This window comes from Streptomyces chryseus (genome assembly GCF_014650755.1).
GTDB classification, from domain to species: Bacteria; Actinomycetota; Actinomycetes; order Streptomycetales; family Streptomycetaceae; genus Streptomyces; species Streptomyces chryseus.
Genome location: NZ_BMVO01000019.1, coordinates 56242 through 113912, shown reverse-complemented (window position 1 = coordinate 113912; position 57671 = coordinate 56242). Strand labels below are relative to the sequence as shown.

Genomic DNA, 57671 nt, shown 5'->3' with positions numbered 1-57671 from the left:
TCCGGGGTAGTCCGCCGGCCTGCTCCCCGCCGCCGCGGCGGGGTGACTGGTCTCCGCTGCGTGCGCTGTCTCTGTTCTCCTGTGCCGCGTGCCGCGCCTGTGCTCCGCAGCACCCGCGCCGTGACTGTTCCCTGCCACAACCGAGTTGTCCACAGGGCTGGTTGCGGTCCGCGTGATCGTCCACTGTGGGAGGCATGCGCGGACGATGGCGGAAAGCGGGGCGGGAGATCGCGGGTCTGGTGCTGCCCGCCGCGTGCGGCGGTTGCGGCAGACCGCGCACCGTGCTGTGCGAAGAGTGCGGCCGGGCGTTGTACGGCGTGGGGGCGCGCCGGGTGCGCCCGTGCCCGGAGCCGCCGGGACTCCCCGTGGTCCATGCCGTCGCTCCGTACGAGGACGCGGTACGGGCGGTACTGCTCGGCCACAAGGAGCGGGGCGCACTGGGGCTCGCGGGGGCGCTCGGGGGCGCACTGGCGGTGGCGGTACGGGCTGCGGCGGCCCGGGCGCCAGCCGGGCCCGGGCCGCTGCTGCTGGTGCCCGTGCCGTCCGCGCGCGGCGCGGTCCGGGCGCGCGGGCACGACCCGGGGCTCCGGATCGCCCGGTGCGCGGCGGGGGAACTACGGCGCGCCGGGGTGCCGGCCCGGGTCCTGGCCGTGCTCAGGCAGCGGCGGCCGGTGAGCGACCAGGCGGGCCTGAGCGCCCGCGAGCGGGCGGCGAACCTTGCCGGGGCCCTGGAGGTGTCCCCCGGGGGCGCGCGGCTCCTGGCGGGCGGCCGGGCCGTCCTGGTGGACGACCTGATGACGACCGGCGCCTCGCTGGCGGAGGCGGCACGTGCACTGAGTGCCACCTCGGAATGGCCGGTTTCGGTCTTCGCGCAGCCCAGCGCGGCTGTCGTCGCTGCTCCGGCGCTGTCCTTCGGTAATAAACCGGAACGGACGGGGAACTTGGATCGTTGCAGGTAGGGAGAGGGGAAATTCGCTTGATGGGAGGTACGCGCCGGTAGCGGGTGCCGACAGGCGTCCGAGCGAGCTATGTTCGGTTGTGAGGAAAGCGGAGCTTGTGCCTCACAGATTCGGACGGCTGCGCTTCGGGTTTTCACTTCAGCCCGAAGTCGATGGGGTGGGGATCTTGTCGACTGGGGAGGAGGAGGTGAAAGTCACCAAGTCCGAGGTTCCGGTGCTCACCGGAACCTGGTGCGAAAGGGAGACGCTCCGCCGCTGAAGCGGGGCTATCCGGGAACGGAGTTCTGCGTGGACATCGTCGTCAAGGGCCGCAAGACCGAGGTGCCCGAGAGGTTCCGCAAGCACGTGGCCGAGAAGCTGAAGCTGGACAAGATCCAGAAGCTCGACGGCAAGGTGATCAGCCTGGACGTCGAAGTGTCCAAGGAGCCCAATCCGCGGCAGGCCGACCGTTCCGACCGTGTGGAGATCACGCTTCACTCGCGTGGCCCGGTCATCCGGGCCGAGGCGTCGGCCGGCGACGCGTATGCGGCGCTGGACCTCGCCACCGGGAAGTTGGAGGCGCGGCTGCGCAAGCAGCACGACAAGCGCCACACGCGTCGTGGCAACGGCAGGCTGTCGGCCGCAGAGGTGGGTACGACGGTGCCGGGCACCGCGGCCATGAACGGCAATGGGGTTCTCGTCGCCGACGAGGCGACGCCGACCATCCCCACCACCAGGATCGGATCGCTCGAGGTACAGGGCGAAGGGCCGCTGGTGGTCCGCGAGAAGACGCACGTCGCGGCCCCGATGACGCTCGACCAGGCGCTCTACGAGATGGAGCTGGTCGGGCACGACTTCTACCTCTTCGTCGACTCCGAGACGAAGGAGCCCAGTGTCGTCTACCGGCGGCACGCCTACGACTACGGTGTCATCCACCTGACGACCGACCCCCTGGCCGAGACCGAGGCGGGCGGCGCCGGAGGTGCACTCGGCGGGTGATTCGCCGGGCACGCTGAACCGGCGAGGGTCGCGTGCCGTATCCATCTGTGATGGTGCCCCTGGAGCGCCTGTGCGCCCCCCAGGGGCACCATCGTGCGACCGCAGGATCACCGCTCCGTCGTCCGGGCATGAAATCATGGCGTCGCAAGCCAATCGGTGCTCTGCACACTGTGGTTGGGGCAGCTCATGATTTTCGGGCCACGGCCTTCAGGGGGAGGAACGATGGCGGACAGCTTCGGTCCGGTGCACGACGAGTCCGGCACGGCGGACGCCGAGGGCGGCGGCGGTCCCGGTGCGGACGCCGGGGGAGCGCGCAAGGAGCCCATCAGGGTGCTGGTCGTCGACGACCACGCCCTGTTCCGCCGGGGGCTGGAGATCGTCCTCGCGCAGGAGGAGGACATCCAGGTCGTCGGCGAGGCCGGGGACGGTGCGGAGGCCGTGGACAAGGCAGCCGATCTGCTGCCGGACATCGTGCTGATGGACGTACGGATGCCCAAGCGCGGTGGCATCGAGGCGTGCACCACCATCAAGGAGGTGGCGCCCAGCGCGAAGATCATCATGCTGACGATCAGCGACGAGGAGGCCGACCTCTACGACGCGATCAAGGCGGGCGCGACCGGTTACCTCCTCAAGGAGATCTCCACCGACGAGGTGGCCACGGCGATCCGCGCGGTGGCCGACGGCCAGTCCCAGATCAGTCCGTCGATGGCGTCCAAGCTCCTCACCGAGTTCAAGTCGATGATCCAGCGCACCGACGAGCGCCGGCTCGTCCCGGCGCCGCGGCTGACCGAGCGGGAGCTCGAAGTCCTCAAGCTCGTGGCGACCGGCATGAACAACCGGGACATCGCCAAGGAGTTGTTCATCTCCGAGAACACCGTGAAGAACCACGTCCGCAACATCCTGGAGAAGCTGCAACTGCACTCCCGGATGGAGGCCGTGGTCTACGCGATGCGGGAGAAGATCCTCGAGATCAGGTGAGGCGGGCCAGTTCGGCGGTCAGCGGCTCGCGCAGGTCCGGTGCGTCGACGCGCTCCACTCGTACGTCCGCGCAGCCGACCCACTGCGCCGCCTCGACCAGCGCCTGCGCCATCGGCCGTACCGCCTTGCGGCTCTCCAGCGAGACCTGACGCGCCACGAGCGTCTTCCCCTCGCGTGCCGGATCCACCCGGCCCAGCAGCCGCCCGCCCGCGAGCAACGGCATCGCGAAGTACCCGTGGATCCGCTTGGGCTTGGGGACGTAGGCCTCCAGGCGATGGGTGAAGCCGAAGATCCGCTCGGTGCGCGGGCGGTCCCAGATGAGGGAGTCGAAGGGCGACAGCAGGGTCGTGCGGTGGCGGCCGCGCGGGGTGCTCACCAGGGCTGCCGGGTCCGCCCACGCCGGCTTGCCCCAGCCCTCGACCTCGACCGGGACCAGACCCGAGTCGGCGATCACGGCGTCGACCTGCTCGCCCTTGAGGCGGTGGTAGTCCGCGATGTCGGCGCGCGTGCCGACGCCGAGCGACTGGCCGGCGAGGCGCACGAGCCGGCGAAGGCACTCGGTGTCGTCCAGGTCGTTGTGGTAGACGGCGTCCGGGACGGCGCGCTCGGCCAGGTCGTAGACCCGCTTCCAGCCGCGCCGCTCGGTGCAGACCACCTCGCCGTACATCAGCGCGCGCTCGACGGCGACCTTCGACGCGGACCAGTCCCACCACTCGCCCTTGTTCTTGGCGCCGCCCAAATCCGTGGCGGTCAGCGGACCTTCGGCGCGCAGCTGCTTGATCACCGCGTCGTACGCGTCGTCCGGGAGGTCGTGGTGCCAGTGCGGCCGGTCGCGGTACGCCCGGCGGCGGAAGGCGAAGTGCGGCCACTCCTCCATGGGCAGGATGCAGGCGGCGTGCGACCAGTACTCGAAGGCGTGGGCGCCGGTCCAGTAGGCGCGGTCCACGGTCGTGCGGCCCACGGCGCCGAGGCGGGCGTACGGAATCAGCTCGTGCGAGCGGGCCAGCACCGAGATCGTGTCCAGCTGCACCGCGCCCAGGTGGCGCAGGACGCCGCGCACCCCGCCCCGCCGGTCCGGCGCGCCCAGGAACCCCTGGGCGCGCAGGGCGATCCTGCGGGCTTCGTCGGCGGAGAGCGAGGCGGTGGGCGGCAGCAGACTGGTCATGGCCGCAGCCTAGGCTCCGCCACTGACAACAGTCCCTGGCCTGCGGCGGTTCAGTCGGACGGGACTCCGGCGCGCGAAGGCAGGTAGGGGCAGGCCGTCGGCAGTCCGAGGTCGGACGGGAGCAGCGCGCCGATCCAGCCGTCCCGGCGTACGCCCTTGTTCGCGATGCCGGAACGCTGGACGCCCTCGACGACGAACCCGGCCCTCTCGGCCACCGCGCGCGACGCGTCGTTGCCGATCTCGGCGCGCCACTCCAGGCGCTCCACGCCCGCGGAGGTGAAGGCCCAGTGGGCGACGGCCCGCACCGCCTCGGTGACGTAACCCCGGCCGCGGTGCTCCTTCGCCCCCCAGTAACCGATCTCCGCGGCGCCCTCGCCGCGCGTGATCGACGACACGGCGGCCACCAGTTCGCCGGTGTCCCGGGTCAGGGCCCCGAAGGCGTACACCGTGTCGTAGCGCCAGCCGTCCGGCACGATCCGGCCGACGAAGCCCTCCGCGTGCTCACGTTCGTACGGTGAGGGGATCGACGTCCAGCGCTGGATGTCGGGGTCCTGACACGCCTGATGGACGGCGTCGGTGTCGGCGGGCTCGAAGGGGCGCAGCAGCAGCCGCTCGGTGGTGAGGATGGTGGGCTCCATCGGCTGATTCTCGGCGCGGGCGGGCGGGCCGCGCCAGTCGGTGGGCCGGGGCGCGCCAGACCTTTTCGGGATGGCCCGGCACCTTCCGGGCTCCCTGTCCGTTCTCTTTGCGGGTAACAGTGGGCCTTCCTGCGGGCGGACCTCCCGGCGTGGCGGGGTCCTCGCTTACGATGGCCGATGCGGTGGGGACCACCTGCCGTGCCCGCGCCAGCGTCCCCACATGACTCAGTGCACAGGCCCGACCGGCAAGGAGACCAGCCTCAGTGTCCGTCTTCAACAAGCTCATGCGTGCAGGCGAAGGCAAGATCCTGCGCAAACTGCACCGCATCGCGGACCAGGTCAACTCCATCGAAGAGGACTTCGTCAACCTCTCCGACGCCGAGTTGCGGGCGCTCACCGATGAGTACAAGGAGCGGTACGCCGACGGCGAGAGCCTGGACGACCTGCTCCCCGAGGCTTTCGCGACCGTCCGCGAGGCAGCCAAGCGTGTTCTCGGTCAGCGCCACTACGACGTCCAGATGATGGGTGGAGCCGCCCTTCACCTCGGATATGTCGCCGAGATGAAGACCGGTGAGGGAAAGACCCTCGTCGGCACGCTGCCCGCGTATCTGAACGCGCTGTCCGGCAAGGGTGTCCACCTGATCACGGTGAACGACTACCTGGCCGAGCGCGACTCCGAGATGATGGGCCGGGTGCACAAATTCCTCGGCCTGGAGGTCGGCTGCATCCTGGCCAACATGTCGCCCGCGCAGCGCCGCGAGATGTACGCCTGCGACATCACGTACGGCACGAACAACGAGTTCGGCTTCGACTACCTGCGCGACAACATGGCCTGGTCCCAGGAGGAGCTCGTCCAGCGCGGCCACAACTTCGCGATCGTCGACGAGGTCGACTCGATCCTGGTCGACGAGGCCCGTACGCCGCTGATCATCTCGGGTCCGGCCGACCAGGCCACCAAGTGGTACGGCGACTTCGCCAAGCTGGTCGTCCGCCTGAAGAAGGGCGAGCCGGGCATCCCCCTCAAGGGCATCGAGGAGACCGGCGACTACGAGGTCGACGAGAAGAAGCGCACCGTCGCCATCCACGAGGCCGGCGTCGCCAAGGTCGAGGACTGGCTGGGCATCGACAACCTCTACGAGTCGGTGAACACCCCGCTCGTCGGGTACCTGAACAACGCCATCAAGGCCAAGGAACTGTTCAAGAAGGACAAGGACTACGTCGTCATCGACGGCGAAGTCATGATCGTCGACGAGCACACCGGCCGTATCCTCGCCGGCCGCCGCTACAACGAGGGCATGCACCAGGCGATCGAGGCGAAGGAAGGGGTGGACATCAAGGACGAGAACCAGACGCTCGCCACGATCACGCTGCAGAACTTCTTCCGCCTGTACGACAAGCTCTCCGGCATGACCGGTACGGCCATGACCGAGGCCGCCGAGTTCCACCAGATCTACAAGCTGGGCGTCGTGCCGATCCCGACGAACCGGCCGATGGTCCGCGCCGACCAGTCCGACCTGATCTACCGCACCGAGGTCGCGAAGTTCGCCGCGGTCGTCGACGACATCGTGGAGAAGCACGAGAAGGGCCAGCCGATCCTGGTCGGCACGACCTCCGTGGAGAAGTCGGAGTACCTCTCGCAGCAGCTCTCCAAGCGCGGGGTGCAGCACGAGGTCCTGAACGCCAAGCAGCACGACCGTGAGGCGTCGATCGTCGCCCAGGCCGGCCGCAAGGGCGCCGTCACCGTCGCCACGAACATGGCCGGTCGCGGTACGGACATCAAGCTCGGCGGCAACCCGGACGACCTCGCCGAGGCGGAGCTGCGCCAGCGCGGTCTGGACCCGGAGGAGCACATCGAGGAGTGGGCCGCCGCGCTGCCCGCCGCCCTCGAGAAGGCCGAGCAGGCCGTCAAGGCCGAGTTCGAAGAGGTCAAGGCGCTCGGCGGGCTGTACGTGCTGGGCACCGAGCGGCACGAGTCGCGTCGTATCGACAACCAGCTGCGCGGCCGCTCCGGACGTCAGGGCGACCCGGGCGAGTCCCGCTTCTACCTGTCGCTGGGCGACGACCTGATGCGCCTGTTCAAGGCCGCGATGGTCGAGCGTGTGATGTCGATGGCGAACGTTCCCGACGACGTACCGATCGAGAACAAGATGGTGACGCGCGCGATCGCCTCCGCGCAGTCGCAGGTCGAGCAGCAGAACTTCGAGTCGCGCAAGAACGTCCTGAAGTACGACGAGGTGCTCAACCGGCAGCGTCAGGTCATCTACGGCGAGCGCCGCCGCGTCCTGGAGGGCGAGGACCTGCAGGAGCAGATCCGTCACTTCATGGACGACACCATCGACGCGTACATCCAGGCGGAGACCGTCGAGGGGTTCGCCGAGGAGTGGGACCTCGACCGGCTGTGGGGCGCGTTCAAGCAGCTCTACCCGGTGAAGGTCACGGTCGAGGAGCTGGAGGAGGCGGCGGGCGACCGCGCGGGCATCACCGCCGAGTTCATCGCCGAGTCCATCAAGGACGACATCTACGACCAGTACGCCCAGCGCGAGGCGCAGCTCGGCTCCGACATCATGCGTGAGCTGGAGCGCCGCGTGGTGCTGTCGGTCCTGGACCGCAAGTGGCGCGAGCACCTCTACGAGATGGACTATCTCCAGGAGGGCATCGGCCTGCGCGCGATGGCCCAGAAGGACCCGCTGGTCGAGTACCAGCGTGAGGGCTTCGACATGTTCAACGCCATGATGGACGGCATCAAGGAGGAGTCCGTCGGCTACCTGTTCAACCTGGAGGTCCAGGTCGAGCAGCAGGTCGAGGAGGTGCCGGTGCAGGTCGTTCCGGACCAGGCGGTGGGCGGGAAGCCGTCGCTCCGCAAGGAGGACGCGGTGCCGGCCGGCGCGGGCCGTCCGGAGATCCGGGCGAAGGGGCTCGACGCCCCGCAGCGGCCCGACCGGCTGCACTTCTCCGCTCCCACGGTCGACGGCGAGGGCGGTGTCGTCGAGGGCGACTTCGACAACGGTGACGGGCCCGCGCGGTCCGAGTCGGACGGCATGACGCGTGCCGAGCGGCGCAAGGCGCAGAAGGGCGGCAGCCGCCGCCGCAAGAAGTAGGCGCGCGGGCACGTACCGCTTTGCCGGCCGGGGCCGGGCACCACATGTGGTGCCCGGCCCCGGCCTTTCGCGTGCTCGGGTCCGCGCCGGTCGTAGCGGGCCGGCTCTATGCCGGCGCGCCTGCCCCCGCCGACCGGGCGCCGCCGAGTTCCACGGCGGCGCAGCGCCACCGCAGGTCACGGCCCTGCTCCAGGCGGAACGCCATCGCCCGTACCTGCTCGCCGGCCGCGATGCTCGCGAAGGCCTCGACCACGCCCGGGCGGGGGTGGAAGCCGCCGCAGGTGCGTACGACGGGCAGGGCGCCCCGGGTGCGCAGCGGGGTCCGGGGAGCCAGCTGGACGAGCTGCTCGTACGCCTCGCCGATGGTGTGGCCCAGCATCCAGTGCACGGGGCGGCGGCCGCTGAGTACCGCCAGCAGCCGCTCGGCGAACTGTTCGTGCGGGGTCGGGCGGCGGTGGTGCGGAGGGCGGCGCTGGGCCGGGACGGTGGCCGTGGCGGTCGCGGCGGGGGTGCGGCCCTGGGCGCCGCCGGGAGTGGCCGTGCGGCCGACCGTTGCCGTCCTGGGCGTGGGCGCGCCGGGCCTGCGCTGGTCGCGGCGTGCATGCGGCCGGGTCCTGTCCTTGTTCATCTCTTGCCCCGCTCTGCCGGCCCGGCTGGGATACCGGGCAGTAACTTCTGCTGGTGATCTTTTACGGGCGGCAGCCGACGGCGGCAAGAGGCGGTCGGCGCGGGAGCCGCCGACCGGAGAGTTCACCTATCAGAGTGACGGGAGGCAGCCCAGGGGCGGCGGCGGGCCGATCGGGGGTGCGTCGGGTGGACGGCGCGGGGGCCGGGCAGCACCACCCCGAAGGGGGACTCCGTACGTATCCTTGAGGCCGTCTCCCGTCTACGAAAGCAGCCTGCCGATGCGCGTCTACGTCCCCCTGACCCTTCCCGGTCTCGCTGAGGCGCACAAGGCGGGACAGCTGGGGCCCGGCCCCCTGACGGCGTACGCCGTGACGCCGGGACTGCGCGAGTGGTACGTCTCGGACGACATCGAGGAGCTGGAGTACGCCGCACTCAACCGCGCCGCCGCGGCCTCGCTGCGGCTGCTGGCCGGGGACCCCGGCGCTGCCCGGCGCCGGGTCGTCGTGGCCGTCGACGTACCGGACGGGGACGCGGTCGCCGACCCGGACCGGGGGCTGGACGCGGCGGGGATCGGCGAGGTGCGGATCGCCGCGCCGGTGCCCCTGAAGAAGGCGGCGGCGGTGCACGTCGACGCGGACGACGCGGAGGCGGACGTGACGGCGGCGGCCGCGGCCCTGGGGGCGGCGGACCACGGGGACGACGACGCGCGGTTCACGGTGGACGGGGCCGAGGACCACGAACTGCTGTGGTTCGGGGTGCAGGAGATCCCCCACTTGATCGGCTGACCTGCTGGTCCCGGTGGCCGCCGGCCGATTCCGGTCGCCGGGGCTCGGGGGACTGCGTTGTCGTACCCGGTGGGTACCTTCTTGGAATGGGGAAGCACACGACGACGCATCTCGTCTGGGACTGGAACGGCACGCTGCTCGACGACATCAGTGCGGTCATCGGCGCGACGAACGCCGCGTTCGCGGAGATCGGGATCGAGCCGATCACGCTGGAGCGCTACCGGGAGCTGTACTGCGTGCCCATCCCCCGCTTCTACGAGCGGCTGATGGGGCGGCTGCCGACGGAGGCGGAGTGGCTGGTCATGGACGAGGCCTTCCACCGGCACTACACCGAGCTGCGCGTGGTGTGCGCCCTGGCCCAGGGGGTGGAGGAGCTGCTGAAGGGGTGGGCGGCCGCCGGGCGGAGCCAGTCGCTGCTGAGCATGTACGGGCACGACCAGCTGCTGCCGGTGGTGCGGCAGTACGGGATCGAGCGGCACTTCGTACGGGTGGACGGGCGGACCGGGCCGTCGGGGGGCAGCAAGGCGGCGCACATGGCCCGGCACGTCGCGGCGCTCGGTGACGTCGCGCCGGAGCGGGTGGTCGTGATCGGCGACGCGGTCGACGACGCGGTGGCGGCCGCGCACGTGGGGGCGCGGGCGGTGCTCTACACGGGGGGCTCGCACAGCCGGGCCAGCCTGGAGCCGGCCGGTGTGCCCGTGGTGGACACGCTCGCGGAGGCGGTGGGGCTGGCGGAGCGGTGGATGGCGTGACGCCGGACCCGGGCGGTGCTCGGGCCCTGGCCCGGCGTTCGGACGCCGGCCCGGCCCTCGGCGCCGGGCCGCCCTGGGACCTGTGTCCGGATGCCGGGGTCTACGGCGTGAGGTTCTTCTCGCGGAGCACCTTCAGGAACGCGCGCATCCACGTCGGGTGGTCCGGCCACGCGCGTGCCGAGACCAGGATGCCGTCGACCACCGTCTCCGCGTCCTGGAAGGTCGCCCCGGCGGACTGCATGTCCAGTTCCAGCGCCGGATAGGCGGTGACCCGGCGGCCGGCGAGGCCGTCGACGGCGGCCGTCAGGAGCGGGCCGTGGCAGATCTGGGCGACCGGCTTGTCCGAGTCGAAGAACGACTTGAGGATCTTGCGCAGCTCCAGGTCGTTGCGCAGGTACTCCGGCGCCCGTCCGCCAGGGATCACCAGCGCGGCGTACTGACTGGGCTCGACCTCGGAGAACGCCAGGTCGGCGGGCCAGGTGTAGCCGGGCTTCTCGGTGTAGGTGTCGAAGCCGGGCTCGAAGTCGTGGACCATGAACTGGAGCTTCTTGCGGGCCGGGGCCGCGATGTGGACCTCGTACCCCTCCTCCCGCAGGCGCTGGTACGGGTAGAGGACTTCCAGCGATTCTGCCGCGTCGCCGGTGACGATGAGAATCTTGGGTGCCATGGCTGTGTGCTCCCCTCGGGCGGCCGGTGTCGTGCCGACCGGTTCAACGTGCACCCGCCGGCACCGTTTGCCAAGGAGGCCCGCCGGGCCCCTAAGAGGCTTCGCGTCGGCCGTCGCTGTCCAGAGTGTCAAACTTCCGGGCTGCTTTTGTACACCGATCGGACATGACGGGCCCCCGGTGCGGCGGGATAGCCTGGTGCCGTGATCAGCGCGATAGCCCTCGGGGGCAGTGAAGCCCCCGGCATGCGCCCGGAGCACCTTCGTGCCCGGGTGATCGCTGGTCCCCGAAACCCCGACCGGCCGTCAAAATTGGCCAATAACGTCATGGGTATCTCTCACCGCGGCATAACGTCGACACTGACCGGATACCCGCGTCGTGGCGTTGTGTCACCCTTCTTCACCTACGTCACGCAACGGCGCGCGACAGGAGCCAGAGGACATGCAGACCAAGCTGGACGAAGCCAAAGCCGAGCTGCTCGTACGGGCGGCCCGGGTAGCTGAGAACAGCCCGGCCGGGGGGCAACCTTCGACTGGGTCCACGAGTGCAGGCACTCCCGACCGGGACACGCTGCTCGCGTACCTCCAGCGCTACTACCTGCACACGGCCCCCGAGGACCTCGCCGACCGCGACCCGGTCGACATCTTCGGTGCGGCGCTCTCGCACTACCGGCTGGCGGAGAACCGCCCGCAGGGCACGGCCAACGTCCGGGTGCACACGCCGACGGTGGAGGAGAACGGCTGGACCTGCAGCCACTCCGTCGTCGAGGTGGTCACCGACGACATGCCCTTCCTCGTCGACTCGGTCACCAACGAGCTGTCCCGCCAGGGCCGCGGCATCCACGTCGTGATCCACCCGCAGGTCACGGTGCGCCGTGACGTCACCGGCAGGCTGGTCGAGGTCCTGCCCGCCGACAGCGGCCGCCGTGACGAGAAGCTCCCGCACGACGCGTGCGTCGAGTCGTGGATCCACGTCGAGATCGACCGCGAGACCGACCGCTCCGACCTCAAGCAGATCACCGCCGACCTGCTGCGTGTCCTCAATGACGTCCGTGAGGCCGTCGAGGACTGGGAGAAGATGCGCGACTCGGCGCTGCGCATCGCCGAGGAGCTGCCGAGCGAGCCCACCGCCGACGACCTGCGCGACCTGGAGGTCGACGAGGCCCGCGAGCTGCTGCGCTGGCTGTCCGCCGATCACTTCACCTTCCTCGGCTACCGCGAGTACGAGCTGACCGAGGACGACGCGCTGTCCGCCGTCCCCGGCACCGGTCTCGGCATCCTGCGCTCCGACCCGCACCACAGCGGCGGCGAGGACCACCCGGTCAGCCCGTCGTTCAGCCGGCTGCCCGCCGACGTACGCGCCAAGGCCCGCGAGCACAAGCTGCTCGTCCTGACGAAGGCCAACAGCCGCTCCACCGTGCACCGGCCCAGCTACCTCGACTACGTCGGCGTGAAGAAGTTCGACGCCGAGGGCAACGTCGTCGGCGAGCGCCGCTTCCTCGGGCTGTTCTCCTCGGCCGCGTACACCGAGTCCGTACGCCGCGTCCCCGTCGTCCGCCGCAAGGTCGCCGAGGTCCTCGACAAGGCGGGCTTCTCGCCCAACAGCCACGACGGCCGCGACCTGCTCCAGATCCTGGAGACGTACCCGCGCGACGAGCTCTTCCAGACGCCCGTCGACCAGCTGACGTCCATCGTGACCAGCGTCCTCTACCTCCAGGAGCGGCGCCGGCTGCGCCTCTACCTGCGCCAGGACGAGTACGGGCGCTACTACTCCGCGCTCATCTACCTGCCCCGCGACCGCTACACCACCAGCGTGCGGCTGCGGCTGATCGACATCCTGAAGGAGGAGCTCGGCGGCACCAGCGTCGACTTCACCGCCTGGAACACCGAGTCGATCCTCTCCCGCCTGCACTTCGTCGTCCGCGTCCCGGCCGGCACCGAGCTGCCGACCCTGACCGACGCCGACACCGAGCGCATCGAGAGCCGGCTCGTCGACGCCGCCCGCTCCTGGGCCGACGGCTTCTCCGACGCGATGAACGCCGAGCTGGGCGAGGAGCGCGCCGCCGAACTGCTGCGCCGGTACGGTCACGCCTTCCCGGAGGGCTACAAGGCCGACCACTCGCCGCGCGCCGCCGTCGCCGACCTCGTCCACCTCGAACAGCTGACGCACGGCCGCAACAGCTTCTCGCTGTCGCTGTACGAGCCGGTGGGAGCCGGACCCAACGAGCGTCGCTTCAAGATCTACCGGATCGGCGAGCAGGTCTCCCTGTCCGCCGTCCTGCCCGTGCTCCAGCGGCTCGGCGTCGAGGTCGTCGACGAGCGCCCGTACGAGCTGCGCTGCGCCGACCGTACGCACGCCTGGATCTACGACTTCGGCCTGCGCATGCCCAAGTCGAACGGCAACGACGGCCACCTGGCCGACGACGCCCGTGAGCGCTTCCAGGAAGCGTTCTCCGCCGTGTGGACCGGACAGGCCGAGAACGACGGCTTCAACGCCCTCGTCCTGAGCGCCGGTCTTGACTGGCGGCAGGCGATGGTGCTGCGCGCGTACGCGAAGTACCTGCGCCAGGCCGGTTCGACCTTCAGCCAGGACTACATGGAGGACACCCTCCGCAACAACGTCCACACCACCCGGCTGCTGGTGTCGCTGTTCGAGGCGCGGATGTCGCCCGAGCGGCAGATCGCCGGCACCGAGCTGACCGACGGGCTGCTCGAAGAGCTCGACGGCGCGCTCGACCAGGTCGCCTCCCTCGACGAGGACCGGATCCTGCGGTCGTTCCTGACCGTCATCAAGGCGACGCTGCGCACCAGCTTCTTCCAGAAGACCGCGACCGGCGAGCCGCACGGCTACGTGTCGATGAAGTTCGACCCGCAGGCCATCCCGGACCTCCCCGCACCCCGCCCGGCGTACGAGATCTGGGTGTACTCGCCGCGCGTCGAGGGCGTCCACCTGCGCTTCGGCAAGGTCGCCCGCGGTGGCCTGCGCTGGTCCGACCGGCGTGAGGACTTCCGTACCGAGGTGCTGGGCCTGGTCAAGGCGCAGATGGTGAAGAACACCGTCATCGTGCCGGTCGGCGCCAAGGGCGGCTTCGTCGCCAAGAACCTCCCGGACCCGTCCGTCGACCGTGACGCGTGGATGGCCGAGGGCGTCGCCTCGTACAAGACCTTCATCTCGGCGCTGCTCGACATCACCGACAACATGGTGGCGGGCGAGGTCGTGCCGCCGAAGAACGTCGTGCGCCACGACGAGGACGACACGTACCTCGTCGTCGCCGCCGACAAGGGCACCGCGACCTTCTCCGACATCGCCAACGAGATCGCGGGCGCGTACAACTTCTGGCTCGGTGACGCCTTCGCGTCCGGTGGCTCGGTCGGTTACGACCACAAGGGCATGGGCATCACCGCCCGCGGCGCGTGGGAGTCCGTCAAGCGGCACTTCCGCGAGCTGGGCCACGACACGCAGAACGAGGACTTCACGGTCGTCGGTGTGGGTGACATGTCGGGCGACGTCTTCGGCAACGGCATGCTGCTCTCCGAGCACATCCGCCTCGTGGCCGCCTTCGACCACCGGCACATCTTCATCGACCCGAACCCGGACGCGGCGACGTCGTACGCCGAGCGCCGCCGCCTGTTCGAGCTGCCGCGTTCGTCGTGGGCCGACTACAACACGGATCTGCTGTCGGCCGGCGGCGGCGTCCACCCGCGCAGCGCCAAGGCGATCCCGATCAACGCGCACATCCGCGAGGCGCTCGGCATCGAGCGGGGCATCACCAAGATGACCCCGGCCGACCTGATGAAGACGATCCTCCAGGCGCCGGTCGACCTGCTGTGGAACGGCGGCATCGGTACGTACGTCAAGTCCTCGGCGGAGTCGAACGCCGACGTCGGCGACAAGGCGAACGACGCGATCCGCGTCAACGGCGAGGACCTGCGGGTCAAGGTCGTCGGCGAGGGCGGCAACCTGGGCGCGACCCAGCTCGGCCGCATCGAGTTCGCCCGGCGCGGCGCCGGCGGCGAGGGCGGCCGGATCAACACCGACGCCATCGACAACAGCGCGGGCGTGGACACCTCCGACCACGAGGTGAACATCAAGATCCTGCTGAACGGCCTCGTCGCGGACGGCGACATGACCGTCAAGCAGCGCAACCAGCTGCTCGCCACCATGACCGACGAGGTCGGCTCGCTCGTCCTGCGCAACAACTACGCGCAGAACACGGCGCTGGCCAACGCCGTCACGCAGGCGCCCTCCCTGCTCCACGCCCACCAGCGCTTCATGCGCCGGCTGGAGCGCGACGGGCACCTGAACCGCCCGCTGGAGTTCCTGCCCACCGACCGGCAGATCCGGGAACTGCTGAGCGCGGGCCGCGGCCTGAGCCAGCCGGAGCTCGCCGTCCTCATGGCGTACACCAAGATCACGGTGGCGGACGAGCTCATCCACACCGGCCTGCCGGACGACCCGCACCTGCGGACCCTGCTGCACGCGTACTTCCCCAAGGCGCTGCGCGAGCAGTTCGGCGAGCAGATCGACGCGCACGCGCTGCGTCGCGAGATCATCACGACGGTGCTGGTCAACGACACCGTGAACACCGGTGGCTCGACCTTCCTGCACCGGCTGCGGGAGGAGACCGGGGCGTCGATCGAGGAGATCGTACGGGCGCAGTTCGCGGCCCGCGCGATCTTCGGGCTCAGCGAGGTCTGGGACGCCGTCGAGGCGCTCGACAACACGGTCGCGGCCGACGTGCAGGCCCGGATCCGGCTGCACTCGCGCCGCCTCGTCGAGCGCGGCACGCGCTGGCTGCTGGGCAACCGGCCGCAGCCGCTGGAGCTCGCCGAGACGATCGAGTTCTTCAGCGCCGGTGTGGCGGGGGTCTGGGACGAGCTGCCGAAGCTGCTGCGCGGCGCGGACCTGGAGTGGTACCAGAGCATCCTCGACGAGCTGACCGACGCGGGCGTTCCCGAGGAGCTGGCGCTGCGGGTGGCCGGGTTCTCGTCGGCCTTCCCGACGCTCGACATCGTCGCGATCGCGGAGCGCACCGGCAAGACGCCGATGCAGGTCGCCGAGGTGTACTACGACCTGGCCGACCGTCTGTCCATCACCCAGCTCATGGACCGGATCATCGAGCTGCCGCGGGCCGACCGCTGGCAGTCCATGGCCCGCGCTTCCATCCGTGAGGACCTGTACGCGGCGCACGCCGGCCTGACGCAGGACGTGCTGTCCGTGGGCAACGGGGCCTCCTCGCCGGAGGAGCGCTTCAAGGCGTGGGAGGAGAAGAACGCCGCGATCCTGGGCCGCGCGCGCACGACGCTGGAGGAGATCCAGGGTTCGGACGCGTTCGACCTGGCGAACCTGTCGGTGGCCATGCGCACGATGCGCACGATGCTGCGCACGCGCGTCTGATCGCCCTCGGGGGGTGCCCCGCACCGGGTCATTCCGGCGCGGGGCGCCCCTTTTCCCGTACCGCTCCCGTACTCCTCGACGACGCCCACAGCCGGTGGCAGGACAGCAGGGCGGCGGCGAGCAGCAGAAGGTTGCGTACGACCATGAGCGCGCAGCCCAGCGGCGAGCCCGAGACCACGTCGTCGTACAGCACGGGGTAGGCGAGCGCGCTCAGGGCGGCCGCCGGCAGCAGCAGGGCGGCGACCGGGCGCTGGGTGGTGGCGCGCGAGGTGAGGCAGACGGCGGCCAGGCCGAGCAGCCACACCAGGTACTGCGGGCTGATCACCCGGCTGGTGACGGTGAACAGGAGCACGGCGGCCAGCGCCGCGTCGAAGGGCGTGGCCGGTGTCCAGCGGCGGGCCCTGATCCGCCACAGCAGCAGCCAGCAGAAGGCGGCGGCGGTGAGGACGAGGGAGGCGTGGGCGAGGGCCGGGACGTACGGCCCGGTCAACTCCATCGCGCCGTAACGGTATTCGACCGTTCCGGGCCACCCCGCCAGCCGGGCCAGGGACAGCACGGTTCCGGCCGCCGACTCGATCTGCACGCCCCTGCTGCCCTGCTGGCGCAGGAACCCCAGGGTGTGCGAGAAGCCGAACGCGAGGACCGCGAGCAGCGCGGCCGCACCGGCGGCGGCGGACAGCCAGGCCTCCCTGGTGGTACGCCCGCGGGGCGCGCCCAGCAGCGCGAGAACCGGCCAGACCTTCACCGTCGCGCCGAGCCCGGCGAGCGCGCCGCCGATGCGCGGGTGGCGCTGGAGGGCGAGGAGGGCCAGTACGGCGAGTGCGGTGACCTGGACGTCGTACCGGACCAGGGGCAGGTGCAGGAGCAGCGGCAGCGCGCCCACCCACAGCCAGGCGCCGTCCGTGCGGCGCCCGGGCCGCAGCCCGGCGCGGGCGAGGGCGCAGGCGAGGAGCCCGTCGGCGGCGAGGGTGAGGACGAGGAACGCCTGGAAGTACGTGAGCCAGGGCAGCGCGCCCGGCCCGAGGATCACCAGGGCGGCGCCGGGCGGGTACTGCCACATGACGTCGTCGAGGGGGAAGCCGCCCTGGGCGAGCTGCCCGTACCAGCCGTAGTAGATCTGGTGGACCTCGCCGCTGATCGTCCCCACGTCGAACGCGGCGAGGGGCTGGGCGAGCAGGGCGAGCATCCCGAGCCGGGTGGCGACCCAGACGGCGCCGAGCCCGCAGGCGAACCGGCGCGCGGCGGCTGTGGACCTGCGGGAGCCGGGGGTGGCCCGCGCGTCGGAGGCCGGGATCTGTTCGGTCGTCATCAAGGCGCACTTTAGCCACCCTTTGCGCTATTTCTTCGCCTTTGCATGCGCCTCGTAGGCGGCGACGACGTCCGCCGCCGGCCCGTCCATCCGCAGCGTCCCCGCCTCCAGCCAGAGCGCCCGGTCGCAGGTCTCGGTGACGGTCCTGTGATGGTGGCTGACCAGGAACACGGTGCCCGCCGTCGCGCGGAGCTCGGCGATGCGGGCCTTGCTGCGGCGCTGGAAGGCGGCGTCCCCGGTGGCGAGCGCCTCGTCGATCATCAAGACATCGTGGCTCCTGGCGGCGGCGATCGAGAAGCGCAGGCGGGCGGCCATGCCGGAGGAGTACGTCCGCATGGGCAGCGTGCTGAAGTCGCCCTTGTCGTCGATGCCGGAGAAATCGACGATCCGCTGGTAGCGCTCACGGACCTGCCGGCGCGTCATGCCCATCGCCAGGCCGCCCAGTACGACGTTGCGTTCGCCGGTCAGGTCGTTCATCAGCGCGGCGTTGACGCCGAGGAGCGAGGGCTGCCCCCGGGTGTAGACACGGCCGCGCGCGGGCCGGATCAGTCCGGCGACCGCTTTGAGGAGGGTCGACTTCCCGGAACCGTTGGAGCCGATGAGTCCGATGGCCTCGCCCTTGTGCGCGACGAAGGTGACGCCTTTGACGGCGTGCACTTCGCGCGCGGTGCGCCCGCTGTGGACCCGGTAGGTGATGTGGACGTCGTCCGCGATGACGGTGGGGGTGCGTGCGTCGTACGCGTCAGCCACGGCCGTACGTCTCCTCCGCCTGCCAGAAGAAGACGAAGCCGCCCACGCCCGCCAGGAGCGCCCAGCCCGCTGCGCCGGCCCAGGCGTACGGGGGCAGTTGGCCGGCGGCGAAGCTGTCGATGAGCGCGAAGCGCGTCAGGTCGATGTAGAGCGCGGCCGGATTCCACTCCAGGGCCACGGCCACCAGGTGCGGCATCTTGTCGCCCCGCACGGCGTGGCTGACGCTCCACATGACGCCCGAGACGTACATCCAGGTGCGCAGGGCGAACGGCATCAGCTGGGCGATGTCCGGCGTCCGGGACGCCAGTCTCGCCATGACGAGCGCCAGACCCGTGTTGAACGTCGCCTGGAGGCCGAGCGCGGGCAGCGCCAGCAGCCAGGACGGCCGGGGGAACTGCCCGCAGCAGCAGAGGATCACCGTCAGCGCGGCCATCGAGAAGAGCAACTGCTGGAGCTGCTGGACGGCGTACGCGACGGGGAGCGCCGCGCGGGGGAAGTGCAGGGCGCGGACGAGGCCCAGGTTGCCGGTCAGGGCGCGGGTGCCGGCCAGGACGGTGCTGCTGGTGAACGTCCAGACGAAGACGCCGGTGACCAGGAACGGCACGAAGTCGCGGACGCCTTCCTTGGTGCGGAGCAGGACGCCGAAGACGAAGTAGTAGACCGTCGCGTTGAGCAGCGGCGTCATGACCTGCCAGAGCTGGCCCAGTCTGGCCCGGCTGTACTGCGCCGTCAGCCGGGCGGTGGCGAACGCGGTGACGAAGTGGCGGCGGCCCCACAGGCGCCGGGTGTACTCCGGGAGGCAGGGGCGGGCGCCGCTCTCGACGAGGCCGTGGCGGGCAGCGAGGGCGGCCAGGTCGGGGGCGGGCCCGGCGGGGGCCGGAGCGGGGGCGGGCGATGTCGCGGTCAGGGTCACATCGGCGGCTTTCGACGAGGGGCGGCGATGGCGAGCACGACGGAACGGGTCCGTATCGTCGCTACGGTGACAGTAGGGCGGTGTACGTCGAAACGCAACCGTTCCGTCGTGACGCTATGCTGGGCCGCATGAGCGCCGACCCGTCACCGACCGCACCCCCGCGCCGCGCCCCCGCCGGAGCCGCCGTGCTCAGGGAGGACGTCACCGACGCGATCCGTACCGCCGTCTTCGAGGAGCTGGCCGCCGTCGGGTACGCCCGCATGTCGATCGAGGGCATCGCGCGCAGGGCGGGCGTCGGCAAGACGGCCGTCTACCGCCGCTGGAAGTCCAAACTCGCCCTGGTCCTCGACCTCGTCTCCGCCGTGGCGACCGAGGGGCTGCCCGCACCCGCGACCGGCTCGCTGTACGGCGATGTACGCGCTCTGCTCGAAGTGGCCGCCCACGCGCTGCGCCACCCCGTCGCCTCGCAGGTCGTCCCGGACCTGCTGGTGGAGGCCACGCGCCACCCCGAAATCGCCGACGCGATCAAGGCGGCTCTTCTCGACGGACAGCACGGCGTCGCCGCCGTCGTCGTACGGGACGCGGTCGCGCGCGGCGAACTGCCCGAGGGGACGGACGTGGACCGTGCCCTCGATCTGATCGTGGGGCCGCTGTACTGGCGGCTCGTGGTGGTGCGCAGTGCCCTGCCGGCCGGGTATCTCGACGGCCTCGCGGTGTCGGCGGTGGCCGCGCTCCGGGCGTGAGCGGGCGCCGGGACGCGGTGCGGCGGCCCGGTCGGGGGGACCGGGCCGCCGTCGGGGGCGCTACTTCACCGCGCCGGCCATCACGCCGTTGACGAACTGGCGCTGGAACGCGAAGAAGACGATCAGCGGAATGATCATCGAGATGAACGCGCCCGGCGCCAGGATGTCGATGTTGTTGCCGAACTGGCGGACCTGACGCTGGAGCGCGACCGTGATCGGCGGGTTGGCCGAGTCCGCGAAGATCAGCGCGACCAGCATGTCGTTCCACACCCACAGGAACTGGAAGATGCCGAGCGAGGCGATGGCAGGGCCGCCCAGCGGCATCACGACGCGGGTGAACAGCCGGATCTCGCCCGCTCCGTCGAGCCGCGCCGCCTCCAGGAGTTCCTTGGGGATCTCCGCGAAGAAGTTGCGCAGGAGGAAGATCGCGAACGGCAGGCCGAAGGCCACGTGGAAGAGGACCACGCCCGCCGTGGTCTCGAAGATGCCGATCTTGCCGAAGAGTTCGGACACGGGTACGAGGGCCACCTGCACCGGCACCACCAGCAGGCCGACGACCACCAGGAACCACCAGTCGCGGCCCGGGAAGTCCATCCACGCGAAGGCGTAACCGGCCAGCGAGCCGATCACCACGACCAGGACGGTGGACGGGACGGTGATCATGACGGTGCTGAGCAGGGAGTCGACGATGGTGCTGTTGTCGAGGAGATTGGCGTAGTTGTCGAGGGTGAGCTCGGACGGGGCGGTGAAGACCTTCCACCAGCCCGTCTCCGCGATGTCGGTGGGGCTGCGCAGCGACGAGAACAGAAGGCCGATCGTCGGCATCAGCCAGAACAGCGCCACCAGGACGAGGAAGACGCTCACCGCGCCGCCGCTCGCGCGGGCCGCGATCCGCGCGGGCAGGGACTGCTTGCGCCCGGTCGGTGGCGGGTCGGCCGGAGTGGTGGGGGGCGTGGAGGCCGTGGTGGTCATCGGCGGCTCTCCTTTCGCATCCTGCGGATGTTGAAGAGCATCACCGGGACGACCAGCAGCAGGAGCAGCACGGCGATGGCGCTGCCGATGCCGGGGTGCGCGTCCGTACCGAACGACGAGCGGTAGAGCTGGAGTGCCAGTACGTTCGCGTCGTCCTGGGACGACCCCGGCGCGATGATGAACACCAGGTCGAAGATCTTCAGTACGTTGATCATCAAAGTGACCAGAACGACCGCGAGGACGGGCGCCAGCAGCGGGACCGTCACCCGGCGGAAGACCTGCCACTCGTTGGCGCCGTCGACGCGGGCCGCCTCCAGGAGCTCACGCGGCAGCCCGGCGAGGCCGGCCGCGATCAGGACCATCGCGAAGCCCGCCCACATCCAGACGTAACTGCCGATGATGGCGGGGGTCACCAGGCTCGGACCGAGCCAGTCGACGCCGTTGTACGGCTCGCGGAAGTTCGACGCGGGGAAGCGGAGTGCGGCTCCGTCCGCCGCGGCGGAGAGGGTGAAGGTGCCGTTCGCGCCGGCCGTGGCCGAGTCGACGACCTTGCCGTCCTTGACCGCCTCGACCTTGATGCCTTTGAGGCCGAGCTCCTTCGGGTCGATGGTGTTGGGCCTGCCGCCGCCGCCCTTCGTGAAGTCCAGCCACGCGGTGCCGGTGACCTTGTCCGGCGCGGTCCGCGCGGGCGCCGCGGTCTCCGCGTCGCCGGGCATCTTCGCGGGCGGTACGCCGACCAGCGGCAGCAGCACCTGTTCGCCCGCTCTGACGGGCTGCTTCGTGACGAAGGAACCGCCGCCGCCCGCCTTCAGCGGATGGACGGGCAGGGGGCGGGCCTTCGGGAAGCCCGCCGCCTCGGAGAACATGTCGTGGACGCTCACCGCCACGGCGTTCGCGACCCCGCGCTCCGGATTCTGCTCGTACACCAGGCGGAAGATGATGCCCGCGGCGAGCATCGAGATCGCCATCGGCATGAAGACCAGCAGCTTGAACGCCGTACCCCACCGGATGCGCTCGGTGAGGACGGCGAATATCAGGCCCAGCGCGGTCGAGACGGCGGGGGCCACCACCACCCAGATCGCGTTGTTCTTGACGGCGGTGAGGATGGTGTCGTCGGTGAAGATCTCGACGAAGTTGTCGAGGCCGGCGAAGCTGTCGCCGCTCTTGTCGAAGAAGCTCCGGTAGACCGAGTACCCGATCGGGTAGACCACGAGCGCGCCGAGCAGCACGAGGGCGGGCAGCAGGAAGCCGACCGCCATTAACCTGCGTGTGCCGGTGACGCTCTTGCGCTTGCCGCTGTCGGCGGGGGGCGGCGTGACCTTCGCGGCGCCCCCCGCGGTCGCTGACGTCATCGCGTCAACCCGTCAGTTCTTGTACGCCTTGGCCGCGTCGGACTCCAGCTGCTGCTGGGTCCCCGCGACGTCCTTCGGGTTCTTCAGGAAGTCCTGCAGCGCCTTCCACTCACCCTTGCCCGGCGTGCCGCCGAACGACTGCGGGGCCTGGTCCGACATGTCGAAGCGGAAGTCGTCGCCCGCGGCGATCAGGGCCTTCGCGATGTCGCGCTGCACGTCATTGGGGTACGCCGCCACGTCCAGGGACTTGTTCGGCGATACGAACCCGCCCGCCTCGGCCCAGATCTTCGCGGCGTCGGTCGACGCCAGGAAGGTCAGCAGCGCCTTGGCCCCCTTGGAGTCCTTGAGCGCCACGGCCGCGTCGCCGCCGGTCACGACGGGCGACTCACTGCCGACGGCCGGGAACGGGAACACCTTGGCGTCGGTGCCGATCTTCGCCTTCGTCTGCCCGATGTTGACCGCGACGAAGTCACCCTCGAAGACCATCGCGGCCTTCGGGTCCTCGGCGAACGTCTGGGTGACGGACGCGGGGAACTCGGTCTGCAGCGCGCCGTCCTGGCCGCCCGCGATGAGCTCCTTCTTGCCGAACAGCTCCCCGAGGGTAGTCAGCGCGTCCTTCACGGACGGGTCCGTCCACTTGATCTCGTGCTTGGCCAGCTGGTCGTACTTCTCGGGGCCCGCCTGGGACAGGTAGATGTTCTCGAACCAGTCGGTGAGGGTCCAGCCGTCCGCGCCGCCGATGGACACCGGGGAGACGCCGGAGGCGGAGATCGTCTCGGCGGTGGTCAGGAAGTCCTTCCAGGTCTTCGGCTCCTCGGCGCCCGCGTCCTCGAACACCTGGGCGTTGTACCAGATCAGGGACTTGTTGGCGGCCTTGAAGTACACGCCGTACTGCTTGCCGTCGACGGCGCCGATGTCCTTCCAGCCCTGCGAGTAGTTCTTGTCCAGCTGCGCCTGCGTCGCCGCGTCGACCTGCTTCGCCCACTTGCGCTGGACGGCCTGCTGGAGCGCGCCGACCTGCGGCAGCATCGCCACGTCCGGCGGCGAACCGCCGGCGATCTTCGTGCCGAGGAAGTTCACGATCGGGTCCTGGGCCGGTACGAAGGTGACCTTCGCGCCCGTGCGCTTCTCGAACTCGTCGAGGACCTTGGTGAAGTTCTCCTGCTCGGGGCCCGTCCAAACGGCGGCGACCTGGACCTCCTCGCCGTTCAGCCTGGGCAGCTCGACGGAGGACGAGGGCGTTGTGGTGGCCCCGCTTCCCTCGTTGCCTTCGTCCTTGTCCTTGTCGCCGCCGCAGGCGGTGAGGGCGAGCGTGCTCGCGGCGATCATCGCCAGCGCAGCCCTTCGAGCCCTGCGACCGCTGTGTGTGCGAAGAGTTGTGCGCATCACTGCCCCGTCTCTCCTGTGCGCGTACGGACCGGCGCAGCCCTCGGAGAACCGCTGGCGCCGATGCCGGTCTAGCTGTCCCGTGGGTCAGGTCTACGCCCGGCGGTCGGCCCGGGCAATAGTGCCTTCCGTGTCAACCGGGTGATCGTGATGGGCTCGTGACGTTGAGTCAGTCCTCGTGGGAGACGCCGAGAGGCGGCAGGGGGGTCGCGTTGACGGTACGGGCGGCCCGGTCCAGGGCGCTGGCCAGCAGGGCGAGGTCGGTCGGTCCGTTGCCGAGCTCGCGCACCGGGCGTCGGGTCGGCGGGTCACCCATCCGCTCCCACTCCAGCGGGACGACCGTGGGCCGCAGGGTCGCGGTGCGGGGGATGCGGCCGGTGACCCGGCCCGCCTGGAACGGGGTCGCGCCGAGGCTCCCGGCCGCCTCGCCGGTGGGGTGGCGCAGCAGCCTGCCCCGGCCGGGCGCCGGCCCGTCGGGGGCGGGCGCCGGCGGCGGGGGGTCCAGCACCACGCGCAGCCGGGCGCCGCGCGCGAGTTCCGTGTCGGCCGTACGGTCCGGCCTGGCGGAGGTGGCCACCAGGTGCACCCCGAGCCGCTCGCCCTCCCGGGCCACGGCCTCCAGCGCCCGTACGACGGAACCGGCCGCTGGCCTGCCCGTACTGCCGAGGGCGGGGGCGACCAGCGCGTCCAGGTCGTCGACCAGGACGACGAGGCGGGGGAGGGGCGACGGCGCGGTGTCGGCGCGGGCCTGGCGCTCCCGGGACGTCGTGGTCCGCAGGCGCAAGGTGCCGCTGGGGGGCGGGTCCAGGTCGCCGTTCTGCTCGGCGGCGCTGGGCGGGCGCTGGCCGATCATCCGTCCGGACACCTCGCGGTGCGTATGCCATTCGGCGAAGCCGAGACCGCCCAGGAGCTCGTGGCGCCGCTTCAGCTCCGCGCCCAGGGCCTGCGCGAACTCCCTCATGCGGACGGGATCGGACGCCACCAGATGGGTGGAGACGTGGGGGAGCTCCGTGCAGGCGCGCAGGCCCTCGCCGCGTTCCCCGCCCGCGCCGTCGACCAGGACGAGGCCCAGGCGGTCGGGGCGGGCCGCCGCCGCGAGCGAGGCCGCCACGGAACGCAGCAGCTCGGTGCGGCCGCTGCCCGCCGGGCCCTCGATCAGGAGGTGCGGGCCCTCGGCGGTCAGGTCCACGCAGAGCGGGCCGCGCGGGCCCGCGCCGAGCACGGCCCACGCACGGGTGGCGCCGGGGGCCTGGCCGTCGTCGGCGGCCGCCGCCCAGCGGGCCATGAGGGAAGCGGGGGTGGCCCTGGCCAGGCCCAGCTCGTCCAGGAGGCGGGAGGAGGAGGGGAGCGGGGTGGCTCGGGTGCTGTGGGTGGGGCGCGTGGAGTGGGCGCCGGTGGATCCGGTGGGGTGGGCGGGGTGGGTCGCTTGGGCGGGGCCGTCCGTGCGCAGCGGCGCCAGCGCACGGGCGAAGCGCTCGGCCCAGGCGGGGGAGACCGCGTCCACCGTGGCCAGCGTGCCGTGGCCGGCGGGCTCGCCGCCGGCCGTGCGCAGCAGTCGCAGGGCGGTGGCGACGTCGCCGCTGAGCAGGCCGGCGGCGCCGCACTCGCGGAAGGCGGGCGACGCGGCGCAGGCGGCCTCGTACGTGGCGGCGACGGGGGACAGCGGCGATGCGGCGGGCGTCTCGGCCAGGCACAGGACGTGAATGCCGGATGCCGCTCCGGTCGCGGCCAGGCGGGCGGTCGACTCGCGGAGCGCGGCGGGGCCGGGGTCGCCGTCGAGGACGACGACGGTGAAGGGGCCCTGGTGCGGTGGCCGGGGGGACGGGCCGTGGGGCTCGTGGGGGCGCGCTCCGTCGTGCGGTGCGCGGGCGGGACGGGGGTGGTCCTCGTCCTCCGTGCGGCGGACCAGTTCGGCGACGCGGGCCGCGGCCTGGTCGCGGTCGTACGCGAGGAGCAGCCGGCAGTCCTGGCCGTGGGCGGGGCGCAGGTGCGGCAGCCAGCCGAGCCAGGCCCACTCGGCGGTGCGGTCCCGCAGTGGCCTCGCCCGGTCCGTGCTGATCAGGACGATCTCGAGGTCGGCCGGGGAGTGCAGTGCGGCCAGCTGGGCCACGACCGCCCTGGCGAGGCCGGCCAGGCGGGCGCGGGGGCCGGCGAGGCCCAGCGAGCCCACTTCGCGCAGGCCCACCGTGACGGGCACGGCGGGCAGCGGGCGGCCGCCGTCGGGCGCGGGGCGGTCGGCGGTGCCCAGGCGCAGGGCCAGTGCTTCGGGGTGGGCGGGGTCGCGCTCCCAGAGGCGGGGGCCGGGGCCGAGCGCGGTGAGGAGGAGGGAGGCGGGGTCGGGCCAGGCCTCGGGCAGGGGCGTGGCGGCTGGCGGCGCTGCGGGGGCGACGCCGGACGGGGGCATGCCGAGGGGGGTGGCCTCGGCCGGCGCGTACTCGGCCAGGGGGTCGGGGCGGGCACCGGCGAGGCGGCGGGCCCAGGCTCCTATGCCGGCGCGTCGGGCCGTGGCGGCGGCGGGGGGTGCGGGTGCCGGGTGCGGGGGCTCCGGGGTCGGGGCCGCGTCGGGGCGTGTCCTCGGGTGCCGAACGTTCGGGTACGCGGGATCTTCGGGCGCGTCGCGTTCGACACCCTGCGGGGAGCGCCCCGTCCCGTCCCCTCCCGGCACCGCGAGCGGCGACACGGGGGCGGGGTGGGCCGACGGTGCGGGTGCGCCTGGTGTGCCTGGTGCGGGGTGGAGTTGGGCGGAGACCCTGCGGCCCGGGAGTGGCGTGGACGGGGCGGCGGCCGGCTCACGGGTGGGCGGCAGGCGTAGGTGGCCCTCGCCGTCGGGGGTGGTGCGCAGGGGGGCGGCGGGGGCGCCCTGGGTCAGGCGGAGGGCCGACTCGCCCAGGCGCAGTAGTGCGCCGGGAGGAAAGGGGACCGGTTGGGCGGTGAGGTCGTCGCCGTTCAGCGAGGTGCCGTTCGTGGAGTTCAGGTCCGCCACGGAGACCCGGCCGTCCTGGGTCAGCGTCACCGCGCAGTGCAGCCGTGACACGTCCGGGTCGTCCAGAGGCACGTCCGCCTCCGCCGAGCGGCCGATGCGGATCTGGCCGCCGTGCAGGAGGTGGACGCCGCCGGCGTCCGGGCCCGCCACCACGTGCAGCTGGGCGGGGGCGTCGGGCGCCGCCTCCGGCTCGGGCGCGGGGGCGTGCAGGGACAGCACCGCGCCGTCGACCAGCGGCGGCTCGCCCAGCGCCGCGCGCTGGGCGTCGAGGCGCTCCCGCCCGGCGTAGACGACGACGGCGCCGGTGGTCTCGGGGGCCGAGCCGGGGCCGGAGACTGCCGCTGCCAGGCCGGAGGCGACCGCGGCCAGCGCGGTTCCCGCGGGCGCGGTGACGAGCACGTCGCACACGCGCCCGGCGGCCTGGGGGCCTTCGGTGGCGCGCGTGCCTGGCGCGCGCGGCGCGAGGACGGTCAGCCGGATCTGCATCGCGTCAGCGGTCCCTTCTGCGCGAGGTGCCCGGCAGGGGTGCCGCCCTGTGATTCCCCCCACCCGGCACGGACGCGTCGTCCGGTACAGGTCGGCACGTGGCGCGGGGCTCCCGACCCCACAGTCCGTGCTGCAGGCATCCTCGCACCTGCCACTGACAACACGCCCCGCGGCCACCTCTAAGTGATCTTGAATGGTCGGCTGTGGGCGCAAAAGTGCAGGGTTGGACATATGCGGTACGCACGTTCGGCAACCATCGGCGCGGGGAGCGCGTCTACCCTCGGTAGCGGCCCCGGTGGGAGGCGGACGGGCGGCACTACAGTGGAGCGGAACCACGGGCCGAGCGCCCGGAACCACGCAGGACCACGAGGACACGAGCAGCAGGGAGCGCATGACGTGCGGCCGGTCGGCAGTAAATACCTGCTCGAGGAGCCGCTCGGGCGCGGCGCCACGGGCACCGTCTGGCGAGCCCGCCAGCGTGAGACCGCGGGTGCCGAGGCGGCCGTGGCCGGCCAGCCCGGCGAAACCGTCGCGATCAAGGTCCTCAAGGAGGAGCTCGCCAACGACGCCGATGTGGTGATGCGCTTCCTGCGCGAGCGGTCGGTGCTGCTGCGCCTGACGCACCCCAACATCGTGCGGACCCGCGACCTGGTCGTCGAGGGTGACCTGCTCGCCCTGGTGATGGACCTGGTGGACGGACCCGACCTGCATCGCTACCTCCGTGAGAACGGTCCGTTCTCGCCGGTCGCCGCGTCCCTGCTCACCGCGCAGATCGCGGACGCCCTCGCGGCCAGCCACGCCGACGGCGTCGTGCACCGCGACCTCAAGCCCGCCAACGTGCTGCTGGACGAGCGCGACGGGCAGATGCACCCGATGCTCACCGACTTCGGCATCGCGCGCCTCGCCGACTCCCCGGGCCTGACCCGGACGCACGAGTTCGTGGGTACGCCCGCCTACGTCGCCCCCGAGTCGGCCGAGGGCCGCCCGCAGACGTCCGCAGTCGACATCTACGGCGCGGGGATCCTGCTGTACGAGCTGGTCACCGGCCGCCCGCCGTTCGCCGGGGGCACGGCGCTGGAGGTGCTGCACAGGCACCTGAGCGAGGAGCCCCGCCGGCCCACCACCGTTCCCGAGCCGCTGTGGACGGTCATAGAGCGCTGCCTGCGCAAGGAACCGGACGAGCGGCCCAGCGCCGAGAACCTCGCCCGCGCCCTGCGCACCGTCGCCGCCGGCGTCGGCGTGCACTCCTCGTCCGCGCAGGTCGAGGCGGCCATGGGTGTCGGCGCGCTGCTCGCGCCCGACCCGGCCCCCGCGCCGGTCCCCGGCGTGCCCGGAGCCGCCGACCCGACCCAGGTCCTGCCGACCAACGCCGGGTCGTACGACCCGGCGGCCGCGACCAGCGTCCTGCCGTCGACGGGCACCCCGCAGTACGGCGGCCCGGGAGCGGCCGACCCCACGGCCGTCATGCCGCCCGTACCGCCGCGCCCCGAAGGCGCGCCCGGCGCGCCCGACTCCGAGGACCCGCACCCCTGGCAGAACCAGCTGCGGGCCGCCCGCGACCGCAACGAGCAGACGCAGGTCCAGTACCTCGACCCGAGCCAGGACCCCCTGCGCCGCCGGCCCCAGCGCCAGCCGCAGCAGCCCCCACAGCGTCAGCAGCAGCGTCCCCAGCGGCAGCAGCAGCCGCAGCGGTACGCCCCGGCGCCTTCGCCGCAGTACCAGCAGCCCCAGCCGCCACCTCCGCAGCAGCGGTACGCGCCGCCGCAGCAGCCGGCTCCACCGGCTCCGCGCCCGCCGCGCGAGCCCCGCGAGCCGCGCCGCCGCAGCGCCAACCCGATGCGCATCCCGGGGCTCGGCTGCCTCAAGGGCTGCCTGTTCACGCTGGTCCTGCTGTTCGTGGCGTCCTGGCTGATCTGGGAGTTCTCCGGACTCCAGCAGTGGATCGGAACGACGAAGAGCTTCTTCGAGCAGATCGGCGACTGGATCGACAGCGTGTCGAAATTCGTCAAGGATCTCGGCGGCCCCACCGGCGCCTAGCAACCGGGTACGTTGATTTGTCGACTTCTGGGGGTGGATTTCGCCCCCAGAAGTCGAGGTTGACGCCGTACGCGGCTCCGGAAGCGCTCCCACCCGCGTAGCCTCAGGGCGACCGTCAGCCGCTGAGGGAGCAGTCTTGGCACGGAAAATCGGCAGCCGGTACACGGCCCACCAGATCCTTGGACGGGGCAGCGCCGGCACGGTGTGGCTCGGTGACGGACCCGAGGGGCCCGTCGCCATCAAGCTCCTGCGTGAGGACCTCGCGTCCGACCAGGAACTCGTCGGACGCTTCGTCCAGGAGCGCACCGCGCTGCTCGGACTCGACCACCCCCGTGTCGTCGGCGTGCGCGATCTCGTGGTGGACGGAACCGACCTGGCGCTGGTGATGGACCTCGTGCGCGGCACGGATCTGCGGACCCGGCTCGACCGCGAGCGCCGCCTGGCGCCCGAGGCGGCCGTCGCGATCGCGGCGGACGTCGCCGACGGGCTCGCCGCCGCCCACGCGGCCGGCGTGGTGCACCGCGACGTGAAGCCCGAGAACATCCTGCTGGACATGGAGGGGCCGCTCGGGCCCGGCGGCGCGCACCCCGCGCTGCTGACCGACTTCGGCGTCGCCAAGCTCATCGACACCCCGCGCCGCACCCGCGCCACGAAGATCATCGGTACGCCCGACTACCTCGCCCCCGAGATCGTCGAGGGCCTGCCGCCCCGCGCGGCCGTCGACATCTACGCCCTCGCGACCGTGCTGTATGAGCTGCTCGCCGGTTTCACCCCCTTCGGCGGCGGCCACCCCGGCGCCGTACTGCGCCGCCATGTCACCGAGACCGTCGTCCCCCTCCCCGGCATCCCCGAGGAGCTGTGGCAGCTCCTCGTCCAGTGCCTGGCGAAGGCCCCGGCCTCCCGCCTGCGCGCCTCCGAGCTCTCCGCCCGCCTGCGCGACCAGCTCCCGCTCCTCGCCGGGATGCCGCCGCTCGACGTGGACGAGCCGGGCACGGAGGACGAGGAGGCGGCGTACCCGGCGTACGACGAACCGCAGGCCCTCTCCGCGGACGAACCGCGCCGCCGCGGCGCCGTCCCCCTGGTGCCCGGCTCGGCCCCGGACTCCAACCGCGACACCCACACGAGCATGCGCGTCCCCGCCCCCGACGAGCTGGCCGGCGGAGCGCGCGGAACGGCCCGCGCCCCCCGGGCGGCGGGCCAGCGCCGCCCCGGCTCGGCCCGGAACAAGCCGGACGCCGTGCGCAGGCGGCGCCTGGTCCTCGGCGGAGCCGCCGTCTTGGTGGCCGCCGCGATAGGAGTGGGCGGCTGGCTGGCGGCGACGGGGGAGGGGCAGGAGCCGGCCCCGCAGGACACGGAGCAGTCGGCGCCCTCCCAGCCGTAGCCCGGGGGAGTGACAAGGCGCTCGCCCGGGGGAGGGGAACGTACGGCCGCCCAGCCGTTACGCTGGACCCGTGGCAGTCGTCGATGTATCCGAAGAGCTCAAGTCCCTCTCCTCGACCATGGGGTCGATCGAGGCCGTCCTGGACCTCGACAGGATGAGGGCCGATATCGCCGTGCTCGAGGAGCAGGCCGCGGCCCCGTCCCTGTGGGACGACCCGGAGGCCGCGCAGAAGATCACGAGCAAGCTCTCCCACCTCCAGGCCGAGCTGCGCAAGACCGAGGCGCTCCGCAGCCGCATCGACGATCTCTCGGTGCTCTTCGAGCTCGCCGAGATGGAGGACGACGCCGACACCCTCGTGGAGGCGGAGGCCGAGCTCGTCTCCGTCCGCAAGGCGCTGGACGAGATGGAGGTGCGCACGCTCCTGTCCGGCAAGTACGACGAGCGCGAGGCCCTCGTCAACATCCGCGCGGAGGCCGGTGGCGTCGACGCCTCCGACTTCGCCGAGCGGCTGATGCGCATGTACCTGCGCTGGGCCGAGCGCCACGGGTACGCCACCGAGGTCTACGAGACGTCGTACGCGGAAGAGGCCGGCATCAAGTCCGCCACCTTCGTCGTCAAGGCGCCGTACGCCTACGGAACGCTCTCCGTGGAGCAGGGCACGCACCGCCTCGTGCGCATCTCGCCCTTCGACAACCAGGGCCGCCGCCAGACGTCCTTCGCGGGCGTCGAGGTGCTGCCGGTCGTCGAGAAGACCGACCACATCGAGATCGACGAGTCCGAGCTGCGGGTCGACGTCTACCGCGCGTCCGGTCCCGGCGGCCAGGGCGTCAACACGACCGACTCCGCCGTGCGTCTGACGCACATTCCGACCGGCATCGTGGTGTCCTGCCAGAACGAGCGCTCGCAGATCCAGAACAAGGCGAGCGCCATGAACGTCCTCCAGGCGAAGCTGCTCGAGCGCCGCCGCCAGGAGGAGCAGGCGCTGATGGACTCGCTCAAGGGCGACGGCGGCAACTCCTGGGGCAATCAGATGCGTTCGTACGTGCTGCACCCCTACCAGATGGTCAAGGACCTGCGTACGGAGTTCGAGGTAGGCAACCCGCAGGCGGTTCTCGACGGCGAGATCGACGGCTTCCTGGAAGCCGGAATTCGCTGGCGCAAGCAGCAGGAGAAGTAAAAACTCGCTTTGTCGACACAGTAACTGCCGCCGCTGAGGCGGCAGTTGCGTTTTGTGTCACAGTCGTATGCTCGTACGACGGGCAAGTGCCTGCAATCCGGACATCGCGCCCGCAATGACCTTGACGCTCCCTTTAAAAGTGGCAAAGCTGACGCGCGGCATGCGTATCTCTGGGGCGTGTGCGACGGGGGGCGAATTTCAAACCCCCAGTGTCCGGCGCCCCTTGCGCTGCTCCACTGACGAATTCAGCTACTGGGGGTAGCAGCCAGATGACCAAGAAGACGCGGATCCGCGTTGCGCGTATAGCAGCCGGTGCGGTGATCGCCGCAGGTGCTTCGCTGACCGCCGCGGGCGCCGCTTCGGCCGTCGGTATCGGTGTCGACGTGGCCGGCCTGAGCGCCGACGCCAGCGTCGACCAGGAGGGCGTCGACGTCTCCATCGCCGCCGACCCGGCCGACCCGGTCGACCCTGCGGACCCGGCCGACCCGGCCGACCCCGCGGACCCGGCGGACCCCGCCGACCCCGCGGACCCGGCGGACCCCGCCGACCCGGTGGACCCGCCGACCGACCCGGTCGACCCGCCCACTGACCCGGTGGACCCGCCGACCGACCCGGTGGACCCGCCGACCGACCCGGTCGACCCGCCCACTGACCCGGTCGACCCGCCGACCGACCCGGTGGACCCGCCGACCGACCCGGTCGACCCGCCCACCGACCCGACCGACCCCTCTGACCCGACCGACCCGGGCGGCAATGGCGGGAACGGCACCGGCGGCAACGGCGGTAACGGGAACGGCGGCAATGGCGGTAACGGGAACGGTGGCGGCGGCAACGGCGGCAACGACGACGGCGGCACCGTGACCGGTGGCTCCACCGGCGGTGGCGACGGCGACGCCGGTACCTGCACCCTCGACCTCGACGGTGCCGAGTGCGAGGACAACACCGACACCGACAGCGCCGGCTCCAAGCCGGTCGAGCAGGGCAAGGCCAAGGAGGAGCTCGCCGAGACGGGCGCCGCCGAGACCTCGTTCCTGCTCATCGGCGCCGCGACGATGATCGCCGGTGGCATCGGCTTCCGCATGCTGCCGCGCCTGGTCAGCGGCCGTACGGTCGCCTGAACCGCTTAGGCGTACAAGAGGGGCCCGGGGCGCGCTCAGCGCCCCGGGCCCCTCTCTTGTGTCTTCGTCGGCCCTCAGAGGGCCCGTGGAAGCGGTACGGCGGGGTCTACGCGGTCTGGTGCACCAGCAGGGCCACCGCGGCCACCAGCAGGGCCACCAGCACCACCAGCGTCGCCGGGGTCAGCCCCGCCAGCGGGCCGCCCTCCTGCTGCATCCTCGCCCTGTTCGCCCGGCAGACCGGGCAGCGGCCCTGGTTCACGGGCGCCGCGCAGTTCGCGCACACCAGTCGGTCATAGGTCATGCGCTTTCCTCCTCCCGCGCGGCGGAGCCGCCTGCGGCCGTTCTCCCGCCAACGCTCAGGGGAACGTGACTGTTCCCCCTCCCACTGTGCCAGCTCGCGCGGGTTCCGGCGCGCCCCGTCGGGTTACGGCCGTTCTGTTCCGGTCGCGATGCGGTGCCGATCCGTGATAAATCGCCCATCGCAGTACGCGGACTGCGCGGTCCTGCCCGCGTCGCGTATGGTCACGCTCACCTACTCCCGGCGACCGTGGTGCACCCGTGATCCGATTCGACAACGTCTCCAAGACCTACCCGAAGCAGAGCCGCCCCGCCCTCAGGGATGTTTCCCTGGAGGTCGAGAAGGGCGAATTTGTCTTCCTCGTGGGCTCTTCCGGCTCCGGTAAGTCAACCTTCCTGCGGCTGCTGCTGCGTGAGGAGCGCGCCAGCCACGGCATGGTGCACGTCCTGGGCAAGGACCTCGCGCGCCTGTCCAACTGGAAGGTGCCGCAGATGCGGCGCCAGCTCGGCACCGTCTTCCAGGACTTCCGGCTTCTTCCCAACAAGACCGTCGGGGAGAACGTCGCGTTCGCGCAGGAAGTCATCGGCAAGTCGCGCGGCGAGATCCGCAAGTCCGTGCCCCAGGTCCTCGATCTCGTCGGCCTCGGCGGCAAGGAGGACCGGATGCCCGGCGAGCTCTCCGGTGGTGAGCAGCAGCGCGTGGCGATCGCGAGGGCGTTCGTCAACCGCCCGATGCTGCTGATCGCGGACGAGCCGACCGGCAACCTCGACCCGCAGACCTCCGTCGGCATCATGAAGCTGCTGGACCGCATCAACCGCACCGGCACCACTGTGGTGATGGCGACCCACGACCAGCAGATCGTCGACCAGATGCGCAAGCGCGTCATCGAACTCGAGGGTGGCCGCCTCGTGCGCGACCAGTCTCGCGGCGTCTACGGATACCAGCACTGAAAGGACGCCATGCGCGCCCAGTTCGTCCTGTCGGAGATCGGCGTCGGTCTCCGCCGGAACCTCACCATGACCTTCGCGGTGGTCATCTCCGTAGCCCTCTCCCTCGCCCTCTTCGGCGGGGCGCTGCTCATGCGCGAGCAGGTGAGCACGATGAAGGGCTACTGGTACGACAAGGTCAACGTCTCCATCTTCTTCTGCAACAAGAACGACGCCGAGACCATCCCCAGGTGTTCCAAGGGAGCGGTCACGGCGGAGCAGAAGAAGGAGATCGAGACCGACCTCGACAAGATGGACATCGTCGAGAGCGTCACGTACGAGTCGGCCGACCAGGCGTTCAAGCACTACAAGGAGCAGTTCGGGGACACGTCGATGGCCGACACCATCACCCCGGACCAGATGCAGGAGTCGTACCGGGTCAAGCTCAAGGACCCGGAGAAGTACAAGGTGGTCGCCACCGCCTTCGAGGGCCGGGACGGCGTGCAGTCGGTCGAGGACCAACGCGGCATCCTGGACAACCTCTTCGAGCTGATGAACGGCATGAACGTGGCCGCGCTCTGCGTGATGGCCCTGATGCTCGTCATCGCCCTGATGCTGATCGTCAACACCGTGCGCGTGTCCGCGTTCAGCCGTCGGCGTGAGACCGGCATCATGCGGCTCGTCGGCGCGTCGAGTTTCTACATCCAGATGCCGTTCATCATGGAGGCCGCGTTCGCCGGCCTGATCGGCGGCGTCTTCGCCTGCGGCATGCTGCTCGTCGGCCGGTACTTCCTGATCGACCACGGCCTGGCGCTGGCCGACAAGCTGACGCTCGTCAACTTCATCGGCTGGGACGCGGTGCTGGCCAAGCTCCCGCTGGTGCTCGCGATCGCGCTCCTGATGCCCGCCCTCGCGGGGTTCGTGGCATTGCGCAAGTACCTCAAGGTGTGACATGAGCCCCTGGCGCCGTACGGTCAACCGACCGTGCGGCGCCCTTCGTTTGTCCTAGACTCGGCGCCATGTTGGGCCCTGAAGTCACCTTTCGTCCCCGCGGTGTCCGCCGCGGGGCGGCCCTGACACTGGTTTTCGCGATCGTGCTCGTCACCGCCGCCGCCACCGACTCGTGGCCGGGCGAGGACGAGAAGTCGCCCCCGGCCCCCGCGCGCTCCGTCGTGGTCGCGGCCGACCGCGAGGCGGTGGCCGACGCCGCCGCCGAGGCGATGGCGGACGGCAAGTCCGGCAAGGAGGCGGCCGAAGAGGTCGTCAGCCGCAGCGGGGACCGGTGGGGCGCGGTCTACGACCCGGCGGAGTACGAGGAGTTCGAGCAGGCACTCGGCGGCGAGTACACGGGTGTCGGCCTGTGGGCCGAGCGCGCCGGGGACGGCCGCATCGAGGTCTCCAGGGTGCAGCGCGGCGGCCCCGCCGAGCGGTCCGGTATCCGGGCGGGCGACCGGCTCCGTACGATCGACGGGCACCCGGTGGAGAACCGCCCCGTCACCGAGGTCGTCCAGCTGCTGCGCGGAGACGGCGGCGACGCGGCGAAGGCCGGCAGCCCGGTGGTGCTCGGCCTGGAGCGCGGCGAGCGCCGGTGGGACGAGCGGCTGCGGCGAGCGCGGCTGACCACCGAGGCCGTGACCGTCGAGCGGCTCGCGGACGGCGCCACGCTGATCAAGGTGGCGTCCTTCACCAAGGGCTCGGGCGAGCGGGTGCGCGAAGCGGTCCGCGCCGTGCCGAAGGACCACGGCGTACTCCTCGACCTGCGCGGCAACGGCGGCGGGCTCGTCACCGAGGCCGTCACCGCCGCCTCCGCCTTCCTCGACGGCGGGCTGGTGGCGACGTACGACATGGAGGGCGAGCAGCGCGCGCTGTACGCGGAGCCGGGCGGCGACACCGAGCGTCCCGTCGTGGCCCTCGTCGACGGCGGCACCATGAGCGCGGCGGAGCTCGTCACGGGGGCGCTGCAGGACCGTGGCCGGGCGGTCACCGTCGGTTCGCGGACGTTCGGGAAGGGCTCGGTGCAGATGCCGAGCCGCCTGCCGGACGGTTCCGTGGCCGAGCTGACCGTCGGGCACTACCGGACTCCGGCGGGCCACAGCGTCGACGGGAGGGGCATCAGCCCGGACCTCGCGGTGAGCGAGCGGGCACAGGAGCGGGCCCGGACAGTATTGAGTGGCCTCGGGGGAGGGTCGTAGTGCGAAAATGGCCGCACTATGGCTAAGGAAAAAGGGCGCAAGCTGATCGCGCAGAACAAGAAGGCGCGACACGACTACCTCATCATCGACACGTACGAGGCCGGCATGGTCCTGACCGGCACCGAGGTGAAGTCCCTGCGCCAGGGACGCGCCTCGCTGGTGGACGGCTTCGTCCAGCTCGACGGCGGCGAGGCCTGGCTGCACAACGTGCACGTGCCGGAGTACTCGCAGGGCACCTGGACCAACCACTCCGCGCGGCGCAAGCGCAAGCTGCTGCTGAACCGGGCGGAGATCGACAAGCTGGAGAGCAAGACGTCGGAGTCGGGTCACACGATCGTGCCGCTCGCGATGTACTTCAAGGACGGCCGGGCCAAGATCGAGATCGCGCTGGCCAAGGGCAAGAAGGAGTACGACAAGCGGCAGACGCTGCGCGAGAAGCAGGACCTGCGGGAGACGAACCGGGCGATCTCGGCGGTCAAGCGCAGGGAGCGCGGGCAGCTCTGACGGCGCGGGGGCGGGCCGGCGGGAATAGGCTGGCACGGTCGTGCGTTGTTCACGTACGATGGCACCTGTGCCTCCCGGGGCACGTGTACCACCTTGATAAAACAACATGGGGATGATCGGTTTCGACAGCGGATGTCGAGGCAGGGGAAGCGAGTCGAGGAAGCGGCAATGATCTCGTTAACCATATGTCGCAACCAATAATCGCCGATTCCAAGCGCGATTCCTTCGCCCTCGCTGCCTAAGTAGCGACCTAGCGAAGTGTCAGCCCGGGGGTGTTCCCGACCCGGATCCTGGCATCATCAAGGGAACTAAACCACTCGGTCCGGTCACGGGATCGGGTGGGAAATCAAACAGTGACTGAGCCCGTCGGAGACTTGTCCGTGTGATCTCCGGGGCCGAGAAAAGCGCAGCGGACTGCACTCGGAGAAGCCCTGTTTCTGCACCGTTGGACGCGGGTTCGATTCCCGCCATCTCCACAATTCCCATGTGAGGCCGAGGCCCCGCCGTCCTAGGACGTCGGGGCCTTTGTCGTGCCCGTGAGCGCCGCGCACAGCAGCAGCGCCACGGCCGCCGACGCCACGGGCGCCCCGTAGCCCGCGGCCGGGGTGACGTGTTCGGCCAGCCAGCCGCCGGCCGCCGAGCCCGCGGCTATGCCGCCGAGCAGCGCGGTGACGGCCAGCGTCATGCCCTCGTTCAACCGGGCCGCGGGGACCACGCCTTGGAGCAGGGTCATGCCGGTGACCATCGTGGGGGCCGTGGCCGTGGCCGCGCCCGCCGGCAGCAGCGCCGCGGCGACCGCGGCCAGCGAGCCGGTGGACGCCGCCACCAGGGGGAGGAACATCAGCGCGGTCATGGCCGCGACGCATACGAGCAGGCGGCGGTGCGCGTGGCGCGCCGGGCGCGCGGACCCGTACAGCAGGCCCGCCGCGCACGAACCCGCTGCCTGGAGGGCGAGGACCGGTCCCGCCATGGCGCCGTGCCCGGCGCCGTCGGCGAAGGCCAGCGTGACGACCTCCATGGAGCCGAAGACCGCGCCGGTGGCGAGGAAGACCGCGAGCAGCGCGGGCATGCCGGGCAGGCGGACCGGGGAGCGGGCGCCCGGCGTGCGGGGAGTGGTGGGCGGTTCGGTGGCGCGCTGGGCGGCGAAGACCAGGACGCCGGTCATCATCAGGACCGCCCCGGTCAGCGTGCCGGCCTCGGGAAAGAGCGCCGTACAGAGGAAGGCGGCGGCGACCGGGCCGAGCATGAAGCACAGCTCGTCGGCCGCCTGCTCGAAGGAGTTGGCCGTGTGGCGCGCCGCCGGGTCGTCCCGGAAGAGGTGGGCCCAGCGGGCGCGGGACATGCCGCCGGTGTTCGGAGTGGTGGCGGTGGCGGCGTACGCGGCGAAGAGCGTCCAGTCCGGTGCGCCGTGGCGGACGCACAGCAGCAGGGCGAGCGAGCCGAGTACGGCGACGGCGGTGGCGGGCACCGCGACGCGGGCCTGCCCGTGCCGGTCCACGAGCCGGGCCGTCCAGGGCGCCACGACGGCGGTGACGGCGAGACCGGTCGCGACGACCGCTCCGGCCAGGGCGTACGAGCCGCGCGAACCGGCGATCATCATGACCGCGCTCACGCTGAACATGCCCATCGGAAGCCGGGCGAGGAAATTGCCCGCGGTGAAGGCACGCGCCCCGGGGGTGGCGAACAGGCGGCGGTAGGGCGAGAAGCGGCCGGGCCTGCGGCGCGGCGGCGTGCGGCGCGGTGCGTACGCGTAGTCGGGGCGGTCGGCGGCGATCAGGACGTCGCCGGACACGGCCAGGAGAGGGGAAGGGGTGTCATGAACGGGCATGGATCAACCTTCGGGGCGGGAACGCCGGGCGGTCCAACACCTTCCGGGCGCCCATTCACGCACCCGCGTTGTAAGTTCACGGCGTGCCCCACGACATAGAACCCCGCCTTCTGCGCGCCTTCGAGGCGGTCGCCCAGGACCTCCACTTCACCCGGGCGGCAGCCAGGCTCTACACGGCGCAGCAGGCGTTGAGCCGTGACGTGCGGCGGCTGGAGCGGGAGCTGGGCTCCGAGCTGTTCGTACGGTCCACCCGGAGCGTGTCGCTCACGGCGGAGGGCGAGCGGCTCCTGCCGTACGCGCGGCGCGTGCTGGCGGCGTACGACGAGCTGGGCACGGCCTGGGCGCGCGACGAACGGCCACTCGTCTTCGACGTCGGCGCGTACGTCGGCACCGCGTACCAGGTGCTGGAGGCGGCGCGGGCGGCCGCGCCCGACGTGGAGTTCGTCGCCCGCTTCCACAGCGGTCTCACGGGTGCGGCGGCCGCGATCGTCGCCGGCCGGCTGGACGTCTCCTCGGGGCGCGTCGCCGGGCTCGATCCCGCCCTGCTCGACCAGCTGGAGCACCGGCCGATGCGCTTCGAGCGGATGGCCGTACTCCTCGCCGAGGACCACCCGCTGGCCGCGCTGGACGAGGTGCCGCTGGGCGCGCTCGCGGGGGAGACCCTCTACGCGGCGGCGGGCAACGCGGCCACCGCCGAGTGGACCGATCTGGCGGTGCGGCTCTTCGCGGGGCGGGGCATCGCGGTGGCGGCGCCGTTCCCGGAGATCGAGGGCGCCGAGGAGTTCGTCCGGGTGATCCGCAAGCGGCGCTGGTCGGTACTGGCGAGTACCGAGTTCATCGCCGTTCCCGGCATGGAGCTGCGGCCGATCGTCGATCCCGTACCACTGTCGCCGATCTCACTCGTGTGGCGAAAAGGTCTCCGCCATAAGGGGCTTGAGGTGCTAAAAGGGACGATTTGTGAGCTCGGGGAACGGGATCGATGGCTGGAAATCCCCATAGGAGGCTGGCTTCCCGAAACCGATATGTCACTGATGCTCAACAACAACTGACTCAACAGCCCTCCTGTCATCGGCGTGCGCTACATTCATCGCCTGGGTGCGGTGTGATAGGGGGCGCCCGGAGTGGGTGGGGGCCCGTTCCGGCAACAGATCAACCGAGCAGTCGCGGCGCGCACCCCAGTCACTTCAGTGGGGGATGTGCGTACAACTGTGGACAATTGGCGAGACGATGCCCGATCCGGGTATCCCCAGGAACCGATCCCGAGCGAGATCACGGTCCAGCTCGGCATGGTGCGGCCGGGCGACCTCGGCCACCCGCCGCAGACCCAGGAGCTCCAGGAGCTCCAGGAGAGCTCCGACGGTCCGGTCTTCGTCGACGCGACCGGCCGCCGGAGCAAGAAGCTGCGCCGCATCGGCTGGGTTCTCGCCTTCGCCTGCGCCTGTTACGCCGTCACGCTGGTCGTCGCCCTGGCCGGCGGCAACTCCGCCGCGCCCTTCCTCCAGATACCCGGCCTCGCCGACGACAAGAAGAAGGCGGACACGGTCCGGATATCCCCGGCCCCCGACGATCCGGCGTCACCGGGATCGACACCCCCGGTGACCGCGGGTGCGACGCCGTCCGCCTCCGCCGGCGCCACCGAGCCGCCGGCCGCCGACGGGCCGGCCGGCGTCGCCGGCCCGCTGGACCCCGCGCCCGGCGCGAGCTCGTCCAAGAGCGTCGGCGCCCCCAAGGAGAACCTCCCGCCGGCCACCGGCGGCACCGGCTCCGGTACGAACCCCGCCCCGGCCGACCCCGGCACGGACCCGGCGCCCGGCACCGACCCCGACGGCGGCGACCCGGGCACGGACCCCGGCACCACCGATCCCGGCGCCGACCCGGGACCCGGCACCGACCCCGGCCCGGGCACCGACCCCGGCGCGGACCCAGGCGGAGGCGACCCGGGCGCCGAGCCCGCAGACCCGCGGACGGACCCCGCCGCAGGCGGCACCACCAGTCAACTTGCCGCGAAAGGCACGTAGCACACATGGCATCCCACGGCAGGCGCGCGCACCGCGCCCACCGCGCACCTCGCCCCACCGGGGCGCCGCGCGCGGCCCGCGGCCGGCGCACCGTCCGGCGGCGCATACCCATGCGCTATCTGCTGCCCTCGCTCTTCCTGGTGGCGCTGCTCGCGATGCTGATGCTGCGCGGTTACGTGCACAGCGAGATCCTCGCCGACCACCGCGTGCGTCCGCCCGCCCCGATCGACAAGGTCCCCGAGCACATCCTCAAGGGCGGCCCCGTCATCGACGCGCGCGACGCGAAGGCGCCCAAGGCGCTCAGCGTCCCCGACCGCAAGCTCGTGCTGACCTTCGACGACGGCCCCGACCCCGAGTGGACGCCGAAGGTCCTCGACAAGCTCAAGCAGTACGACGCCCACGGCGTCTTCTTCGTCACCGGCACGATGGCCTCGCGCCACCCCGACCTGGTCGAGCGCATGGTGGCGGAGGGCCACGAGATCGGGCTGCACACCTTCAACCACCCCGACCTCTCCTACCAGTCCACGGACCGCATCGACTGGGAGCTGTCCCAGAACCAGCTCGCCATCGCGGGCGCGGCCGGCATCCGGACCTCGCTGTTCCGTCCGCCGTACTCCTCGTTCTCCGACGCCCTCGACAACAAGTCGTGGCCGGTGACGCAGTACATCGGCAGCCGCGGCTACATCACGGCGTTCAACAACACCGACTCCGAGGACTGGAAGCGCCCCGGGGTCGAGGCGATCATCAAGCGCGCCACCCCCAGGGGCACCGACGGCTCGATCGTGCTGATGCACGACTCCGGCGGCGACCGCTCGCAGACGGTGGCGGCCCTCGACCGCTTCCTGCCGACGATGCAGGACCGCGGGTACGACTTCACCAACCTCACCGAGGCCCTGGGCGCGCCCACCGCGCACACCCAGGTGACCGGCCCCGAGCTGTGGAAGGGCAAGGCCTGGGTCTACGCCGTGGCCTTCTCGGAGAAGACCACCAGCGTCCTCGTCGCGGGCCTCGCCGCCATCGGCGTCCTGGTGATGCTGCGCTTCGGCATGATGCTGCTGCTGTCGTTCCTGCACGCGCGCAAGGTCCGCAAGCGGGACTTCAGCTGGGGCCCGGAGTTCACCGAGCCCGTCTCGGTGCTCGTCCCGGCGTACAACGAGCGCGAGTGCATCGCCAACACGGTCCGCTCGCTGATGACCAGCGAGCACCCCATCGAGATCATCGTCATCGACGACGGTTCGACGGACGGCACGGCCGACATCGTCGAGGCGATGCGCCTGCCGAACGTACGCGTCGTACGCCAGCAGAACTCGGGCAAGCCCGCCGCGCTCAACAACGGTCTCGCGCACGCCCGCTACAACATCGTCGTGATGATGGACGGCGACACGGTCTTCGAGCCCGCCACCGTCCGCGAACTGGTCCAGCCGTTCGGCGACCCCCGGGTCGGCGCGGTCGCGGGCAACGCCAAGGTCGGCAACCGCGACTCGCTGATCGGCGCCTGGCAGCACATCGAGTACGTGATGGGCTTCAACCTCGACCGGCGCATGTACGACCTGCTGGGCTGCATGCCGACCATCCCCGGCGCGGTCGGCGCCTTCCGCGCCGACGCGCTCCAGCGCTTCGGCGGCATGAGCGAGGACACCCTCGCCGAGGACACCGACGTCACCATGGCCCTGCACCGCGACGGCTGGCGGGTCGTGTACGCCGAGAAGGCGCGCGCCTGGACCGAGGCCCCGGAGAGCGTCCAGCAGCTGTGGTCGCAGCGCTACCGCTGGAGCTACGGCACCATGCAGGCCATCTGGAAGCACCGCCGGGCGGTCATCGAGAGCGGCCCCTCCGGGCGCTTCGGCCGCGTGGGCCTGCCGCTGGTGTCCCTCTTCATGGTGCTGTTCCCGCTGCTCGCACCCCTGATCGACGTGTTCCTGCTGTACGGCCTGGTCTTCGGCCCCACTCAGAAGACCGTCGTCGCCTGGCTCGGCGTGCTCGCCGTCCAGGCGGTCTGCGCGGCGTACGCCTTCCGGCTCGACCGCGAGAAGATGACCCACCTGATCTCGCTGCCCCTCCAGCAGATCCTCTACCGGCAGCTGATGTACGTCGTGCTGCTCCAGTCCTGGATCACCGCCCTGACCGGCGGCCGGCTGCGCTGGCAGAAGCTGCGCCGCACCGGCGCGGTCGAGGCGCCCGGCTCCATCCCGGGCCAGCGCCAGCGGAGCAACGAGAAGAGGCCCGTCGCATGACCCCCGGCACCACCCCCGGCCCCGCCTACGGCACGGAGCCCGCCTTCGCCGCGTTCGGCACCGACACGACCGCGCAGCTGCCGCGCGCCCGGCACAAGGCGGAGCCGGCCGCGCCCGCCGCGGCGGCGGCCCGGCCGGGCCGCGACCGCTACCTCGACGTACTGCGCACCATCGCGCTCGTGCGTGTCGTCGTCTACCACATCTTCGGCTGGGCCTGGCTGACGATCCTCTTCCCGTCCATGGGCGTGATGTTCGCGCTGGCCGGGTCGCTCATGGCGCGCTCGCTGAAGCGGCCCGCCGCAGGCGTGATCCGGGGTCGCGTCCGACGGCTCCTGCCGCCGCTGTGGGCGTTCTCGCTCACCGTCGTGCCGATCATGTTCTATTTCGGCTGGGAGCCGCTGAAGGAGGAGGGCATCTGGTGGTTCCTGAAACTCGCCAACTACGTCTTCCCCGTCGGCGCCCCGCCGTTCCCCTGGCACAGCGGTGACAAGGCCGGCCTGCTGGAGGACACCTGGGCGGTCCAGGCGGCGGGCCCCCTCTGGTACATCCGCGCGTACCTCTGGTTCGTCATCGCGTCCCCCCTCCTCCTGTGGGCGTTCCGAAAGGTGCCGTGGCTGACGCTGCTGGCCCCGCTCGGCGTCACCGCGGTCATCGGATCGGGCCTGTTCACGATCCCCGGCGAGTTCGGCAACGCCCTCACCGACTTCGCGGTCTACGGCTCCTGCTGGGTGCTCGGATTCGCCCACAACGACGGCCTGTTCGAGAAGGTCCCGCGCTACATCTCGGTGTCCGTGTCGACGCTGCTCATGGCGTTCGGCCTGTGGTGGGCGTCCTGGCACCTGACCGCCGACGGCTGGGACCTCAACGACATCCCGCTCGCCCAGGCGGCCTGGTCGTTCGGCTTCTGCGTGATCCTCCTCCAGTACTCACCGGCCTGGAAGGAGCTCCCGCCCCGGCTCAAGGGCTTCGACACCGTCATCACCCTCGCCAACAACCGGGCCGTGACGATCTACCTCTGGCACAACCTGCTGATCATGGCGACCATCCCGATCATCGACCTGCTCTTCCAGATCCCGGGCGTCTGGCCGACGTACTCCGGCTACATCGAGAGCGCGTACACGACCCTCATGCTGATCGTCGTCTGGCCGCTGATCGGCCTGATGATCATGGCGGTGGGCTGGCTGGAAGACGTCGCCGCGCAGCGCAAGCCGCGCCTGTGGCCGAACGGCGCGCCGAAGAAGCGCTCACACCCGCGCTGACCGCCGGGTGAGAGCAAGGTTGCGCGCCGGTCACCTCACGGCACGGGCCTGAAATGCTCTGTCCCTAACGTCGCCTCCACGACCCGAGAACTCGTGGAGGCGCGTCATGGCAGGCCGGTGGATCGAACAGTGGGACCCCGAGGACGAGACCTTCTGGAAGGAGTCGGGGGAGCGGATCGCCCGCCGCAACCTGCTCTTCTCCGTACTCTCCGAGCACATCGGCTTCTCCATCTGGACCCTGTGGTCCGTCATGGTGCTCTTCATGGGCCCGGAGTACGGCATCGACCCGGCGGGCAAGTTCTTCCTGATCGCCACCGCCACCCTCGTCGGCGCCGTCGTGCGCGTGCCCTACACCTTCGCCGTGGCCCGCTTCGGCGGCCGGAACTGGACCGTCTTCAGCGCGCTGATGCTGCTGCTGCCCACGGGCGCGGCGTACGCCGTCATGGAGCCCGGCACCTCCTACACCACCTTCATGGTGGTCGCGGCGCTCACCGGCGTCGGTGGCGGAAACTTCGCCTCCTCCATGACCAACATCAACTCCTTCTTCCCGCTGCGCAAGAAGGGCTGGGCGCTGGGCCTGAACGCGGGCGGCGGCAACATCGGCGTACCCGTGGTCCAGCTCATGGGCCTGCTCGTCATCGCGGTGGCCGGAGCGACCCACCCGCGTGTCCTGCTGGCCACGTACATCCCGCTCATCGTCGTCGCGGCGGTGTGCGCGGCGCTGTACATGGACAACCTGGCGCCCGTACGCAACGACACGGGGGCGGCGAAGGCGGCGGTGCGCGACCGGCACACCTGGATCATGGCCTTCCTCTACATCGGGACGTTCGGCTCCTTCATCGGCTACAGCTTCGCCTTCGGCCTGGTCCTCCAGACCCAGTTCGGCCGTACGCCGCTCCAGGCGGCCTCGCTCACCTTCGTCGGCCCGCTCCTCGGTTCGCTGATCCGTCCCCTCGGCGGCTCCCTCGCCGACCGCTTCGGCGGCGCGCGCATCACCCTGTGGAACTTCGCGGCGATGGCGGCGGCCACCTCCGTGGTCGTCTACGCCTCGACCACCAAGTCCCTGCCGGTCTTCCTGACGGGCTTCACCGCGCTGTTCGTCCTGTCCGGCCTCGGCAACGGTTCGACGTACAAGATGATCCCGGCGATCTTCCAGGCCAAGGCGCTGGCCAAGGGCATGGAGGGCGAGGCGGCCGCGGCGTACGGGCGGCGGCTGTCCGGGGCGTCCATGGGCCTGATCGGCGCGGTCGGCGCGCTGGGCGGGCTCGCGATCAACCTGGCCTTCCGGCAGTCCTTCCAGACCGCCGGCACGGGCACGGCGGCCTTCGCGGCCTTCCTCGCCTTCTACGCCGCGTGCTTCACCGTCACCTGGGCGGTATACCTTCGGCGTCCGGTGGCCGTACCGGCGAAGCCGCAGCTCACGTATGCCGAGGTGTGAGGCGCGCAGGTCCGTAACGGCCGGGAAATACGGTGGAACCGAGCCTGTCACGTGAGGTTGACAGGCTCGGCCCTCCGCATCACCAGCACAGCGGTATGAGAGCCGGGTACGCCATGTCCGTGAACACCACCACCCCCGAACCACAGCACGGCCCGCTCGCGGGCTTCACCGTGGGCGTCACCGCCGCCCGGCGCGCCGACGAACTGGGCACCCTGCTGAGACGGCGCGGCGCGGCGGTCCTGCACGCGCCCGCCCTGCGGATCGTGCCGCTGGCCGACGACAGCGAGCTGCTGGCCACCACCAAGCAGCTGATCGACCACGCACCCGACGTGGTGATCGCGACGACGGCGATCGGTTTCCGGGGCTGGGTGGAGGCGGCGGACGGCTGGGGCCTGGGCGAGGCGCTCCTCGCCCGCCTGCAGGACGTGGAACTCCTCGCCCGCGGCCCCAAGGTGAAGGGCGCGATCCGGGCGGCCGGCCTCACCGAGGAGTGGTCACCCACCTCCGAGTCCATGGCCGAGGTACTCGACCGCCTGCTCGCCGAGGGAGTGGCGGACCGCCGTATCGCGATCCAGTTGCACGGCGAACCGCTCCCCGGCTTCGTCGAGGCGCTGCGGGCCGCCGGCGCGGAGGTGGTGGGCGTGCCCGTCTACCGCTGGATGCCGCCCGAGGACATCGCACCGCTGGACCGCCTCATCGACGCGACGGTCTCCCGGAGCGTGGACGCCCTGGCCTTCACCAGCGCCCCCGCGGCGGCGTCGCTCCTGTCCCGGGCCGAGGAACGCGGCCTGCTGCCGGACCTCCTGGCGGCCCTCGGTCACGACGTACTGGTGGCCTGTGTCGGCCCGGTCACCGCCCTCCCGCTCCAGGCGCACGGCATCGACACGGTCCAGCCCGAACGCTTCCGCCTGGGCCCGCTGGTCCAGCTGGTCTGCCGCGAACTCCCGGCCCGTGCCCGCACCCTGCCGGTCGCGGGCCGCAGTGTCGAGATCCGCGGCCAGGCGGTCGTGGTCGACGGCGAGCTGCGGCCCGTGCCGCCCGCCGGCATGTCCCTGCTGCGGGCCCTGGTCCGCCGCCCCGGCTGGGTGGTCTCCCGCGCCGACCTGCTGCGCGCGCTCCCGGGCTCGGGCCGCGACGAGCACGCGGTGGAAACGGCGATGGCCCGCCTGCGCACGTCCCTGGGCGCGCCCAACCTGATCCAGACGGTGGTCAAACGCGGCTACCGCCTGGCCCTGGACCCCACAGCGGACACGAAGTACGCGGACGGGTAACCCCCTCGCGGGGCACCCTGCCGCGCCTTGCACGCTGCCGGGACGGGACGTGCCGGGGCGCTCCCCGCAGGGTGTCGAACGCTGCCCGGCCCCGCCCCCGCCCGCCCGCCACTGACCCGAAGCCTCCGCGCACCCGCCCCAGGGGTTCCGGCGGCCCCCGCAGACGGGCACTCTGGGGGTGACGACACCCACCGGTAACCCCGAGGCGGTGACAGGCGCATGGCAGCCGGCACAGGCGCGTGCGGCATGCGGTTCGACTCCGGCCGGGTCTGCCTGGACCTGGTGGCGACGGGAGCGCACAGCACCGACCAGCTGAGCCACCCCGACCGCCTCCGCGAGTGGCTGGTCAGGAGCGGCCTCGTGCCGGGCGAGGCCGCGCTGGACGCGGTGGACGAGGCGTGGGTGCACCGCTTCATCGAAGTACGCGCGCAGGTCACGGAATTGGCCCGCGCGGCACTGACCGGCCGCCCCGCCGCCCGGGCCCTGCGCCACATCAACACGCTCGCCGCCACCCCGCCCCCCGGCGTCGGAGCCGTGCGCGCCGCCGACGGCACCTGGCGCAGGACCCTCAGCGACGCCCCCGCGTGCGCACCGCTGCTCGCCGCTGTCGCCCGCGACACGGTGGATCTGTTGACCGACCCCGCCGCCCGCGCCCTGCTGCGCGAGTGCGAGGCCGACAACTGCCGCCGCCTGTACCTCGACACGTCGAGGGGCCGCCGAAGGCGCTGGTGTTCCAGCGAGGTGTGCGGCAACCGGGAGCGCGTGGCCCGGCACCGGCGCCGGGCCACGACAAGCGCCGGCGCGCGACCCCAAGCCCCAGCCCCAGCCCAAGCCCAACCCCCAGCCCCGGCCCAACCCCCGGCCCGGACAGGCGCCTGAAAAGTTTTTCGGATCGCGTTGAGTCATTCGCCGAGCCCACGCGTAGTGATGGGGGAGGGAGCCACACAGGGTCTCGACCGGGAGGTTCGGGTGCGCGAGGATGCGGCCGTGGCAGATAGCCGTCAGCACAGGGCTCGACATCGCAGCGAGCGACCGCGCGCCGAGAAAGCGACCCCCGACGAGGAGTTGATGCGCGCGCTCTACAGAGAACACGCGGGACCGCTGCTCGCCTATGTACTCCGTCTCGTCGCCGGCGACCGCCAGCGCGCCGAGGACGTCGTACAGGAGACGCTCATTCGTGCCTGGAAGAACGCCGGTCAGCTCAATCGGGCGACCGGCTCTGTCCGCCCCTGGCTGGTGACGGTCGCGCGACGCATCGTCATCGACAACCATCGCAGCCGGCAGTCCCGGCCGCAGGAGGTCGATCCGTCACCGCTGGAGGTCATGCCCGCGGAGGACGAGATCGACAAGGCGTTGTGGCTGATGACGCTCTCCGACGCACTCGACGATTTGACTCCCGCCCACCGGGAAGCACTTGTCGAGACGTATTTCAGAGGGCGTACCGTCAATGAGGCGGCGGAGGTGCTCGGCATACCCAGCGGGACCGTCAGGTCCCGGGTCTTCTACGCACTGCGCTCGATGAAGCTCGCACTGGAGGAACGAGGGGTGACGGCATGACGACGCACGACCGGCACTCCGAGCACGACGCCGTGGGCGCCTACGTACTCGGCATCCTGGACGATGCGGAAGCCACCGCCTTCGAGGCCCACCTGGCGTACTGCGAGTTCTGCGCCGCCCAGCTCGACGACCTGGCCGGCATGGAGCCGATGATGGCGGCGCTGGCCGAGTCCCCCGGTCCGCCCCCGCGGTTGACCGAGCCGAGCCCGCAGCTCCTGACCCGGCTCACCGACGAGGTCGCGGTGGGCCGTGCCCGGCGCCGGCGCCGCGGGCTGTACCTGGTGGCGGCGGCCGCCGTGCTCGTGATCGGCGGCCCGGCCGTCGCGGTGGTGGCGACCTCCGGCAACGATCAGGGCCGGCAGGTCGCGGGAGAGCCGCACCCCACGAGCCCCGCCGAGGACGCGTTCTTCAACCACATGGAGGAGAAGATCGTCGCGACCGACGCCTCCACCAAGGTCAGCGCGACGGTCGGCATGGAGAAGAAGGCGTGGGGCACCCACACGGTCCTGGAGCTCAAGAACGTCAAGGGCCCGCTGAAGTGCAGCCTGATCGCCGTCTCGAAGGACGGCAAGGAGGAGACGGTGACGAGCTGGGCCGTCCCGAAGTGGGGCTACGGCATCGCGGGCAGCACGCACGAGATGGCGAAGAACCCGCTGTACGTCCACGGCGGCGCGGCGATGGACCGCGGCGAGATCGACCATTTCGAGGTCCGTACCTTCGACGGAAAGCGTCTCGTCGAGGTCCAGGCCTGACGGCTGGGCGCCCGTAGCCCGGCAGAATTCCGACAGATCACCACAATCGCCCGCTCCTGACAGGTGCGGTCGCCGCCCACCGTCGCGTACGGTTGACGGCTGCCCGCAGCACGTCAGAAGGGGGCCTCGGTGGCCGCGCAGGATGCCGCTGTCGATTCCGTGAATTCCGTGGCCGACTCCTCCTCGCAGGAGTCGGCACGGAGCCGCGAGATCGGTGTGGAACAGGATCATCTGGATCAGGTGTACCGCCGTCTGGAGGAGAAGATCCACGAGGCGGAATTCCTCATGAACGACGCCGCCAAGCGCGGCCAGGTCGGCACCCCCGGCGCGCTCGCCGAGCGGGACGCGCAGGTCTTCCGGGCCGGGATCCACCTCAACCGGCTCAACAACGAGTTCGAGGACTTCCTCTTCGGGCGCATCGACCTGCTCCGGGGCAAGGACGGCGAGAAGGGCCCGGACGGCGCGTTCACCTCGGTGGAGCCGGCCGACGACGCGGTACGCCCCGACCTGACGGCGGACATCGCGGAGACGCTGCACATCGGGCGCATCGGCGTACTGGACTCCGACTACTCCCCGCTGGTCATCGACTGGCGGGCGCCGGCCGCCGCGCCCTTCTACCGCTCCACGCCCAAGGAGCCCGGCCGTGTCGTACGCCGCCGGGTCATCCGTTCGAAGGGCCGCAAGGTCCTCGGCGTGGAGGACGACCTGATGCGCCCGGAGCTGACGGCCACGCTCGACGGCGCCACGCTGCCCGTGATCGGTGACGGCGCGCTCATGGCGGCCCTCGGCCAGGCCCGCAGCCACACCATGCGCGACATCGTGTCGTCGATCCAGGCCGAGCAGGACATGGTCATCCGCGCCCCCGCCGCCTCCGTCACGGAGGTCTCCGGAGGCCCGGGCACCGGCAAGACCGCCGTGGCCCTGCACCGGGCCGCGTACCTGCTCTACCAGAACCGGCGGAAGTACGCGGGCGGCATCCTCATCGTGTCCCCGACCCCGCTGCTCGTCGCGTACACCGAGGGCGTGCTGCCCTCCCTCGGCGAGGAGGGCCAGGTCGCGATCCGCGCGGTCGGCTCGCTCGTCGACGGCGCGGAGGCGTCGACGTACGACGAACCGGCCGTCTCCCGCCTCAAGGGCTCCTCGCGCATGCTCAAGGTGCTGCGCAACGCGGCGCGCGGCGCCCTGGACGCGCCGCCCGCCCCGGCCCGCGCACAGGACGGCCAGCTGACCTTCGGCGACGAGGAGGAGCAGCAGGAAGCACCGGTGGCCGAGACCCCCACCCGCCTGCGGGTGGTCGCCTTCGGCCAGCGGGTGGAGCTGAACGCCGACGACCTGGACCGCATCCGCCACAACGTCCTCAGCGGCACCGCCCCCGTCAACCTGCTGCGTCCGCGGGCCCGCAAGCTGCTCCTGGACGCGCTGTGGTCGAAGTCCAGCGGTCGCGGCCGGTACACGGACCAGGAGCTGCTCGCCGAACTGCGCTCCGGCTTCGACGAGGACATCTCCACCGAGCAGCACTTCGTCGACTTCCTCGACGCCTGGTGGCCCGAGCTGACCCCGCGCCGCGTGCTCGCCGCCATGGCCGACGAGAAGCGCCTCGGCCGCTGGGCCCGCCGCGTCCTGAACCCGCGCGAGACCCGTCGGCTGGCCCGCTCCTGGCACCGCCTGGACGCGGAGGGCAACGGCCCGCTGTCCGTGCACGACGTGGCGCTCCTCGACGAGCTCAACACCCTGCTCGGCACCCCCGCCCGCCCCAGGCGCAAGCGCGAGTACGACCCGCTCGACCAGCTCAGCGGCCTCGAAGAGCTGATGCCGCAGCGCGAGGAGACGCAGTGGGAGCGGGCCGAGCGGCTCGCGCAGGAGCGCACCGAGTACGCGCACGTGATCGTCGACGAGGCGCAGGACCTCACGCCCATGCAGTGGCGGATGGTCGGCCGCCGCGGCCGGCACGCCACGTGGACGATCGTCGGCGACGCGGCGCAGTCCTCGTGGACGGACCCGGACGAGGCGGCCGCAGCCCGTGACGAGGCCCTGGGGGCCCGTCCGCGCCGCCGCTTCACCCTCACCGTGAACTACCGCAACCCGGCGGAGATCGCCGCCCTGGCGGCCAAGGTCCTGGAGCGCGCCATGCCCGGCATGGAGTCGCCCGCCGCGGTCCGCTCCACGGGCGTGGAGCCGCGCTTCACGTCCGTACCGGGCGCCGGGGGCACCGAGGGCCTGGCCCGGACCACCCGTGAGGAGGCGCAGCGCCTCCTGGACCGGGTGGACGGCACGGTCGGCGTGGTCGTCGCGATGAACCGGCGCGCGCAGGCCCGCAAGTGGCTCGCGCCGCTCGGCGACCGGGTGGTGGCGCTCGGCAGCCTGGAGGCGAAGGGGCTGGAGTACGACGCGACCGTCGTCGTGTCGCCGGCCGAGATCGCGGACGAGTCACCGGCCGGCCTGCGGGTGCTGTACGTGGCGCTGACGCGCGCGACGCAGCAGCTCACGGTCGTCTCGGCGGAGCGCGACCGGCCCGACGCGGAGGGAGTGCCGGCCCTGCTGCAGGACTGAAACCGGGGCAACCCGTCGTCGGGGAATCACTTCCCGGGGTGGTTTGTTAGCCTGGGGGTGGCACCGGCTCGATCCAAGCCCCCGGGCCCAACCTTCGTCGCTTCGAGCGACCACTTGCCGCGAGGCGAGCATGGCGGGCCGGTGCCACCTGATCTTGGTGCATACATACGAAGCAGAGGTCCGCGGTCCCCTCGGGTACCGCGGGCCTCTTCTGTTTCACCTGATGTTCTCGTATGGTGGAAAACACTTTCCGAAAACTAAATGACCGCATTACCTGCTACCCGCAGGTAGGTGCGACCATCGGAAGGCGTTGCCGGGCGACAGCCACGGCCGCGCAGCAATGAAGCTAGGGAAAGCAGAGGAAGTCGGCCATGGCAACGGCGCCCAGCGTCTCGTACTCGATGACGGTCCGACTGGAGGTCCCCGCGAGCGGGACCGCGGTCAGCCAGCTCACCACGGCAGTCGAGTCCCACGGCGGGTCCGTGACCGGCCTCGACGTGACCGCCTCCGGCCACGAGAAGCTGCGGATCGACGTCACGATCGCGGCCACCTCGACGGCGCACGCCGACGAGATCGTCGAGGGCCTGCGCGGCATCGAGGGCGTGACCCTGGGCAAGGTCTCCGACCGTACGTTCCTGATGCACCTCGGCGGCAAGATCGAGATGGCGTCCAAGCACCCCATCCGCAACCGTGACGATCTGTCGATGATCTACACGCCGGGCGTCGCCCGGGTCTGCATGGCGATCGCCGAGAACCCCGAGGACGCCCGCCGCCTGACCATCAAGCGCAACTCCGTCGCCGTGGTGACGGACGGCTCCGCGGTGCTCGGGCTGGGCAACATCGGCCCGATGGCCGCGCTGCCCGTCATGGAGGGCAAAGCCGCCCTCTTCAAGCGCTTCGCCGGCATCGACGCCTGGCCGATCTGCCTGGACACCCAGGACTCCGACGAGATCGTCGCGATCGTCAAGGCCATCGCCCCCGGCTTCGCCGGCATCAACCTCGAGGACATCTCCGCGCCCCGCTGCTTCGAGATCGAGGCGCGCCTGCGCGAGGCCCTCGACATCCCCGTATTCCACGACGACCAGCACGGCACCGCGATCGTCGTCCTCGCCGCGCTGACGAACGCGCTGCGCGTGGTCGGCAAGTCGATCGGCGACGTACGGGTCGTCATGTCCGGCGCCGGCGCGGCCGGTACCGCCATCCTCAAGCTCCTGATCGCGGCGGGCGTCAAGCACGCGGTCGTCGCCGACATCCACGGTGTGGTGCACGCGGCCCGTGAGGACCTCGTGGACGCGACTCCCGAGTCGCCGCTGCGCTGGATCGCCGACAACACCAACCCGGAGGGCGTCACCGGCACCCTCAAGGAGGCCGTGGTCGACGCGGACGTCTTCATCGGCGTCTCCGCCCCCAACGTGCTGAACGGCGACGACGTGGCGGCGATGGCGGACGGCGCGATCGTCTTCGCGCTCGCGAACCCGGACCCCGAGGTCGAGCCCGCAATCGCCCGCCAGACGGCGGCCGTTGTGGCCACGGGCCGCTCCGACTTCCCGAACCAGATCAACAACGTGCTGGTCTTCCCCGGCGTCTTCCGCGGCCTCCTGGACGCCCACTCCCGGACCGTCAACACGGAGATGATGCTCGCCGCCGCGGCCGCCCTCGCGGACGTCGTCACCGAGGACGAGCTGAACGCGAACTACATCATCCCGTCCGTCTTCAACGACAAGGTGGCGGGCGCGGTCGCCGGCGCCGTCCGTACGGCGGCGAAGGCCGTCGGCTCCGCTGTGACGGGTTCCACGTCCGCCTGACCCTTCCCGCGAGGATCACCCGGCGCGTCGCGGGTCGCGGGGCCTCCCGGGCCCCTCTAGGGTGGCGGGCAATGAGCCCGCAGGACCCCTGCAGAGCCCTGCGGTCCGCTTCCGGCAGCGGACGGAGCGTCACCAAGTGGAGGCTGTGGCGCTTTTCGTGTGACTCCGGAGGGTGCCGGATTGGCTTTCCCGCCGCTGGTGGGGGCAGGATGCGTATTTGGGCGCGAGGGTCTGACGACAGACCCGGGTCCGGGGACTGTCCGAGGGCCCTGGCAGCATCGGCTTCGATCTCACGCCTTACAGGCAAGAAGAACACGGGAGTACAAACATGAACCGCAGTGAGCTGGTGGCCGCCCTGGCCGACCGCGCCGACGTGACCCGCAAGGACGCCGACGCCGTGCTGGCCGCTCTCGCCGAGACCGTCGGCGAGATTGTCGCCAAGGGCGACGAGAAGGTCACCATCCCCGGCTTCCTGACCTTCGAGCGCACCCACCGTGCCGCTCGCACCGCTCGTAACCCGCAGACCGGCGACCCGATCCAGATCCCGGCCGGCTACAGCGTGAAGGTCTCCGCGGGCTCCAAGCTCAAGGAAGCCGCCAAGGGCAAGTAACACCCAAGGCAGACCCGAAGGGGGCGGACGTCCGGAACACGCCGGGCGGCCGCCCCCTTCGGCGTACCCGCGCGGCTGCCTCGCCGGTGGAGGGCCGCACGGGTCCGGCCGCTCCCGGGACGCCGGGCCGGCCGTCGTACCGCCGCAGACGGCCGCTCACGGCTTTCGGCCGCCGACGGAGATTGGTCGGCATTCAAGAGGTTTACGTCCGGTGAAACTGGTAAGGCGCGCGATCGCCGACTCAGTGACCCAGGAGTAGACCGTGCGCGAATCCCACCCGGCCCGACCGAGCCGCTCCCTCCTCGTGGTGGGCGCTGCCCTCCTCACGGCGACCCTCGCCGCCAGCCTCGGCACGGCGCCGGCCTCCTCCGGCGACGGCGGCCAGGCGTCGAAGGGCTCCTCGGTGTCGGCCGAGAGGGACTGAGCGGGCCCCACGAGGCCCGGCAGCGCGAAAAGGGGCGGCCACCCGGTGAACCGGACGGCCGCCCCTTCGGCGTGACGGGAGGGTGTCAGACGAGCGCGCCGCCCGGCAGCTCGACCTTGGCGCCGAGCTCCACGAGCTTCTCCATGAAGTTCTCGTAGCCGCGGTTGATCAGGTCGATGCCGTGGACCCGGGACGTGCCCTGGGCCGCGAGCGCCGCGATCAGGTACGAGAAGCCGCCGCGCAGGTCGGGGATGACCAGGTCGGCGCCCTGGAGCTTCGTCGGGCCGCTGACGACGGCGGAGTGCAGGAAGTTGCGCTGGCCGAAGCGGCAGTCGGAGCCGCCCAGGCACTCGCGGTAGAGCTGGATGTGCGCGCCCATCTGGTTCAGCGCGGACGTGAAGCCCAGGCGCGACTCGTACACCGTCTCGTGGACGATGGACAGCCCCGACGCCTGCGTCAGGGCGACGACCAGCGGCTGCTGCCAGTCGGTCTGGAAACCGGGGTGCACGTCGGTCTCCAGCGCGATCGCGTTGAGCGGGCCGCCCGGGTGCCAGAAGCGGATGCCCTCGTCGTCGATCTCGAAGGCGCCGCCGACCCGGCGGTAGGTGTTGAGGAAGGTCATCATCGAGCGCTGCTGGGCGCCGCGCACGTAGATGTTGCCCTCGGTGGCGAGCGCCGCCGACGCCCACGAGGCCGCCTCCAGGCGGTCCGGGAGCGCGCGGTGGTTGTAGCCGCCGAGCGAGTCGACACCGGTGATCCGGATGGTCCGGTCGGTGTCCATGGAGATGATCGCGCCCATCTTCTGCAGTACGCAGATGAGGTCCTCGATCTCCGGCTCCACGGCCGCGTTCGACAGCTCGGTGACGCCCTCGGCCAGCACGGCCGTCAGGAGCACCTGCTCCGTCGAGCCGACCGACGGGTACGGCAGCCGGATCTTGCAGCCGCGCAGCCGCTGCGGGGCCTCCAGGTACTGGCCGTCGGCGCGCTTCTCGATCGTCGCGCCGAACTGCCGCAGCACCTCGAAGTGGAAGTCGATCGGCCGGCCGCCGATGTCGCAGCCGCCCAGGCCCGGGATGAAGGCGTGGCCGAGCCGGTGCAGCAGCGGGCCGCAGAACAGGATCGGGATGCGCGAGGAGCCCGCGTGCGCGTCGATGTCGGCGACGTTCGCGGACTCGACGTGGGACGGGTCGAGGATCAGCTCGCCCGGTTCCTCGCCGGGCCGGACCGTCACGCCGTGCAGCTGGAGCAGTCCGCGTACGACGCGCACGTCCCGGATGTCGGGCACGTTGCGCAGTCTGCTCGGACCGCTGCCGAGCAGCGCGGCGACCATCGCCTTCGGCACCAGGTTCTTCGCGCCGCGGACGCGGATCTCGCCCTCGAGCGGGGTGCCGCCGTGGACAAGCAGTACATCGTCAGTGCCGGTCATGGATCTCGCGTTCCGGAGTTGTCGGACAGGTGGCCAGAGAAAAGAGTAAGGGGCGACTACCCCTGTGCCATAAGGCCAAGGGGGGTGCGCTCATGTCGTGAGTCAGACACAACACGCTCCGCACAGCCGCCTCTGCGGAGGGTGACGTTCCGGCTGTGCGCGCTCCCGCTGCTGCGATGCGCCCTGAGCTGCGCACCCTCCCTCACCGCCGTCCGCTCCCCCCGGAGAGGGAATGTGCGGGATCATGTCTGCCATGACGGAGGTGTCCTCGCTCACAGGACGGCTGCTGGTGGCCAGCCCGGCCCTGGCGGACCCGAATTTCGACCGCGCCGTGGTGCTCCTCATCGACCACGACGACGAGGGCTCGCTCGGTGTGGTCCTCAACCGCCCGACGCCGGTGGGCGTCGGCGACATCCTGCTGCCCTGGGCGGGGCTGGCGGGAGACCCGGGCGTCGTCTTCCAGGGCGGCCCCGTCGCACTCGACTCCGCGCTGGGCGTGGCGGTGATCCCCGGCGACGAAGGTCCTTCCCCGCGGTCCCGGCCGGGCTCGAACAGGGCGGACCCCATTGGATTTCGGCGCGTGTACGGCGCGATCGGCCTGGTCGACCTGGAGGCCCCGCCGGAACTCCTCGCGGCGGCGCTCGGCTCGCTGCGCATCTTCGCCGGGTACTCGGGGTGGGGGCCCGGCCAACTGGAGGAGGAGCTGAAGACCGGCGCCTGGTACGTCGTGGAGTCCGAGCCCGGCGACGTGTCGTCGCCGGAGCCCGAGAGTCTGTGGCGGGCCGTACTGCGCCGGCAGCGCAGCAGGCTCGCGATGATCGCGACCTATCCGGACGATCCGAGCCTGAACTGATCGCGCCGGGGGTGGGTACCCTTGGACGCCATGAGCACTCTTGAGCCCGAGCCCGAGCGCGGGGCAGGTACGGGGACCCTCGTCGAGCCGACGCCGCAGACCTCGCGCGGCGACGGAGACCACGAGCGGTACGCCCATTACGTCCAGAAGGACAAGATCATGGCGAGCGCCCTCGACGGCACGCCCGTCGTCGCGCTCTGCGGCAAGGTCTGGGTTCCGGGCCGCGACCCGAAGAAGTATCCGGTCTGTCCGATGTGCAAGGAGATCTTCGAGTCTCTGGGCGCGGGTGGCGACAAGGACAAGGGTGGCAAGGGCGGCAAGGACAGCAGCGGCAAGAAGTAGCACCAAGCTGTAGGTACGGGACGGCCCCCGCGGCGCGCATCGGCGCGCCGCGGGGGCCGTTCGCGTTGCACAGGATGCTCCCGCCGGTCACAAGGTGGTGGAGAGGTGGTTCAGACCTCTTGTCGGCTCGCGGGGGCCGATCTAGATTCCTGCCTGTTGTGCAGCGCGAAACCGACGTTGCGTATGGTGCAACGCCGACTCGACAGGAGTCCCCGGATGAAGCTCTCCGCCCGCCTGGCCGTGCCCGCGGCCGCCCTCGTACTCGCAGGTCTCACCGCCACCGCCTGTGCCCCGCAGACCTCCGACACCAGCGCGGAGAACGACGAGAAGAGCGGCACGCTGCGCGTCTGGCTCTTCCAGGAAGTGAGCAACGGCCCCAAGCAGAAGGTCGTCGACCGCGCCGTCGACGCCTTCCGCGCCCGGCACGAGGGCACCGACGTCGAGATCGAGTACATACCGGTCGAGACCCGCGCCCAGAAGATCAAGGCCGCCTTCAACGACCCGAAGAGCGCCCCCGACCTGATCGAGTACGGCAACACCGACACCGCCGGCTACGTCGAGGACGGCGGACTCGCCGACATCACCGAGGAGTTCGGCGGCTGGCCCGACGCCGAGGACACCGACCCGACGGCGAAGCAGTCGGTGACCGTCGACGGGAAGGTGTACGGCGCCCCGCTCTTCGTCGGCGTCCGCGCGCTGTACTACCGCACCGACGTCTTCGAGGACCTGGGTCTG

The 57671-nt window shown here is 71.4% G+C and carries 47 protein-coding genes and 1 other RNA gene (2 of these 48 only partly in view); 34 read left to right on the top strand and 14 right to left on the bottom strand.

Going from position 1 to position 57671, the window contains the following annotated elements:
- The 4 genes from IE185_RS24425 to IE185_RS24410 form a co-directional block, all read left to right on the top strand.
- Window positions 1-10, top strand: partial view of an LpqB family beta-propeller domain-containing protein gene (locus tag IE185_RS24425; protein ID WP_229843672.1) — the 3' portion only. The gene continues 1874 nt to the left of window position 1, outside the view; 10 of the gene's 1884 nt are visible here — the last part of the coding sequence; the start codon falls outside the window, past its left edge; its stop codon occupies window positions 8-10.
- Between the two features lie 184 nt (window positions 11-194).
- Window positions 195-959: a ComF family protein gene (locus tag IE185_RS24420; RefSeq protein ID WP_138895482.1), complete on the top strand. Its 765-nt coding sequence runs from the start codon at window positions 195-197 to the stop codon at window positions 957-959.
- Between the two features lie 288 nt (window positions 960-1247).
- Window positions 1248-1937 carry a ribosome hibernation-promoting factor, HPF/YfiA family gene (gene hpf, locus IE185_RS24415; protein WP_138895484.1) on the top strand — a complete coding sequence of 230 codons (690 nt, stop codon included), beginning with the start codon at window positions 1248-1250 and terminating at the stop codon, window positions 1935-1937.
- A gap of 222 nt (window positions 1938-2159) precedes the next feature.
- Window positions 2160-2915 carry a response regulator gene (locus tag IE185_RS24410; protein WP_138895485.1) on the top strand — a complete coding sequence of 252 codons (756 nt, stop codon included), beginning with the start codon at window positions 2160-2162 and terminating at the stop codon, window positions 2913-2915.
- Here the strand turns inward: IE185_RS24410 and IE185_RS24405 are convergent.
- Together IE185_RS24405 and IE185_RS24400 are read right to left on the bottom strand one after the other, a co-directional pair.
- Window positions 2908-4080: a winged helix-turn-helix domain-containing protein gene (locus IE185_RS24405; protein WP_138895486.1), complete on the bottom strand. Its 1173-nt coding sequence runs from the start codon at window positions 4078-4080 to the stop codon at window positions 2908-2910. The two genes, IE185_RS24410 and IE185_RS24405, sit on opposite strands and share 8 nt — an antisense overlap.
- A gap of 50 nt (window positions 4081-4130) precedes the next feature.
- Window positions 4131-4718 carry a GNAT family N-acetyltransferase gene (locus tag IE185_RS24400; protein ID WP_138895487.1) on the bottom strand — a complete coding sequence of 196 codons (588 nt, stop codon included), beginning with the start codon at window positions 4716-4718 and terminating at the stop codon, window positions 4131-4133.
- Window positions 4719-4981: 263 nt separating this feature from the next.
- Between IE185_RS24400 and secA the strand changes: the two genes are divergently transcribed.
- Window positions 4982-7816 carry a preprotein translocase subunit SecA gene (gene secA / locus IE185_RS24395; protein WP_138895488.1) on the top strand — a complete coding sequence of 945 codons (2835 nt, stop codon included), beginning with the start codon at window positions 4982-4984 and terminating at the stop codon, window positions 7814-7816.
- Window positions 7817-7922: 106 nt separating this feature from the next.
- Here the strand turns inward: secA and IE185_RS24390 are convergent, their stop codons facing one another.
- On the bottom strand, window positions 7923-8444 hold the full coding sequence (locus IE185_RS24390; protein WP_189716008.1) for an Rv3235 family protein: 522 nt from the start codon (window positions 8442-8444) through the stop codon (window positions 7923-7925).
- Window positions 8445-8721: 277 nt separating this feature from the next.
- On the opposite strand from IE185_RS24390, the gene IE185_RS24385 reads away from it, so the two are divergent.
- Together IE185_RS24385 and IE185_RS24380 are read left to right on the top strand one after the other, a co-directional pair.
- Complete coding sequence (locus IE185_RS24385; RefSeq protein WP_138899656.1) at window positions 8722-9228, top strand: DUF6912 family protein; 507 nt, start codon at window positions 8722-8724, stop codon at window positions 9226-9228.
- Between the two features lie 86 nt (window positions 9229-9314).
- Window positions 9315-9980 (top strand): HAD family hydrolase, encoded by a 666-nt coding sequence (locus tag IE185_RS24380; RefSeq protein WP_138907052.1) that lies wholly within the window; start codon window positions 9315-9317, stop codon window positions 9978-9980.
- Between the two features lie 100 nt (window positions 9981-10080).
- On the opposite strand, the gene IE185_RS24375 is transcribed toward IE185_RS24380, so the two are convergent.
- On the bottom strand, window positions 10081-10647 hold the full coding sequence (locus IE185_RS24375; protein ID WP_138896908.1) for a DJ-1/PfpI family protein: 567 nt from the start codon (window positions 10645-10647) through the stop codon (window positions 10081-10083).
- Between the two features lie 439 nt (window positions 10648-11086).
- On the opposite strand from IE185_RS24375, the gene IE185_RS24370 reads away from it, so the two are divergent.
- On the top strand, window positions 11087-16042 hold the full coding sequence (locus tag IE185_RS24370; protein ID WP_138896909.1) for an NAD-glutamate dehydrogenase: 4956 nt from the start codon (window positions 11087-11089) through the stop codon (window positions 16040-16042).
- A gap of 28 nt (window positions 16043-16070) precedes the next feature.
- Here the strand turns inward: IE185_RS24370 and IE185_RS24365 are convergent, their stop codons facing one another.
- The 3 genes from IE185_RS24365 to IE185_RS24355 are packed head-to-tail and all read right to left on the bottom strand — an operon-like array spanning window position 16071 to window position 19008.
- Complete coding sequence (locus IE185_RS24365; RefSeq protein ID WP_138896910.1) at window positions 16071-17351, bottom strand: glycosyltransferase 87 family protein; 1281 nt, start codon at window positions 17349-17351, stop codon at window positions 16071-16073.
- Between the two features lie 27 nt (window positions 17352-17378).
- Complete coding sequence (locus IE185_RS24360; protein ID WP_138896911.1) at window positions 17379-18101, bottom strand: ABC transporter ATP-binding protein; 723 nt, start codon at window positions 18099-18101, stop codon at window positions 17379-17381.
- A complete protein-coding gene (locus IE185_RS24355) occupies window positions 18094-19008 on the bottom strand; it encodes an ABC transporter permease (RefSeq protein WP_189716018.1) in 915 nt (304 codons plus the stop codon). The genes IE185_RS24360 and IE185_RS24355 overlap by 8 nt, the downstream gene beginning before the upstream one ends.
- Window positions 19009-19142: 134 nt before the next feature.
- On the opposite strand from IE185_RS24355, the gene IE185_RS24350 reads away from it, so the two are divergent.
- Entirely contained in the window at window positions 19143-19757 is a 615-nt protein-coding gene (locus IE185_RS24350) for a TetR/AcrR family transcriptional regulator (protein WP_229843671.1), read from the top strand.
- Between the two features lie 60 nt (window positions 19758-19817).
- On the opposite strand, the gene IE185_RS24345 is transcribed toward IE185_RS24350, so the two are convergent.
- The 4 genes from IE185_RS24345 to IE185_RS24330 form a co-directional block, all read right to left on the bottom strand.
- The gene (locus tag IE185_RS24345; RefSeq protein WP_138898418.1) at window positions 19818-20729 is read right to left on the bottom strand and encodes a carbohydrate ABC transporter permease; all 912 of its coding nucleotides are present in this window, start codon (window positions 20727-20729) and stop codon (window positions 19818-19820) included.
- On the bottom strand, window positions 20726-22081 hold the full coding sequence (locus IE185_RS24340; protein WP_138898419.1) for a carbohydrate ABC transporter permease: 1356 nt from the start codon (window positions 22079-22081) through the stop codon (window positions 20726-20728). The genes IE185_RS24345 and IE185_RS24340 overlap by 4 nt, the downstream gene beginning before the upstream one ends.
- 12 nt (window positions 22082-22093) lie before the next feature.
- Complete coding sequence (locus tag IE185_RS24335; RefSeq protein ID WP_138898420.1) at window positions 22094-23467, bottom strand: ABC transporter substrate-binding protein; 1374 nt, start codon at window positions 23465-23467, stop codon at window positions 22094-22096.
- A gap of 169 nt (window positions 23468-23636) precedes the next feature.
- Window positions 23637-26936, bottom strand: coding sequence for an FtsK/SpoIIIE domain-containing protein (locus IE185_RS24330; protein WP_189716007.1), 3300 nt, complete (start codon window positions 26934-26936; stop codon window positions 23637-23639).
- 396 nt (window positions 26937-27332) lie between these two features.
- On the opposite strand from IE185_RS24330, the gene IE185_RS24325 reads away from it, so the two are divergent.
- The 4 genes from IE185_RS24325 to IE185_RS24310 all read left to right on the top strand — a co-directional run bounded on the left by IE185_RS24325 (window position 27333) and on the right by IE185_RS24310 (window position 32649).
- A complete protein-coding gene (locus IE185_RS24325) occupies window positions 27333-28973 on the top strand; it encodes a serine/threonine-protein kinase (RefSeq protein WP_189716005.1) in 1641 nt (546 codons plus the stop codon).
- A gap of 136 nt (window positions 28974-29109) precedes the next feature.
- On the top strand, window positions 29110-30354 hold the full coding sequence (locus IE185_RS24320; RefSeq protein WP_138898814.1) for a serine/threonine-protein kinase: 1245 nt from the start codon (window positions 29110-29112) through the stop codon (window positions 30352-30354).
- A 70-nt stretch (window positions 30355-30424) separates the two neighbouring features.
- Window positions 30425-31531 (top strand): peptide chain release factor 2, encoded by a 1107-nt coding sequence (gene prfB, locus IE185_RS24315; RefSeq protein WP_138898813.1) that lies wholly within the window; start codon window positions 30425-30427, stop codon window positions 31529-31531.
- Window positions 31532-31800: 269 nt separating this feature from the next.
- Window positions 31801-32649: an LPXTG cell wall anchor domain-containing protein gene (locus IE185_RS24310; RefSeq protein ID WP_189716003.1), complete on the top strand. Its 849-nt coding sequence runs from the start codon at window positions 31801-31803 to the stop codon at window positions 32647-32649.
- Window positions 32650-32755: 106 nt separating this feature from the next.
- Here the strand turns inward: IE185_RS24310 and IE185_RS24305 are convergent, their stop codons facing one another.
- Window positions 32756-32950 (bottom strand): hypothetical protein, encoded by a 195-nt coding sequence (locus tag IE185_RS24305; RefSeq protein WP_138897255.1) that lies wholly within the window; start codon window positions 32948-32950, stop codon window positions 32756-32758.
- A 257-nt stretch (window positions 32951-33207) separates the two neighbouring features.
- Between IE185_RS24305 and ftsE the strand changes: the two genes are divergently transcribed.
- From ftsE to ssrA, 5 genes are all read left to right on the top strand, one after another.
- Window positions 33208-33897, top strand: a complete 690-nt coding sequence (ftsE, locus tag IE185_RS24300) for a cell division ATP-binding protein FtsE (RefSeq protein ID WP_028815006.1) — start codon at window positions 33208-33210, stop codon at window positions 33895-33897.
- A gap of 9 nt (window positions 33898-33906) precedes the next feature.
- Window positions 33907-34824, top strand: coding sequence for a permease-like cell division protein FtsX (gene ftsX, locus IE185_RS24295; RefSeq protein WP_138897256.1), 918 nt, complete (start codon window positions 33907-33909; stop codon window positions 34822-34824).
- 68 nt (window positions 34825-34892) lie between these two features.
- Entirely contained in the window at window positions 34893-36065 is a 1173-nt protein-coding gene (locus IE185_RS24290; protein ID WP_138897257.1) for a S41 family peptidase, read from the top strand.
- 18 nt (window positions 36066-36083) lie between these two features.
- Window positions 36084-36569: an SsrA-binding protein SmpB gene (smpB, locus tag IE185_RS24285; RefSeq protein WP_138897258.1), complete on the top strand. Its 486-nt coding sequence runs from the start codon at window positions 36084-36086 to the stop codon at window positions 36567-36569.
- Between the two features lie 108 nt (window positions 36570-36677).
- Window positions 36678-37048: a transfer-messenger RNA gene (gene ssrA / locus IE185_RS24280) on the top strand.
- Window positions 37049-37077: 29 nt separating this feature from the next.
- On the opposite strand, the gene IE185_RS24275 is transcribed toward ssrA, so the two are convergent.
- A complete protein-coding gene (locus tag IE185_RS24275) occupies window positions 37078-38397 on the bottom strand; it encodes an MFS transporter (protein ID WP_138897259.1) in 1320 nt (439 codons plus the stop codon).
- Window positions 38398-38480: 83 nt separating this feature from the next.
- Between IE185_RS24275 and IE185_RS24270 the strand changes: the two genes are divergently transcribed.
- The 13 genes from IE185_RS24270 (at window position 38481) to IE185_RS24210 (ending at window position 54315) form a co-directional block, all read left to right on the top strand.
- Entirely contained in the window at window positions 38481-39446 is a 966-nt protein-coding gene (locus IE185_RS24270; protein WP_138897260.1) for a LysR family transcriptional regulator, read from the top strand.
- Window positions 39447-39605: 159 nt separating this feature from the next.
- A complete protein-coding gene (locus IE185_RS24265) occupies window positions 39606-40415 on the top strand; it encodes a hypothetical protein (protein ID WP_189716001.1) in 810 nt (269 codons plus the stop codon).
- A gap of 110 nt (window positions 40416-40525) precedes the next feature.
- On the top strand, window positions 40526-42649 hold the full coding sequence (locus IE185_RS24260) for a bifunctional polysaccharide deacetylase/glycosyltransferase family 2 protein (RefSeq protein ID WP_138897828.1): 2124 nt from the start codon (window positions 40526-40528) through the stop codon (window positions 42647-42649).
- Complete coding sequence (locus tag IE185_RS24255) at window positions 42646-43908, top strand: acyltransferase family protein (protein ID WP_138897827.1); 1263 nt, start codon at window positions 42646-42648, stop codon at window positions 43906-43908. Before IE185_RS24260 ends, IE185_RS24255 begins: the two co-directional genes overlap by 4 nt.
- A gap of 106 nt (window positions 43909-44014) precedes the next feature.
- Window positions 44015-45346, top strand: a complete 1332-nt coding sequence (locus IE185_RS24250; RefSeq protein ID WP_138897826.1) for an MFS transporter — start codon at window positions 44015-44017, stop codon at window positions 45344-45346.
- 119 nt (window positions 45347-45465) lie between these two features.
- Window positions 45466-46617 carry a uroporphyrinogen-III synthase gene (locus tag IE185_RS24245; RefSeq protein ID WP_229843669.1) on the top strand — a complete coding sequence of 384 codons (1152 nt, stop codon included), beginning with the start codon at window positions 45466-45468 and terminating at the stop codon, window positions 46615-46617.
- Between the two features lie 219 nt (window positions 46618-46836).
- A complete protein-coding gene (locus tag IE185_RS24240) occupies window positions 46837-47496 on the top strand; it encodes a CGNR zinc finger domain-containing protein (protein ID WP_189715999.1) in 660 nt (219 codons plus the stop codon).
- Window positions 47497-47586: 90 nt separating this feature from the next.
- Window positions 47587-48174: a sigma-70 family RNA polymerase sigma factor gene (locus tag IE185_RS24235; RefSeq protein ID WP_138895469.1), complete on the top strand. Its 588-nt coding sequence runs from the start codon at window positions 47587-47589 to the stop codon at window positions 48172-48174.
- Entirely contained in the window at window positions 48171-48926 is a 756-nt protein-coding gene (locus tag IE185_RS24230) for an anti-sigma factor family protein (RefSeq protein ID WP_138895470.1), read from the top strand. Before IE185_RS24235 ends, IE185_RS24230 begins: the two co-directional genes overlap by 4 nt.
- A gap of 129 nt (window positions 48927-49055) precedes the next feature.
- Window positions 49056-51476: a HelD family protein gene (locus IE185_RS24225; protein WP_373303751.1), complete on the top strand. Its 2421-nt coding sequence runs from the start codon at window positions 49056-49058 to the stop codon at window positions 51474-51476.
- Between the two features lie 371 nt (window positions 51477-51847).
- Window positions 51848-53281: an NAD-dependent malic enzyme gene (locus IE185_RS24220; RefSeq protein ID WP_138895472.1), complete on the top strand. Its 1434-nt coding sequence runs from the start codon at window positions 51848-51850 to the stop codon at window positions 53279-53281.
- A 328-nt stretch (window positions 53282-53609) separates the two neighbouring features.
- A complete protein-coding gene (locus IE185_RS24215; protein WP_028815325.1) occupies window positions 53610-53891 on the top strand; it encodes an HU family DNA-binding protein in 282 nt (93 codons plus the stop codon).
- A 262-nt stretch (window positions 53892-54153) separates the two neighbouring features.
- A complete protein-coding gene (locus IE185_RS24210) occupies window positions 54154-54315 on the top strand; it encodes a hypothetical protein (RefSeq protein WP_170198301.1) in 162 nt (53 codons plus the stop codon).
- An 85-nt stretch (window positions 54316-54400) separates the two neighbouring features.
- Here the strand turns inward: IE185_RS24210 and murA are convergent, their stop codons facing one another.
- The gene (gene murA / locus IE185_RS24205; RefSeq protein ID WP_138895473.1) at window positions 54401-55741 is read right to left on the bottom strand and encodes a UDP-N-acetylglucosamine 1-carboxyvinyltransferase; all 1341 of its coding nucleotides are present in this window, start codon (window positions 55739-55741) and stop codon (window positions 54401-54403) included.
- Window positions 55742-55994: 253 nt separating this feature from the next.
- Here murA and IE185_RS24200 point away from each other — a divergent pair, with 253 nt between their 5' ends.
- The 3 genes from IE185_RS24200 to IE185_RS24190 all read left to right on the top strand — a co-directional run.
- Entirely contained in the window at window positions 55995-56594 is a 600-nt protein-coding gene (locus tag IE185_RS24200) for a YqgE/AlgH family protein (protein WP_138895478.1), read from the top strand.
- 30 nt (window positions 56595-56624) lie between these two features.
- Complete coding sequence (locus IE185_RS24195; protein WP_028815328.1) at window positions 56625-56936, top strand: DUF3039 domain-containing protein; 312 nt, start codon at window positions 56625-56627, stop codon at window positions 56934-56936.
- A gap of 216 nt (window positions 56937-57152) precedes the next feature.
- A protein-coding gene (locus IE185_RS24190) for an extracellular solute-binding protein (RefSeq protein WP_138895474.1) crosses the window boundary here: on the top strand, window positions 57153-57671 show its start. 786 nt of this gene lie beyond the right edge of the window; only the first 519 of its 1305 coding nucleotides appear in the window; it begins with the start codon at window positions 57153-57155; its stop codon lies off the right edge, out of view.

Coding starts and splice junctions, on each gene's coding strand:
- IE185_RS24255 (WP_138897827.1), top strand. CDS start 42,646: ATGACCCCCGGCACCACCCCCGGCCCCGCCTACGGCACGGAGCCCGCC.
- IE185_RS24240 (WP_189715999.1), top strand. CDS start 46,837: ATGGCAGCCGGCACAGGCGCGTGCGGCATGCGGTTCGACTCCGGCCGG.
- IE185_RS24305 (WP_138897255.1), bottom strand. CDS start 32,950: ATGACCTATGACCGACTGGTGTGCGCGAACTGCGCGGCGCCCGTGAAC.
- IE185_RS24380 (WP_138907052.1), top strand. CDS start 9,315: ATGGGGAAGCACACGACGACGCATCTCGTCTGGGACTGGAACGGCACG.
- IE185_RS24215 (WP_028815325.1), top strand. CDS start 53,610: ATGAACCGCAGTGAGCTGGTGGCCGCCCTGGCCGACCGCGCCGACGTG.
- IE185_RS24310 (WP_189716003.1), top strand. CDS start 31,801: ATGACCAAGAAGACGCGGATCCGCGTTGCGCGTATAGCAGCCGGTGCG.
- smpB (WP_138897258.1), top strand. CDS start 36,084: ATGGCTAAGGAAAAAGGGCGCAAGCTGATCGCGCAGAACAAGAAGGCG.
- IE185_RS24220 (WP_138895472.1), top strand. CDS start 51,848: ATGGCAACGGCGCCCAGCGTCTCGTACTCGATGACGGTCCGACTGGAG.
- IE185_RS24345 (WP_138898418.1), bottom strand. CDS start 20,729: ATGACCACCACGGCCTCCACGCCCCCCACCACTCCGGCCGACCCGCCA.
- IE185_RS24290 (WP_138897257.1), top strand. CDS start 34,893: ATGTTGGGCCCTGAAGTCACCTTTCGTCCCCGCGGTGTCCGCCGCGGG.
- IE185_RS24385 (WP_138899656.1), top strand. CDS start 8,722: ATGCGCGTCTACGTCCCCCTGACCCTTCCCGGTCTCGCTGAGGCGCAC.
- IE185_RS24370 (WP_138896909.1), top strand. CDS start 11,087: ATGCAGACCAAGCTGGACGAAGCCAAAGCCGAGCTGCTCGTACGGGCG.
- IE185_RS24330 (WP_189716007.1), bottom strand. CDS start 26,936: ATGCAGATCCGGCTGACCGTCCTCGCGCCGCGCGCGCCAGGCACGCGC.
- ftsX (WP_138897256.1), top strand. CDS start 33,907: ATGCGCGCCCAGTTCGTCCTGTCGGAGATCGGCGTCGGTCTCCGCCGG.
- IE185_RS24195 (WP_028815328.1), top strand. CDS start 56,625: ATGAGCACTCTTGAGCCCGAGCCCGAGCGCGGGGCAGGTACGGGGACC.
- IE185_RS24365 (WP_138896910.1), bottom strand. CDS start 17,351: ATGACGACCGAACAGATCCCGGCCTCCGACGCGCGGGCCACCCCCGGC.
- IE185_RS24260 (WP_138897828.1), top strand. CDS start 40,526: ATGCGCTATCTGCTGCCCTCGCTCTTCCTGGTGGCGCTGCTCGCGATG.
- IE185_RS24420 (WP_138895482.1), top strand. CDS start 195: ATGCGCGGACGATGGCGGAAAGCGGGGCGGGAGATCGCGGGTCTGGTG.
- IE185_RS24340 (WP_138898419.1), bottom strand. CDS start 22,081: ATGACGTCAGCGACCGCGGGGGGCGCCGCGAAGGTCACGCCGCCCCCC.
- IE185_RS24400 (WP_138895487.1), bottom strand. CDS start 4,718: ATGGAGCCCACCATCCTCACCACCGAGCGGCTGCTGCTGCGCCCCTTC.
- IE185_RS24275 (WP_138897259.1), bottom strand. CDS start 38,397: ATGCCCGTTCATGACACCCCTTCCCCTCTCCTGGCCGTGTCCGGCGAC.
- IE185_RS24390 (WP_189716008.1), bottom strand. CDS start 8,444: ATGAACAAGGACAGGACCCGGCCGCATGCACGCCGCGACCAGCGCAGG.
- IE185_RS24200 (WP_138895478.1), top strand. CDS start 55,995: ATGACGGAGGTGTCCTCGCTCACAGGACGGCTGCTGGTGGCCAGCCCG.
- IE185_RS24375 (WP_138896908.1), bottom strand. CDS start 10,647: ATGGCACCCAAGATTCTCATCGTCACCGGCGACGCGGCAGAATCGCTG.
- IE185_RS24405 (WP_138895486.1), bottom strand. CDS start 4,080: ATGACCAGTCTGCTGCCGCCCACCGCCTCGCTCTCCGCCGACGAAGCC.
- IE185_RS24250 (WP_138897826.1), top strand. CDS start 44,015: ATGGCAGGCCGGTGGATCGAACAGTGGGACCCCGAGGACGAGACCTTC.
- IE185_RS24230 (WP_138895470.1), top strand. CDS start 48,171: ATGACGACGCACGACCGGCACTCCGAGCACGACGCCGTGGGCGCCTAC.
- IE185_RS24410 (WP_138895485.1), top strand. CDS start 2,160: ATGGCGGACAGCTTCGGTCCGGTGCACGACGAGTCCGGCACGGCGGAC.
- IE185_RS24335 (WP_138898420.1), bottom strand. CDS start 23,467: ATGCGCACAACTCTTCGCACACACAGCGGTCGCAGGGCTCGAAGGGCT.
- murA (WP_138895473.1), bottom strand. CDS start 55,741: ATGACCGGCACTGACGATGTACTGCTTGTCCACGGCGGCACCCCGCTC.
- IE185_RS24350 (WP_229843671.1), top strand. CDS start 19,143: ATGAGCGCCGACCCGTCACCGACCGCACCCCCGCGCCGCGCCCCCGCC.